Origin of the sequence: Streptomyces sp. NPDC048331, from assembly GCF_043201215.1 — a bacterium.
GTDB lineage: Bacteria > Actinomycetota > Actinomycetes > Streptomycetales > Streptomycetaceae > Streptomyces.
This window is the reverse complement of record NZ_JBICYT010000042.1, coordinates 1-55412: the sequence shown is the minus strand read 5'-3', so window position 1 is coordinate 55412 and position 55412 is coordinate 1. Positions and strand designations below refer to the sequence as shown.

Here is a 55412-nt window from a genome sequence, read left to right as displayed (position 1 = left end):
GTCGGCCGCGACCTCCTCGCGGGAGAGCGCCGGGTTTGCGATCAGGGTGCCGGGCCAGTCGCGGCGGATCTGTGCGTAGGCGGGCCGGTCGGGGTCGGCGTGGACCTGGTGCAGGTAGGCCGGTGCCAGGTCGGCCAGGGCCTTGACCAGGGCCGGGTAGATCTCCTCGGTGTCGCGTTCCTCGATCCCGTTGACGTCGATCCCGGGCGAGACGCGTACGCCGACCCGCTCGGGGCCGATGGCCTCGGTGACGGCCCGGACCACCTCGACGGTGAAGCGGATGCGGTTCTCGACGGAGCCGCCCCACTCGTCGGTACGGCGGTTGGTGTCGGCGGCGAGGAACTGGTGCAACAGGTGGCCGTTGGCGGAGTGCACCTCCACCCCGGCGAAGCCCGCCTCGACGGCGTTCCGGGCCGCGCTCGCGAAGTCGGCCACCGTGGCCCGGATGTCCTCGGCCGTCATGGCGCGCGGTACGACTCCGTCCCGCAGGCCGCCGGGGGTGTGCAGTTGCTCGGGGAACGGCACCGCGGAGGGGGCGAGCGGTACGTACCCGCTGGTCTCGGGGTGGCTGACCCGGCCGCCGTGCTGGAGCTGGAGGAACATCTGTCCGCCGCCGGCTGCCCGTACGGCCTCGGTCACCCGGCGCCATCCGGCGATCTGCTCCGGGGTGTGGATGCCGGGGATGTGCGGGTAGGTCTGCCCGGCGGCGTTCGGGGTGCTGGCCTCGGCGATGATCAGGCCGGCCGAGGCGCGCTGGGCGTAGTACGTGGCCATGAGTTCGCCGGGAACCCCGTCGGCCCCGGCGCGGTTGCGGGTGAGCGGGGCCATCACCAGGCGGTTGGGCAGTTCCAGGCCCCCGAGGCGGGCGGATGCGAAGAGGCGGGAAGCGGCGGGACCGTGCTGTGTCTGCGTCATGCCGGTACCGTAAAAGCTGACACTGATGTCAGGTTCAAGGGCTGGGGCGGCCAGGGGTGGCCGGTGGCACGGGTGGACGGGGTGGCACATGCGGATCGGTGAACTGGCGGCGCGCACCGGGGTCGGTGAGCGTTCGCTGCGCTACTACGAGCAGCAGGGCCTGCTCGTGTCGGACCGGACGCCCGGCGGTCACCGGGACTTCTCCGAACGGGCGGTCGACCGGGTCATCCGGATCCAGGAGTTGTACGCGGCCGGCCTGCACAGCGCGAAGATCGCGCAGATCCTGCCCTGCATGCGGGACGAGGACGGCGGCCCGTCGGTGCGCGCCACGCCGGCGCTGGTGGCCGAACTGGCCACGGAGCGGGAGCGGATCGACCGGATGATCGGCGATCTGATCCGCTCCCGCGAGGTGCTGGACGAGGTGATCGAGGCGGCTTCGGGCCGCACGACCGTCGCTTAGGGCGTGTCGCCCGGGGGTGTTTCCGGCTTCGCGTGGAGGACCGCGCGCGCCTGTTCCGCGGCGCGGGTGATGCCCTCGGAGACGAAGTCCATGAAGCGGGCGATGTTCTCCAGGCGGTGGGCGGCCGGGGTGTCAGGGCCGAGGATGCTGACACCCTGACGTGCGGTTTCTATGATCTGGGCGTTGGAGCGGGCACTGGCGATGGTGGCCTGGTACCAGACGTCGTCGTCGACGAAGTAGCGCTCGCGGCGGCGTTCGTCGCGTTCCCTGCGGACGAGGCCCTGGCCCTCCAGGAACGTGATCGCCTTGGAGATGGACGCCGGGCTGACCCCGAGGCGCTGGACGAGTTCGGACGCGGTGAGGCTGCCCGTGTCCGTGATGTAGAGGCAGGACATCACCCGGGCCATCATCTTGGGCGTGCCCGCCTGGATGAGGACGTCGGTGAACACGTCCTCGAACTCGCGCACCGCTTCGGGGTCGCGTCCGTGGGCCTGCGGGGGCGCCTCCGGGCCCCGCGGTGCGGCCTGGGCGCGCCGGTGGGCGCGGCGTTCGGTGGCGCGGTGGGCCAGGTCGGCCCGGTAGGCGTTGGGTCCGCCGTTGCGCATCACCTCGCGCGAGATCGTCGAGGTGGGGCGGTCGAGGCGCCGGGCGATCTCGGCGTAGGCGAGGCCGTCGGCCAATCCCAGCGCGATCTGCTGGCGTTCCTGCTGATTGAGCCTGCCTCCCGGCATCGCGGTCTCCTTCGTGGTCCGTGGTGCCGCCACTATAGCGTTCACTTCCAGTTCATTGCAACGGACCGGCGCGTCGTCGTTGCGTTATCTTCGAAATCATTGCAATGAAATCTCGCCTCTGACCTGCAATATCAACGATTTAGCGCAACGAGTATGTTGCCAGTTCTTCGAATGCAACGTAGCTTTTCGTTCATCAGAAACCGCGGGGCGCACGGAGCGCAGCCGCTGACGAAGGAGAAGGAACCATGCAGAAGTTCGCCACCACCGCCCCGATCGCCGCCGTCCTCGACGTCCCCGCCGGCCTCATCCGGTTCATCGCCGCCGACCGGGCCGACACCACCGTCGAGATCCTCCCGGCCGACGCCTCCAAGGGCCGCGACGTGAAGGCCGCCGAGCAGACGACCGCCGAGTTCAAGGACGGTGTGCTGCGGATCGCGGCCGCACCCGCGAAGAACCGGCTCCTGGGCAACAACCCGGGCTACGTCGAGATCACCGTCCAGCTGCCCGCCGGCTCCCAGGTCGAGGCGAAGACCGCCGACGCCGAGTTCCGCGGCGTCGGACGCCTCGGCGACGTCACCTTCGAGAGCGCCCGGGCCACCGTCAAGCTCGACGAGACCGCGAGCGCCCACCTCACCCTCATGGCCGGCGACGTCACCGTCGGCCGCCTCGGCGGTCCCGCGCGGATCACCACCCAGAAGGGCGACCTCCGGATCGCCGAAGCCCACCGCGGGGCCGTCGAACTGACCACGCAGGCGGGCGACATCACCGTCGGCGCCGCCCGCGGCGTCTCCGCCACCCTCGACGCCGGCACCGCCTACGGCCGCGTCCACAACGCCCTCACCAACACCGACGGCGCCGCCGCCGGCCTGAACATCCGCGCCACCACCTCCTACGGCGACATCACCGCCCGCAGCATCTGACCCGCAGTCATCGCTTCCGAAGGGGCACTTCTCATGACCGACCTGGCCATCGCGGCGAACGGGCTGCGAAAGTCCTACGGCGACAAGCTCGTTCTCGACGGGATCGACCTGGCGGTCCCCGCCGGCACGGTCTTCTCCCTCCTCGGCCCGAACGGCGCCGGCAAGACCACCGCCGTCAAGATCCTCTCCACCCTCCTCGGCGCCGACCCCGGCACCGGATCCATCCACGTCAACGGCCACGACCTGGCCGCCGACCCGCAGGCCGTGCGCGCCTCGATCGGTGTCACCGGCCAGTTCTCCGCCGTCGACGGCCTGATCACCGGCGAGGAGAACATGCTCCTGATGGCCGACCTGCACCACCTCTCCCGCCGCGAGGGGCGGCGGGTCGCCGGCGAGCTGCTGGAACGCTTCGACCTGGTCGAGGCCGCGAAGAAGCCAGCCGCGAGCTACTCCGGCGGCATGAAGCGCCGCCTCGACATCGCGATGACGCTGGTCGGCGACCCGCGGGTCATCTTCCTCGACGAGCCCACGACCGGCCTCGACCCGCGCAGCCGCCACAACATGTGGCAGATCATCCGCGAACTCGTCACGGGCGGCGTCACCGTCTTCCTCACCACCCAGTACCTGGAGGAGGCCGACCAGCTCGCCGACCGCATCGCCGTGCTCAACGACGGCAGGATCGCCGCCCAGGGAACCGCCGACGAACTGAAGCGGCTGATCCCCGGCGGACACGTCCGGCTCCGTTTCACCGACCCGGCCGCCTACCGGTCCGCGGCCCTCGCCCTGCCCGAGGTAACCCGGGACGACGAGGCACTGGCCGTGCAGATCCCCAGCGACGGCAGTCAGCGCGAACTGCGCTCGGTCCTGGACCGGTTGGAGGCCGCCGGCATCGAGGCCGACGAACTGACCGTGCACACCCCGGACCTCGACGACGTGTTCTTCGCCCTCACCGGCCCGTCCACCGGCCCGTCCACCGCCACCGACCAGCCCAAGGAGAACGTCCGATGAGCTCCCTCTCCCTCGCCGCGCGCGACTGCTCCACGATGCTGCGCCGCAACCTCCTGCACGTCCGGCGCTACCCGTCGCTGACCCTGAACCTGCTGCTCACCCCGGTCATGCTGCTGCTGCTCTTCGTCTACATCTTCGGCGACGTGATGAGTGCCGGTATGGGCGGCGCCGCCGACCGCTCCGAGTACATCGCGTACGTCGTCCCGGGCGTCCTGCTGATGACCATCGGCAGCACCGTCATCGGGGCCGCGGTGTCCGTCTCCACCGACATGTCCGAGGGCATCATCGCCCGCTTCCGCACCATGGCCATCCACCGCGGCTCCGTGCTCGTCGGGCACGTCGTCGGCAGCGTCCTGCAGTCACTCGCCAGCGTGGTCCTCGTCGGCGCCGTCGCCGTCGCCATCGGCTTCCGCTCCACGGACGCCACCGCCCTGGAATGGCTGGCCGCGTTCGGGCTGATCGCGCTCTTCGCCCTGGCGCTCACCTGGATCGCGGTCGGGATGGGCACGGCCAGCCCGAACGCCGAGGCCGCCAGCAACAGCGCGACCCCGCTGATCCTGCTGCCGCTCATCTCCAGCGCGTTCACCCCGGTCGAGGCCATGCCGGGCTGGTTCCAGCCGATCGCCCAGTACCAGCCGTTCACGCCGGCCATCGAGACCCTGCGCGGCCTGCTGCTCGGTACCGAGATCGGCTACAACGGATGGCTCGCGGTCGCCTGGTCCATCGGTCTGGCGGTGCTCGGCTACCGCTGGTCGGCCGCCTCGTTCAACCGCGACCCGAAGTAAGCGGTATGAGCGCGCGGGCCTCCTCCCGCAGAACCGTCCCGCCCCTGGGCGGCGTACACCGACACGACGGTCGGCGTACGCCGCCCGTCGGCGTTCCGGGCCGCCGCGCGGACGTCCGGTGGCGGGTCCGAACGACCCGTGTGCGGGGCTTCCTCGGCCATGCCGACGCTCGTCCAGAGATGCTTGAACACCGACCACAGGCGGCGGCCGGAGCCGCCGTCGTCGTGGGACGCCGGGGTGGTGGAGGAGTGCGGGGCGCGCGGCGTCGCGGGGGCGGCGAGGGCCCCGTGGACCACGGAGGCACCCACCGCGACCAGGACGGCCAGGGCCGTCACGACGACGAGCAGGACGAGACGGCGGCTGTGGGCGCGGGCATGGGCGTGCGTACGGGTCCGGGTCCGGGTGCTGGTGACGGCCATGGGAACGCTCCTCGGGAGGCGGAGGCGGGCGGGGGTGGGTGGTGAGCCCGTGCCTCCAGTCAGCCCGAGGGAGCCGATCGCGTCATGTCGCTGGAGTTCGGGGCTTGACAGCCCGCGGCCCGCTCAGCCGGCGGCCCAGAACCGTGCCAGAGCCGCCTCCTTGTACGGCGTCGGACTCACGCTGAGGTCCCCCGCGAAGGGGCGGTCGAGCGCCACCACCAGCAGCAGGCTGAAGCCGATCAGCCCGGCCACCGCCGATACGAAGAGCAGCTGCATCTTCAGGCTGCGCAGCCCGAACAGGAAGGTCAGCGGGACGATCACGAACGCACCCCCGTACACCAGGACCTGGAGCAGCACCGGCAGCGAGGTCTCTGCCATGGTGACGCGGGCCCGGCGCTGGGTGTTGACGTCGTTCAGGCGGGTGACCGCTTCGGCGTAGAAGGTCTCGGCGCGGGGGCCCTGCGGCTCGTACGCCATGAGGGCCTGGTAGAGGGCGTGGGTCTGCGCGCCGGTCGCCTCGAAGCTCGGCCGGCCCTCGCGCATCAGGGGCCACTGCACCTCGACGACGGCGTGGGTGTACGAGCCCACCGCTTGGTGCACGCGCGCGCGGTCGGCCGCGGGGAAGGCATCGGCACTGCGCACGACCGCGGCGAGTCCGCCGGCCTCGGTGGCGACGATGTTCTCGGTGTTCTCCCGTTGCGTCCACAGGGTGACGACGACGAAGGCGAGGATGATGCCGTAGATCGCGCCGAACATGCCGAGCGCGACCCCGACCATCTCGTTGTGCTCGCCCCGGGCCAGGTGCGGGAACCGGCGGCGGGCGGCCAGGCTCCCGGCCACGGCGAGGCCGGTGAGGCCGCCGACGACGAGGACGGCGATGACGAAGGTGCTGAGGTGGTTGAGCAGCCAGAGGATCATGCCCTGCCCAACGAGCGCGGCCGCCCGAGAACCCGGTTTCCGCCACGGCTCCTGCGGCGTGGGAGCCGTGGCGGTGGACGTGCCGGCGGCTCGGGTCACTCGACCTTCGGGGTGTCCGGGAGCCCGGCCAGGGCCGCGCCGGTGCCCCGGAGCGAGGAGTCGGTGGCCTGGGTGGCGGACCCGGCGGCCTGGGCGGTCACGCCCACCGCGGTCTTGGTGTCCTGCACGGCCTGGGTCGGGTGGTCGACGATGTCGACGACGCGGCCGACGACCGGGGGCGCCTGCCCGGCGGGCTCGTCGGCGTGCGCGGCGACGGGGAGCAGTGCGAGGGCGGCGCCACCGGAGACGACCAGGGCGGAGAGGGTGCGCTTCATGGCGTTCATGCCCGATCCAACGACCCCGCCACACCCCGGGTCACCGCCCGACGCCCCGCGAAGTGCGCCCGAAACGCCCGCGGCCCCGGATCGGGGGAATCGATCCGGGGCCGTGGGCGTGACTCAGCGGGGCGCGGGGCGCGCCGGGGCGGTCAGTCCTCGACCACCAGGGACGGGGTGGACTTCGTCAGGACCTCGCCGCGGAAGAAGGCCGGGCTGCGGCGCTCGGTGACGAACATGATCACCAGGCCGAGGGCCAGCAGGCCGACGCCGATGACGAAGACGTTGCCGACGTCGAGGCCGGGGAGCGTGGAGCCGGAGCCGTAGGACGGGTCCCACGCGTCGTAGAGGGTCTTGAAGAAGACCGCGGCCAGCAACACGCCGCCCAGGATCGGGAAGACGCCCTTGAAGAACAGGTCGCGGGCGGAGCGGCGCAGCTCGCCGCGGAAGTACCAGACGCAGGCGAAGGCCGTCAGCGAGTAGTAGAAGCAGATCATCAGGCCGAGCGCGAAGATCGTGTCGGTGAGGACGTTCTCGCTGACCAGGGTCATCACCGTGTAGAAGGCGCCGGTCGCGACGCCCGCCATGACGGTGGCGCGGCCCGGGGTCTTGAAGCGCGGGTGGACCTTGGCGTACGAGGCCGGCAGGGCCTCGTACGTGGACATGGCCAGGACCGTGCGGGCCACCGGGATGAAGGTGGTCTGCAGGGAGGCCGCGGCGGAGGCCAGGACGGCCACGAAGAGCAGGATGCCGAGGACCGGGCCCATGACGGGGCCGGCGAGCGCGGCGAAGACGTTGCCCGAGGTCTCCTCGTTGGCGAGGCCGAGGCCCTCGCCGCCGGAGCCGACGGCCATCTGGGCGGCGACGCCGGTGGCCAGGTACGAGCCGACCAGGACGACCATCGCGATGAGCGAGGCTCGGCCGGGGGTCTTCGTCGAGCCGGTGGTCTCCTCGTTGGTGGCCAGGCACGCGTCCCAGCCCCAGTACATGAAGATCGAGAGCGAGAGTCCGGCGGTGAAGGCCGCCATGGACTCGACCGCGAAGGGGTTCATCCAGGACCAGGAGAAGTCCAGGCCGGTGTCGAAGGTGCCGGCGGAGGCCTTCTGGAAGGCCATGGCGATGAAGATCGCGAGCACGACGAGCTGGAGGCCGACCAGGGCGTACTGGACGCCCTTGGTGGCGGTCATGCCGCGGTAGCTGATGGCGGTCGCGACGGCGATCAGCGTGAGGCAGGTGGCGATGTGGACGAGCTTGTTGTCGTCCAGGGCGGCGATCGACGCGTTGTTCGTGATCTCGCCGGCCAGCAGCCAGAAGTACGAGGTGGCGACGCCCGCGAGGTTGGAGAGCACGATGATCGTGGCGATCACCAGGCCCCAGCCGCACATCCAGCCGATCCGCGGGCCGAAGGCCTTCACGGTCCAGGTGAACGAGGTGCCGCAGTCCGGCATGGCCTTGTTGAGCTCGCGGTAGGCGAAGGCGACCAGGAGCATCGGGAGGAAACCGGCGAGGAAGATCGCGGGCATCTGCATGCCGACCTCACCGGCGGTGGAGCCGAGGGTCGAGGTCAGGCAGTAGACGGGGGCGACGGTGGAGATGCCGATGACGGCGCTTCCGACCAGTCCGACGGACCCCTTGCCGAGGCCCTTGCCGCGAACGTCGCCGTCGACGACGCCGCTTACCGTGTCTCCGGCCCGAGGCCGAACGTCCAGCTGAGTCATGGGTCAGGACGTTAGATGCTGCGTTTTCCACATATGGACGATCGGAGTCCGAAACCCGGAGCCCCGGAACGCCTTCGAATCCAGATATCAGAACCGTTCATGAGCACTTAATGCAAGGTTCACATTGCCGCGAGCCCGCGCTTCGGAAGGATCGACCAAGACTCTTTCGGTATGCGGAAACCGCAGCCATGTCCGTTTTGCGCGTTTTCAAAGTTTCCGTCGTGACTTTGAGGTGACCAGCGGTAACCGCGATGCGGACGGCAGGCCGGCGGGAGCGTGACGCCCCGGTGCCGCCAACGGACCGTGGTGTCGGTGCCGTCCGCGAGACTGGCCCCATGCCCACGGCCGATGAGCTCCTCAGCGCGGAAACCGTCACCACCCTGGCCCGACTGCTCGCCCGTGCGGGTGGCCGCAGGTCCTCCCCGGCCCTGCGCGCCCGCGCCGACGCCCTCGACGGGCTGACCTTCAGCGGCCGCGTCACCGCCGTCCGCGACGCCGTGCTCGACGACCTCCCCGACACGTGGCCCGCCTTCGAGGCCGTCGTCCGCACCGCCCTCGCCGGGCCCGGCTTCGACGGGTGGATGACCTTCCCCGTCAACGAGGCCGTCGCCGTCCGCGGGCTGGAGGCCTTCGAGCCCGGGCTGGACCTGCTGCACGACCTCACCTCCCGGCTCACCGCCGAATCCGCCGTCCGGCCCTTCCTGCGCGCCGACCCGGACCGCGCCCTGGCCGTCGTACAGAAGTGGACGGACGACCCGGACCCGCACGTACGCCGCCTCGCCAGTGAGGGCACCCGGCCCCGGCTGCCGTGGGCCCCGCAGCTGCCCGCCTTCATCGCCGACCCGCGCCCCGCCCTGCCCGTGCTGGGCGCCCTCTACCGCGACGGGTCCGAGTACGTCCGCCGCTCCGTCTCCAACCACCTCAACGACATCAGCCGCGACCACCCCGCCCTCGCGGTCGAGACCGCGGCCCGCTGGCTGGCCGAGCCCGAGGCCACGACCGACCGCGTCGTCCGCCACGGACTGCGCACCCTGATCAAGGCCGGCCGGCCCGAGGCACTGACCCTGCTCGGTCATGCCCCGGACGTACCGGTCACCGTGCACGGGCCGGTGGTGACCACCGCGCGCGTCGCCGTCGGGGAGTACCTGGTCTTCGACTGGGCCGTCACCAACACCGGCGAACTCCCGGCCGAGCTGGTGATCGACTACGTCGTGCACCACATCAAGGCGAACGGCACCCGCACCCCGAAGGTCTTCAAGCTCGTCACCCGCCCACTGGCCCCCGGCGAAACCCTCGGCGGCACCAAGCGGCACTCCTTCAAGCCGATCACCACCCGCCGCTACCACTCGGGCGAGCACCTGGTGCAGCTCCAGGTCAACGGCCGGGTCGGCGGCGAGGCCGTTTTCTCGCTGGACGCCGGATGATCACTCCTGGCACCCTCGTCGCATGACCTACGGAATCGAGTCCTACCCCGCCCGATGAGCGTCCGCGACGAGCGCGAGCCGCTCGACCCCCGGACGCCGTCCCTGTACGACTACGCCCTCTTCCGGCACGGCATCGAGCCGGACGGCAGGGTCCCCCGCAAGGGCTTCCCGCTGCCCGACGGGTGGTCGGAGCCCCGCCGCGAGGACCTGACCTGGCGACAGGGGCAGGCCGAAGTCACCGACGCCCTCACGCCCCTGCTCCGCGACCCCGACCCGGTACGGGCCGCCGGGGCCGTCCACCGGCGGGTCGCCGAGCTGGCGATGACCGGCCGCTCCCTGCGCGCACACACCGCACGGCTCACCCTCACCGACGAGGACACCGCCCGGTGGACCGCCCGGCAACTGACCCGCACCGGTACCGACGCCGCGGCCGTCGGCGTCGGCATGGCCCTGCTGATCCGCCTCGGCGAAGCCGAGGACGTGCCCTACCTCAAGGCCCTCGGCATGCTGCGCGGCCTGGCGGACACCGCGAGCGCCGCCCTCGACCCGCTCGACCGGCAGGCGGCCGCCCTGCTGGTCATCCGCAGCCGCGACCGGTCCGGGGAGCTGACCTCGCTGACCGACGCGATCGCCACCGGCGACACGGAGGCCGTCCGCTCCGCGCTGCTGTCCCTGCCGGACGAGGACCGGGCCCTGTGGCTCAGCCGGCGCACCGCCGAGGCCGCCGACCTGCACGGGCTGCTCCGGGCCCGGCCGCAGGACGGCGATCTGCTCGCGCTGACCGGCCGGCTGCTGCACCGCATGGCCGACCAGCAGGACAGCCGCCCCGAGATCCTCGACTACGGTCCCGCTCGGGCCGTGTACGAGGCCCTGGTCAGGCACGCCGACCGGCTGCCCCCGACCCAGGAGCACCGGTCGCTGCTGCTGTCGATCGCCCTCGACCTGCACAGCGGCGCCCCCGTCCTGCTGAACTGGCGGCCCGGACGACGCCGGGCCCTGCTCGACGCCCTGGACCGGCTGCTGCCCGGGGCAGCTCCGGACCCCGTACCCGAGCCCCTGGCCGAGCCCGTAGCCGCGCCCGTACGCGGCGATCGGCGGGCGGAATGGTTCCGGCGCACCCGGCACCTCCCCTTCGACCGCGCCGAGGACGGCGACCGCCCGCGGTGGGAGGTGGTCGTCGTCCACAGGTCCGCGGACTCCTCCGCCGTCGAGACCCGGATCCTGGCCGACGGGATCCCGCTGTGCCCCGCGCTCTTCGGCAAGGGGTGCGGCAACCCGCCCGAGTACCTGATCGACAGCGGCCGGCTGCGCGCCGGACCCCAGCCGCATGAGGTGCAACTCGTCGAGGCGTACTGCAGCGAGGGCTGTTGCGGGGCGCTGTACGTGACGATCCGCCGGGAGGGCGGGGAGGTGGTGTGGGACGGCTGGCGCGGAGCGGTCGGCCCGACGCCGCCCCCGTACCGCTTCGACGCGGCCGCCTACGACGCCGAACTCGCCCGCGCCGAACGGGACCACTCCTGGTGCTGGCCGGCCCGCAGCACCGCCCGCCTCATCGGGGCGGGCCTGCGCGACCGGCCCGAGCTGACGGCCCGGTGGGAGCTCGCGCCGCACTGGATCGGCACCGACTGGCGGGACCCGGACACCGCGGTCGTCCACCTCCGGTACGAACCGTCCGCACCGCCACCCGGCACCGGCGGGTCGCTCTACTTCACCTGGCAGCTGCCCGGCGGCGACGGGCCGCCCCCAGACCGCGCGGCCGCCGCCCTGCAACGGCTGGAGACGGACGACCCGAAGGCCTTCGCCACCTTCGGCGGCGGCAACGGCGAACTGGCCGAGGCCCTCGGCTACCGCACGCCCCCGCGCGCCGCGGGAGCATGACACGGGCCCGGCCGGGGCCACCGCCCCTGCCGGGCCCGCCCCACGGCCTAGCCCGTCCAGACGATCGACTGCACCTCGCTGTAGGCGTGCAGCGCGTACGAGCCCACGTCCCGGCCCACCCCGCTGCGCTTGAAGCCGCCGAACGGGGCCTCCATGTTGCGGCCGATGGTGTTCACCCCGACCCCGCCCGAGCGCAGCCGCCGCGCCACGCGGAACGCGCGTGCCGAGTCCCCCGACCACACGTAGCTCAGCAGCCCGAAGTCGCTGTCGTTGGCCAGGGCGACGGCCTCGTCCTCGTCCCCGTCGAAGGGGACCACCACGACCACCGGGCCGAAGATCTCCTCACGGACCACCCGCATGTCGTTCGTACAGTCGACCAGCAGGGTCGGAGCCACGTAGAAGCCGCGGCCGTCGCCGACCACCGGGCGCTCGCCGCCGTACGCGATCCGCGCGCCCTCCTTCTTCCCCAGCTCGACGTACGACTCGACCCGGTCGCGGTGCGCCGCCGAGATCACCGGGCCGACGACCGTGCCGGGCGCCGCCGGATCGCCCACCTTCATGAAGGCCAGATAGCCGGTCAGCTTCTCGATCAGCCGGTCGTGGACCGACCGGTGGACGATCACCCGGGTCGGGGCGGTGCAGATCTGCCCGGAGTAGAAGGAGAAGGTCGTCCCGATCCCCATCACCGCCGCGTCCAGGTCGGCGTCCTCGAAGACGATCGCCGCGCCCTTGCCGCCGAGTTCCATCAGCTGGCGTTTCATCGTGCGGCCGCAGACCTCCGCGATGCGCTGCCCGACGGTCGTGGAGCCGGTGAAGGACACCATGTCCACGTACGGCGAGTCGACGGCGGCCTCGCCGACCTCCACCGACTGCCCGCCCACGACGTTCACCACGCCCGCCGGTACCCCGGCCTCGTGCAGGGCGTCCGCCATCCGGAACACCGACAGCGGGTCCTGCGGCGCCGGCTTGACCACCACCGTGTTGCCCATGGCCAGGGCCGGGGCCACCTTGCCCGCCGGGTTGGCCCACGGGTTGTTGTAGGAGGTGATGCAGGTGACCACGCCGACCGGTTGGCGCACCTCCAGGGCGCCCAGGATGCTCGCCCGCCCCATCGGTCCGGCGTCGGTGACCTGCGGGGGCAGGCCCTTCTCGACCGGTTCGAGGGCCCCCTTCGCGTACCGCCGGAAGCGGGCGACGCCGACCCCGACCTGCATGCCGCGCGCGATGCCGGTCGGGGCGCCCGTCTCCCGCCGGGCCAGCACCGCCCACGGCTCGTACTCGCGCTGCATGATGTCCGCGGCCCGGTCGAGGATCGCCGCGCGGGCCTCGGGCGTCGTACGGGACCAGCTCTCGAAGGCCTCGGCGGCGGCGCGGGTCGCCTCCTCGACCTGGGCGCGCGAGGCCTCGGGGGCGAGCCCGACCACCGATTCGTCCGCCGGGTCGATCACCTCGTAGTGGCCGCCCGCGGGCTCCACCCACTCGCCGCCGATGTAGAGCGGCTGCTGCGCGTCGGTCATCGGGTGCTCACCGTCCTCGTGTCCCGGCCCGACCGGAGCACGATGCCCGGCACGGCGCCCGTCACCTCGTCGTCGCGGATGGTCTCCACGCCGTTGACCCGGACCGAGACGATGCCGATGGCCCGCGCGTCCAGCCGCGGGCTGTCCCCGGGCAGGTCGTGGACCAGGGTCGCGGGGCCGGCCTCGATCCGCTCCGGGTCGAAGAGGACCAGGTCGGCGTGGAAGCCCTCGGCGAGCCGGCCGCGCTCGCGCAGTCCGAACAGCCGGGCCGGGTCGTCGGTGAGCATCTGTACGGCCTGCTCCAGCGGAACGAGCTTGCGGCCGCGCAGGCAGTCCCCGAGGAACCGGGTCGTGTACGGGGCTCCGCACATCCGGTCCAGGTGCGCGCCGGCGTCGGAGCCACCGAGCATGACGTCCTCGTGCTGCCAGGTCTCGGCGCGCAGCGCCCAGCTCGCCGGGTCGTTGTCGGTGGGCATCGGCCAGAGCACCGTGCGCAGGTCGTCGTTGGCGCAGATCTCCACCAGGCAGTGGAAGGGGTCCTGGCCGCGCTCGGCGGCGATGTCGTTCACGACCCGGCCGGAGAGGCCTTCGTTCTCCTCGCTGTACGTGTCGCCTATGACGTACCGGCCGAAGTGGGCGAGGCGCCGGAAGACGCCGGCCTCCTTGCTGTCGGCGCGGCGCAGCATCTCGGCGCGTACGTCGGCGTCGCGGAGCTTCGCGATCCGCTCGGGGACGGGCAGGCCGAGGATCTCGCCCCAGCCGGGGATGAGGTTGAGCGCGCAGAAGGTCCCGAGCGACATGTTCATGGGGGTGAGGATCGGCATGGTCAGTGCGACGATCCGGCCGCCGGCCTTGCGGGCGCGCTCGCTGGGGATCAGCTGGCGCGGGACCCGTTCGGGGACGGAGGCGTCGATGGTGAGGACGTTCCAGTTGAGGGGCCGCCCGGCGGCGGCGCTCATCTCGACGAAGAGGTCGATCTCGTCGTCCGAGAACTGGTCGAGGCAGCCGGCGACGATCGCCTCCAGCTGGGTGCCCTCGTGTTCGGCGACCGCCTTCGAGAGGGCGAGCAGCTCGTCGGGGCGGGCGTGGCGGGAGGCCACGGGGGCGCCGGAGCCGTCGGAGTGGGTGGAGGACTGGGTGGTGGACAGTCCCCAGGCGCCGGCGTTCATGGCGTCGTGGAAGAGGTCGAGCATGGCCTGGAGCTGTTCGGGGGTGGGCCGGCCGCCGACGGCGTCCTCGCCCATCACGTGCCGGCGCAGGGCGCAGTGGCCGACCATGAACCCGGCGTTGACGGCGATCCGGCCCTCCAGGGCGTCGAGGTACTCGCCGAAGGTGGACCAGGTCCAGTCGACGCCTTCCTCAAGGGCCTTGAGGGCCATGCCCTCGACCTTGCTCATCATGCGGCGGGTGTAGTCGGCGTCCTCGGGGCGGGCGGGGTTGAGCGGGGCCAGGGTGAAGCCGCAGTTGCCGCCGGCGACGGTGGTGACGCCGTGGTTCATGGAGGGCGTGGCGTAGGGGTCCCAGAAGAGCTGGGCGTCGTAGTGCGTGTGCGGGTCGATGAAGCCGGGGGTGAGGACCAGCCCGGTGGCGTCCTCGGTGGTGCGGGCCGCTTCGGTGACGGTGCCGGGGTCGGCGATGACGGCGATGCGGCCGTCGCGAATGCCGAGGTCCGCGACGCGGGCGGGGGCGCCGGTGCCGTCCACGACGGTCGCGCCCTTGATCAGGTGGTCGAGCATGACGTCCCTTCTGCCGGTGTTCGCGTTGAGCGCCGTGCGCTGGGGCTCCGCCCCAGGCCGCGCGCCTCGAGCGTCGGCGAGGCTGCGGAATCCAGCCCCGCCGGCGTTCGAGGCGCGCGGGTAGGGGGCGGAGCCCCCGCATGCCCCGGCCGGAGACCGCCGGGGCGACCGCTGCCTCGGCATGGCCCCCGGCCGGGGCCGGTGCGGGACGGCGGTCCGGGAAGACGCCGTCCCCGTTCGGTGCCGGCAGGCCGGGGCAGGTGGGGCTCCGCCCCACACCCCGCGCCTCGAACGCCGGCGGGGCTGAAAGTCAGACGGCCTGGCGGAAGCGCGTCGTGCGGTGGATCGGGTCCGTGTCGATGTGCGGGATGACGTGTTCGCCGATCAGCTTGATCGTCGTCATCGTGTCCTCGGGCGAGACGCCGGTCGGCAGGCCGAAGGACAGCTGGTCGGCGCCGGCCTGCTCCCAGCGCTTGCACTGGGCCCGGACCTCCGACGGGTCGCCGCAGATCAGGAGTTCCTCGGCGATCAGGAGCTCGATGATCTCGGCGTTGTACTCCGGCAGGGTCTCGGGCCACTGCGGGATCGCCTCGGGCCGCGGGAAGGTGTCGTGGTAGCGGAAGACCAGCGACTGGAAGCGGTTCATGTTCGCGTTGACGGCGATCTCGACGGCCTTGTCGTGGGTCTCGGCGCAGATCGCGGTCGAGGTGACCATGACGTTGTCGTTGACGAAGGCGCCGATGGCCTTCGCCTCCCGGATGGCCGTCTTGTACTGGTCGAGGACCCACTCCATGTCGGAGACCTTCTGCACGCTGAAGCCCAGCACGCCGAGGCCCTTCTTCGCCGCCATCGCGTACGAGGACGGGGAGCCGGCGGCGTACCACATGGCCGGGTGAGCCTTGCCGTACGGCTTGGGGAAGACCTTCCGCGGCGGGAGCCACCAGTGCTTGCCCTGGAACCCCTCGTACTCCTCCTGGAGGAACATCTTGGGGAATTCCGCGATGGTCTCCTCCCAGATCTCCTTGGTGCCGTTCATGTCCTCGATGCCCGGCAGGAAGCCGAGGATCTCGTGGCTGCCGGCGCCGCGGCCGGTGCCGAACTCGAAGCGGCCCCGGGAGAGGTGGTCGAGCATGGCGACCTTCTCGGCCACCTTGACCGGGTGGTTCACCGGGGCGAGCGGGTTGAAGATGCCGGATCCGAGGTGGATGCGCTCGGTGGCGTGGGCGAGGTACCCGAGGAACACCTCGTTCGCCGACAGGTGCGAGTACTCCTCCAGGAAGTGGTGCTCGGAGGCCCAGGCGTACTTGAAGCCGGACTTGTCCGCCTGTATGACGTACTCGGTCTCCTCGATCAGCGCCTTGTGCTCTGCCTCGGGGTCGACCTTGGACCGCGCCTCAGGCACGTATCCCTGCACAAAGAGCCCGAATTCCAAGGGGGTTCACCGTCCTTTGGTTTCTGACGTTCCGTCAGATTTGATGTCCCGACTGTTCCACCGCAGGGGTGCGAGCGTCAATACCTGACGCTCCATCAGAGAATGCTGACGCCCGCCATCCAGCCGCCGTCGATCACGAACGGCTGGCCGGTGATGTACGAGGAGTCGTCGGCCGTCAGGAAGAGCGCCAGCTTGGCGATCTCCTCCGGCCGCCCCACCCGCCCCATCGGGACCACGCGCCGGTAGAGCTCGGCCATCGCGTCCTTGGCCTCGTCCGTCATGTTCGCCGGGTCCAGCAGCCCCGGGTTGGCCATCGGGGTGTCCACGGCGCCCGGGCACATCGCGTTGACCCGGATGCCCTTGCCCGCCAGCTCCAGCGCGGCCACCCGGGTCAGCCCGAGGATCGCCGCCTTGGTCGCCGCGTACGTGCCGACGTACGCCATGCCCGTCAGGCCCGTGTACGAGGAGGTGTTGACGATGGTGCCGCCGCCGGCCGCCTCGATCTCGGGGGCCACCGCCTTGATGCCGAGGAACGCGCCCACCTGGTTGACCTGGACCACCTGCTGGAACTCCTCCAGCGGGGTCGCGGTCAGCTCGTTGAAGCGCAGGATGCCCGCGTTGTTGACCAGGCCGTCGATCGGGCCGAAGGTCTCCTTCGCGGCGGCGACGGCGGCCGCCCAGTCCTCCTCCCGGCTCACGTCCATCCGTACGTACCGGGCCCGGTCCTCGCCGATGTCCTTGGCCACCGCCGCGCCCTGCTCGTCCAGCACGTCACCGAGGAGCACCCGCGCCCCCTCGGCGGCGAAGAGCCGGGCCTCCTGCTCGCCCTGCCCGCGCGCCGCGCCGGTGACGATGACGACGCGCCCGTCCAGCTTGCCCATGATCCGTCAGCCCCTAGTCGTTGAGGAGGGGGGCCACCTCGGCCCCGAAAGCGGTGATCTGGTCGACGAGTTCGGCGCGGTCGCGGCTGCGGAAGCGCACCTGGATCTGGTCCACGCCCAGCGCCCCGTACTCCCGGAGGGACTCGGCGAGCACCTCCGCCTTGCCGGTCAAGGCCCGGCGGCCGGTGTCCCAGCCGGGCTCGCCCACGTACAGCGCCTCGGTGATCGCGCCGAACTCGATGGGACCGGTGACCCCCGCCGCCTCGCGGAGCTCCTTGATCCGGGCGATCCGGCCCGGAAGCTTGTCGCGCGGGTCTCCCTGCGGGAGCCAGCCGTCCCCGCGGACCGCGGCGCGGCGTACGGCGGCGGGCGAGGAGCCGCCGACCCATACGGGGATCCGCTCCTGGGTGGGCCGGGGCAGCTGGCCGAGGTCCTTGAAGGAGAACAGCTCGCCCTCGAACTCCGGGTACTCCTCGGGCCCGAGCGCCGCCCGCAGCGCGTCCAGGGTCTCGTCGAGGACGACCCCGCGGCGCGCGAAGTCCACGCCGAGGACCTCGAACTCCTCCTGCACGTGCCCGGCCCCCACCCCGAGGATCAGCCGGCCTCCGGAGAGGTGGTCGAGGGTGGCGTACTGCTTGGCGCTGATCAGCGGGTGGCGCAGGCCCAGGATCGCCACATGACTCAGCAGCCGCACGTGCTCGGTGATGCCGGCGAGGAAGGACAGGGTCGCCACCGGGTCGTACCAGACGGTGCTCATCGGACCGGCGAGCCGCCGTGGGACGGCGACGTGGTCACAGGTGGCCACGTAGCCGAAGCCGGACCGGTCGGCGGCCCGCGCGATGCCGGCGAGATCGGCGGCGGTGGCCGACGCCTCCCAGGGCTCGGCGTAGATGGTGCTCTGCGACTGGACCGGGAGCTGCATCCCGTAGACCAGCCGACCTTGCGGAAATACGCGCGCCATGGCGGGCCCGCCTCGCCTTCGTCTGCCGATTCGTCATATCGGTGCGGGGCCATCGTCGTAGCTGACGGATCGTCAGACAAGAGGTGCGACACACCCCGGGTCGAACCGGAGATCCCTCACCCCGTTCCCCTCCCCCGCTCCGCTCGCCTAGGGTTCGCGCGTGGATCTGATACTCACGCTGGTCAGCGGGATCGCCTGGACGGTCGTGTACGTGGAAGCGATCCGCGTCGGGCTGCGCGACCGGACGTACGCGATGCCCGTCGCCGCGCTCGCGCTCAACTTCGCCTGGGAGACGATCTACGCGGCCCGCGACATCACGGTCGGGATCTCCGCGCAGGGCGTGATCAACGTGGTGTGGGCGGTGGCCGACGTGGTGATCGTCTACACCTACCTGCGCTTCGGCCGGGCCGAGCTGCCGGACTTCGTGACCCGGCCGCTCTTCGCCACCTGGTCGGTCCTGCTGTTCGGTACGGGATTCGCCGTGCAGTGGCTGTTCCTGGCGCACTTCGGGGCGCACGACGCGAGCAGGTACTCGGCGTTCCTGCAGAACCTGCTGATGTCCGGCCTGTTCGTCGCGCTCTACGCCTCCCGGCAGGGGCCGCTCGGGCAGTCGCTGACCATCGCCGTGGCCAAATGGCTGGGGACGCTCGCGCCGACCCTGACGTTCGGGGTGCTGGAGGACGCGCCGTTCATCCTCGGTCTCGGAATCCTGTGCGGCGTCTTCGACCTCGCCTACATCGGACTGCTGCTGCGGCCCCGGTTCGCCCGCTTCAGAAGCCTGCCGGCCCCATCACGATGATCGGCTTCGCGGCCGGGTCGAGGGTCTCCAGGACCTTCTTCATGGCCGCCTTCGGGATGCCCACGCAGCCCTGGGAGGGGCCGTCGTGGTCCACGTGGAGCCAGATGTTGCCGCCCTTGTCCTCGCCGTCCGGCATGACCGGGTCGAGCGGTGAACGGCCCGGCCTACGGTTGAAGTCGATGGCGACGACGCAGTCGAAGGAACCCTCCAGGGATTCCCCGTTCACCCCGAGGCCGGTGGCGACGAAGCCGTTGTCCTCGTCGTACGGGAGCCGGGTCCCGGGCGGCTTCGGCAGCAGACCGCCCGCGTCGGTGAGCGCGTAGACGCCCATCGGCGAGGTCAGGTCTCCGTAGGTGCGTTCGACGGACCAGCCGTTGGCCCCGTTGCGGGCGGGCCAGCTCTCGGTCTTGACCCAGTCGGCGCCGGCCGCCGGGCGCGTGTAGAAGGCGGCCGTGGACTCCGAGGAGTCCATCGCCCGGCCGGTGACCAGGATCAGCTGACGGGACTCGGCCGGAATCCGGGCCCGGGTGCCCTCGCTGACACCGGCCAGGCCCTGCGGGGCGGTGGCCGGCGGTCCGGCATGCGGCGCCGCGGCGGCCGGCGGTCCGGCATGCGGGGCGGCCTGCTGCGCGGCCCGCAGGTCGCCACCCGCGACGTGCCCCTCCTTCTGCGGGCGGGCGTCCACGCGGGCCTGCGGCCGGGGACCGGCAGCCTCGTCCGGCTCCTGGGCCACGCAGACCCAACCGACCGTGAAGGTCGCCAGGCCGAGCACGGCGGCAAGAGCCACCCGAGGGGACCTACGGACCGCGGGCGGCTTGCCGGACGGACGGGAGCGGGCTCGGACGTGCTTGCTCATTCCTCCGACCGTACATCAGCGGGCCCCCGCAGCCCGGGTGGCTACGACGTGCGCGCCTCGTCGGACGACGGGAAGCGGACCCGGACCGTCAGCCCGCCCTCCGGAGCGGGATTGGCCCGCGCCACCAGCTCCGCCCCGTGCGCCCGCGCGATCGAGGCGACGATCGACAGCCCCAACCCGGCGCCCTCACCGGCGGTGTGCAGCCGTTCGGCCCGTCTACGGAACGGCTCCAGCAGCCCCGGCACGTCCGCCGGATCGATCACCGGACCGGTGTTCGACACCGTCAGTTCCCCCTCGGTGGACGTGGACACACTGATCCGGCCGTCCCCGCGGTTATGGCGTACCGCGTTGACCAGCAGGTTCCGCAGCAGGTGCCCCAGCAGGGTCCGGTCCCCCGACACGGTCGACGGTGCGAGGGTCCGTACGACGGTCAGCCCCTCGTGCGGACACGCCGCCAGCTCGGCCGCCGCGAGCTCCGCCAGGTCCACCGGGCCGGTGGACTCCAGCCCTTGCTCCGAGACGGCGAGCAGCAGCAGCGACTCGATGAGGTGCTCGCTGGAGTCGGCGACGCCGATCAGCTTGGCGCGGATCCGGGCCACCTTCTCCGGCGACGGGTCCCCCGCCAGGCCGATCTCGGCCGCCGCCCGCTGCACCGCCAACGGGGTGCGCAGTTCGTGCGCCGCGTTCGCCGCGAACCGCCGCTGCGCGGAGACCAACTGCTCCATCCTGCCCAGCATCGCGTCGAAGGTGTCGGCCAGCTGCTTGAGCTCGCCGGGCGGCGCGTCGAGGGAGATCCGCTCGTCCAGGTTCTCCCCGGACAACCGGCGCGCCGTCTCGGTGATCACGCCGACGGGGCGCAGCACCCGGCCGGACATCCACCAGGCGAGCCAGATCGACAGCACGGCGAACACGGCCAGCGCGAGGAGGGAGTACATGAGCAGCCGGTGCCGGGTGGCGTCGGTGACGGCGTCGGAGAGGTTCTGCGTGTACGCGTAGCGCTCCAGCTGCTCGAAGGTGGGGGTCTGCCCCGGGGGCAGTTTCCGCGCCGGCTCGCACGGGCACCCCGGGCTGACCTTCTCGCCGGGGACGACCCCGGGCGAGGGGACCGCGTACGCCGGGGAGACCGTGCGGACGGCCCCGCTGACACTCGCGTAGAGGCCCTGGCCGACGAGGACGTAGACCAGCGCCACCAGACCACCGCCTGCCAGGAGCAGCAGGGAGCCGTACAGGGCGGTGAGGCGGCCGCGCTCGGTGCGCAGCAGCCGCCACGCGGGGAGGCCCCTCACCGGGCCGCGATCCGGTAGCCCGCGCCCGGCACGGTCTCGATCAGCGGCGGCTCGCCCAGCTTGGCGCGGAGCTTGCTGAGGGTGACGCGGACGGCGTTGGTGGAATAGCTGGTGTCCTGCTCCCACACCTGCTCGATCAGGTCGTCGTTGCTGACGACGGCCCCCTCGGCGCGCAGCAGCGCCTCCAGCACCGCGAACTCCTTGCGGGACAGCGCGAGCCGGTGCCCGTCGCGGGTGGCGCTGCGCCGGGCGGTGTCCACGGCGACCCCGGCACGCTCCAGTACGGGTGGCAGGGCGGGGCGGGCCCGCCGGCCCAGGGCCAGGACGCGGGCGAGCAGCTCGTCGTAGGCGAAGGGCTTGGTGAGGTAGTCGTCGGCGCCGAGACCGAGGCCTTCGACCCGGTCCCGTACGGTCCCGGAGGCGGTCAGCATCAGGACGCGGGTCAGCAGTCGCTCGCGCACGACCTGCCGGCAGACCTCGTCGCCGTGCAGGCCGGGCAGGTCGCGGTCCAGGACGAGGACGTCGTACTCGCCCAGGCGCAGGCGCCGCAGGGCTTCCGGGCCGTCGCTCGCCTCGTCGACGGCGAGCGCGTCGCGGCGCAGCCCCTCGGCGATCATCTCCCGGAGGAATTCCTCGTCCTCCACCACCAGTACGCGCATGGCCTCCTCTTTACCGGAGATCGGCATTTCGCCGTTGTAAGCAGGGTGCGAGAGGGAAGCGAAAGGCCCTTTCACCGCAGGCTCGGGCCCATGAAGCGATCCCTGATCATGACCACGGCCGCGGTCGTCACCGGGCTGACCCTGTTCGCCACCGCCTGCGCGAACGACTCGTCGGCGGGGAAGAAGGAGTCCTCCTCAGGCGCCGACGGCGGCTCCGGGACGGTGGCCGACAACGCGGTGAAGATGCGCCAGTGCCTGCGCGAGAACGGTATGGACGTGCCGGACCCCGAGCCCGGCCAGGACCCGCGCGGGATGACGATCGGCGGGGACGCCGACCCGCGGAAGATGCAGGAGGCCATGAAGAAGTGCGGGATGAGCACGGGCACCGGCGCCGGCAAGGAGCCCACGCAGGAGGAGAAGGACAAGGAGCTGGAGTGGATCCGGTGCATGCGCGAGAACGGTGTCGCCCTGAAGGACCCTGAGTACCACGAGGGCGGTATGAAGAGCGCCACCGAGATCCCGAAGGGTCAGGAGAAGGCCTTCGAGGAGGCCCAGAAGAAGTGCGACACCGGCCGATGAGGAAGCGGGCCAAGTGGCTGCTGGCCTCGCTGGCCGCCGTACTGGCCGTATCGGGCGGCGGCTGGGCCGTCATGGACCGGCCGCACCGGGACGCCGACGAGCGGGAGCGGCACGCGGCCGGCGGACTGCCGCCGGCCACGGCGCCGGTCGAGCGCGGCGACCTCAGCTCCGGTCTCCAGGTGGAGGGCACCCTCGGCTACGCGCGGGAGCGCAAGCTGAACGCGGCCGGGCCGGGCGTGCTGACGTGGACCGCGGGCGAGGGCTCGGCGGTGGAACGGGACGGGAAGCTGTACGAGGTCAACGGCCGGGCGGTGCGGCTCATGTACGGGTCCACGCCGATGTACCGGCCGCTGAAGACCGGCGACAAGGGCGAGGACGTCAGGCAGCTCAAGCGCAATCTCCAAGCCCTTGGCCACGGGACCGGACTCGACCCGGAGGACGGCACTTTCACGGCGGGTACGGCCACGGCGGTCAAGCGGTGGCAGAAGGCGCACAAGGCCGCGGAGACGGGCGAGGTCGGCAAGGAGGACGTCGCCTTCGCGTCCGGTCCGCAGCGGGTGCGGGCGGGCGATGCGGCGGTCGGTGACGAACTGGCCCCGGGCAAGCCGGTGCTGACGGTGACGGGCACCGAGCGGATCGTCCGCTTCCGGCTGGACACGGCGAAGGCGGGCGCGGCGAAGCCGGGCGACCCGGTGACCGTACGGCTGCCGGGCGGCGGCAGCGCCACCGGGAAGATCGACTCGGTGGGCGGGGCCGGGCAGCCCGACGACGGGAACGGCGGCGGCGCGGGCGGCGGCGGCAACGGCGGCGGTGCCGGCGGCGACAAGAAGGCCCAGGTCGAGGTGGTCGTCGCCTTCGACAAGCCCGCCGAGGTGAACGCCCCGGACCAGTCCCCGGTGACCGTCGGCCTGACCGGGGAGACCCGCAAGGGCGTGCTCTCCGTCCCGGTCAACGCACTGCTCGCGCTCGCGGGCGGCGGCTTCGGCGTGCAGGTCGTGCAGGACGGCCGGGCCCGCGAGGTGCCGGTCGAGCTCGGCATGTTCGGCAACGGACGGGTCGAGGTGACCGGCGCCGCCCTCACGGAGGGCATGCAGGTGGGGATACCGAAACTGTGACGGCCACGACGAGGACACATCCGATGCCGGATCCGACGGCGCGTCCGTACCCGGTCGTGGAGCTGACCGGGGTCACCAAGGAGTACCCGGGCGGGGTCGCGGCCCTGCGCGGTGTCGACCTGACCGTCGCCACCGGCGAACTCCTCGCCATCGTCGGCCCGTCGGGCTCCGGAAAATCCACCCTGCTGCACATCGTCGGCACCCTGGACCGCCCGACGGCGGGCCGCGTACGGATCGCCGGCCACGACATCGCTGCCCTCCCCGACCGCGCACTGTCGGCCTTGCGCTCCCGGCACGTCGGCTTCGTCTTCCAGTCCTTCCACCTGGTACCGGGCATCAGCGCCCGCGCGAACGTCGCCGAGGGCCTGCTCTACAGCGGCCTCCCGCGGGCCGAACGGCTGCGCCGGGCGGCGCAGGCCCTGGACCGGGTGGGCCTCGGCGACCGGATGGACCACCGGCCGCACGAGCTGTCCGGCGGGCAGAAGCAGCGCGTGGCGATCGCCCGGGCGGTGGCGGGTTCGCCGGACCTGCTGCTGGCCGACGAGCCGACGGGCGCGCTGGACACGGCGTCCGGGGAATCGGTGATGGAGCTGCTGCGCGAGCTGAACCGCGACGGGGCCACCATCGCGGTGATCACCCACGACCAGGAGATCGCGGCGAGCCTGCCGCGGCAGGTACGGATCCGCGACGGGGAGATCGTCGCCGACCTGCGGGAGCACGCGGGGGTGACGTCATGAGCCGCGCGAGGCCTCGTCAGGGGGAACGGGCCGCCCGTACGGGGACGCGCGCCCGGCGGTTGAAGCCGCCGAGGCTGTCCCCGCGGGACGTCCTGCACGTCGGGTCGGCGGGGCTGCGCTCACGCCCGATGCGGGTGTTCCTGTCCGCGCTCGGCATCGCCATCGGCATCGCGACGATGATCGCGGTGGTCGGGATCTCCTCCTCCAGCCAGGCCGAGCTGCTGCGGGAACTCGACAAGCTCGGCACCGACATGCTGGTCGTGAAGCCGGGCGAGGGGATGTTCACCGGGCAGGACACCAAGCTGCCCAAGGACGCCCCCGGCATGATCTCCCGGATCGCGGGGGTCGAGTCGGTCGGCACCACCGGTGACGTGCCCGAGTCCGTACGCCGGTCGGAGAACATCCCGAAGGGGGAGACCGGCGGGATCGTGCTCAAGGCCGCCAAGGACGACCTGCTCGGCACGCTGCGCGCGCGGACGGCGAGCGGCACCTGGCTCAACGCGGCCACCGGACGCTACCCCTCGGTGGTGCTCGGGCACGTCTCCGCGCGCCGGCTCGGCATCACCGAACCGGGTCAGCAGGTCTTCATCGGCGGCCGGTACTTCACGGTGACCGGCATCCTGGAACCGGTCCCGCTGGCCCCGGAGATCGAGCGCTCCGCGCTGATCGGCTGGGACGCGGCCGAGCAGCTGCTGGGCTTCGCCGGGCACCCGACGGCCGTGTACGAGCGGTCGGCGGACGACCGGGTGGCGGCGGTCCGCGCGCTCATCCCGCGGACGGCCAACCCGCAGACCCCGAGCGCGGTGCAGGTCACCGACCCCTCGGCGGCGCTCAAGGCGAAGGCCGCCACGGAGGGCGCGTTCAGCACGCTGCTGCTGGGGCTGGGCGGGATCGCGCTGTTGGTGGGCGGGGTCGGCGTCGCCAACACCATGATCATCTCGGTGTTGGAGCGGCGCCACGAGATCGGCCTGCGGCGGTCCCTGGGCGGTACGAAGGGCCAGATCCGGATCCAGTTCGTGACGGAGTCCCTGCTGCTGTCCGGGCTCGGCGGCCTGGCGGGCATCGCCCTGGGCGGCGCGGCCACGGCGGTGTACGCCCGGGCCGGCGACCTGCCCTGGGTGGTCCCGCTCTGGGCGGTGACCGGCGGATTCACCGCCACCCTGGCGATCGGCACCCTGGCCGGGCTCTACCCGGCGGTGCGCGCGGCCCGGCTGTCACCGACGCTGGCGCTGGCGGCGGCGTAGCGGATCGGGGCGGGCGGTCGGTCGCGGGGGACGGGGGTCGGTTCCGGGGGACGGGGCGGGCACACAGCCGTAAAAGGCCAGGTGCACGCCCATCCCCCGGAAGCGATCACCGGCGTACATTGAATCGATGATGCGAACTCCACGTCACGCAGCGCGCGTTGTCATCCTGTCCCCCACCGGGTCCGTGTTCCTCTTCCGGGAGAACAACGTGGAGGTGGGCATCCACTGGCTGCCGCCGGGTGGCGGCATCGATCCCGGCGAGAGTCCCGAGGACTGCGTGCGTCGCGAACTGCGCGAGGAGACCGGGTGGACCGACCTGGAGCCCGAACGGCTGCTCTGCACCTGGGAGCACGACTTCACGCACCAGGGGATCCCGGTCCGCCAGCACGAGCACATCTTCGTCACCAGGGGCCCGCACCGCGAGCCGGTCCTGGAAGCTCCGGACATCCACTGGCAGTGGCTCTCCCCGCGCCGCCTGGCCACCCTGGGCGAACCCCTGTGGCCCCCACGCCTGCCGGACCTCCTGGCGAACGCCCAGGCCGAACCGGTCCACCTGGGCCTGCTGGCCTGAGCGTCCGGCCGACCGGCCGACCGGCGACCGGAAGAGGGCGCGTCTTCCGGCGGTAGCGCCGGCCGCTCCCCTGCCACGACCGCTCCCCGGTCGGGCCCGCGTGGCCGCGGGCCCGGCTTGATCCGAAAGACACGATCTAGCCCGATGGGATGTCCTTCGGGCGCATCCCGTTGCCCGTGGGCGGACACGGGGAAGGACTCACGCACATTCTCTGATCATCATCCAGTCCGATCAATGGGAGAAGTGCTCGTGACTCGTTCGTCGAGGATGGCCACCGCCGCAACGATTCTCTCCGTGCTCCTCGCGACGAGCGCGGGCGTGAGCGCGGGTCCCGCCGCCGCCGACGACGACGGAGGCGGCGGGGTCGGAACCCCCGAGTCGACGCACATCGTCGTCACGGGGGACGACAACCACATCGGGGTCTCGGGACGGGACAGTCACGTCGGATCCGGCCAGATCTCGGGCAACGGGCACACGGTCGGCGGCCCCCAGGCGCCGCAAGCCACCGTCGCCTTCTTCGTGCGCAACGACAGCGACTACACCCTCCACCTCTCGAGCGTCACCGGGCTCGCCGGTGGCGTCGGCGGCCCCACGGACCTCCCCCCGCAGAGCTCCCCGACCGCGTTCCAGCAGTTCCCGCTGCCCTCCACGATCGGGGAGAGCAGCGCCCTGGCGACGTACACCGTCCGCCAGAACGGCACCGACGTCGGGACGTTGAAGATCGCGATGGTGTCGGCAATCTTCGGAGGGGTCACGGCGATGGGCTGCGACCCTCAGAACCCCGTGGTCACGTGCCCGGCACCGTCGAACGGTGTGACGAGCGTCAACGTCGTGAACTCGCCCTAAGCTCTCGGCGCCTTCGCGGTGGCCTTGGCGTAGAGCGAGGCCGCGTACTCGCCGAGGACGGTGCTGGTCGACACGTCGTCCGTGTCCCCGCCCGTGAGGATGCCGATGATCTTCCCGTCGCCGGCGATCCACGCGCTGCCGCTGGTGCCGCCGGGGAAGTCGGCGCAGTCGAAGCGCTGCTGGGTCGCGCTCTCGCGGACGGCGACCGCGGTGCAGGTACGGGGAATCCCCCGGTCGGCGGGGTAACCGGTGACGGTGACCCGCTCGCCCGCGCGGCCGCTGGTGTCGAGGACGGCCGCGCCGGTCACGTCCTCGATGGCGCGGCCCTTGGCGTCCGGGGCGAGGCGGGCGAAGGCGAGGTCGTAGTCGTCGTCCGTACCCTCGGCCCAGCGGTCGTCCTCGAAGACTTCCTCGATCTTCCATGTGCCGTACGGGGCGACGCCGTTGGCGTACGCGGGAGCGAAGACGGCCTTTCCGTCGCGCTGGTCCCCTTCGAGCAGGCAGTGCCCGGCGGTGATGATCATGTTTCGGCCGGGGCTGCTCACCACGGTGGCGGTGCAGAAGTGGTCACTGTTCAGGCCGTCGGTGAACAGGGCTCCGGTGAAGGCCGCGGGCCCACCGGGCTGCGGCGTGACAGCGGGCGGCAGGGTGACCCCGGGAGCGGCGGACAGTTGGGGCTTCGCCACGTGCGATCGCGACGACGGGCCCGTCGGGGACGCGCTCGGCGCGGCCTTCGCCTGTACCGGAGGAACCGCCTCCGGGGGCGGCGCAAGCTTGGCCACCGCGGCGGAGGCCCCCAGGGCCGCCACCGCGCACAGCACCGCCGTCACGACGGTCCGCTTGTCCACCGGCATGATCATCCTCCCGCTTTGCCCTGGCGAAGCATGCCCCGGCGGCAGGGGCGGGTGCAAGGCCGTCGACGGCTCCCGGCCGGCGCCTCACACGGTTTCGACCCGCAGGTCACACAGGAAACGCAGGCCCGGACGGCCGTCCAGATCCACCTCACCGGTGGTCACGAAGCCGGTACGGGCCAACACGGCGCGCGAGCCCGGGTTGTCGAGCGTGGTGACCGCCCGCAGCTCGGTCAGCCCGTACTCCGCGACCGCGAGCCCGCGGGCCTCCCGCACCGCGGCCGTGGCCACGCCCCGGCCCGTGACCCGCTCGGCGATCCGGTACCCGAGCTCGGCCGAACCGTCGGCCACGTCGACCAGGTTGACCCGCCCGACCACCTCACCGTCGTCACCCACCAGGACGTGGAAGAAGCACCCCCCGGTGGCCTGCTCGGCCATCAGCGCGGCGTGCCGTTCGTCGAAGTCGGCGAAGTACCGATCGCCTCGGTCCGGGACCGAAGCGGCGAAGTAGGCCCGGTTCTCCCGCTCGAAGGCGAGCAGGGCCGGTGCGTGATCGAAGCGCAGCAACTGGAGTCGGGGCACGGCCCGATGCTATGTCCTGGCGCCCCGTCAGCTCTGAGTACGCGCGCCGCCGACGGCTGCCCCGCGCAGCCTCCGCCAGGCCGCGATGCCGAGCGTGGTTCCGGGGGAAGCCTTGGTACGACGTGTCCGACGTATAGGTCGTCTGCCCGATCCCCGACCCCCTCCTCAGAACACAGGCTGGACCGGTGAGAGATCGAGGCATGGGGAAGGTCCTGCGGGACCGCAACGCACGGCTCTACCTGTCCGGGGTGGTGGTCTCCGGCTTCGGGACGACCGCGATGTGGCTGGTGGCCGGGGTCTGGGTGAAGTCACTGACCGGGTCGGACGCCCTCGCGGCACTGACCGTGTTCGCCCTGTGGGCTCCGGTCCTGGCCGGCCCGGCCCTGGGGGCGCTCGCCGACCGGCTGCCCCGGCGTCCGCTGCTGGTCGCCCTCGGCCTCGTGATGGCCGCGCTGCTGCCCGTACTGCTCCTGGTCGATTCGGCGGACCGGGTGTGGCTGCTGTTCGCGGTGCTGCTCGTGTACGGGACGTGCGGCACCGTGCACGGGGCGGCGGAGGCGGCCCTGGTGCCGCAGGCCGTCGGCCGACGGCTCCTGGGGGACTTCAACGGGCTGCGGCTGACGGCCGACGAGGGCATGAAACTCCTCGCCCCGTTGGTGGGCGCAGCGCTGTTCGCACGGTCCGGCGGGGCTTCCGTAGCCCTGCTCGACGCGGCCACCTTCGCCCTGGCGGCGGGGATCTTCGCCCTGCTGCGGGTGCGCGAGGAACCTCCGGAGCGGGAGCGGATCCGGGACGGGCCGGGGGGATTCGCGCGGATACCGGAGGGCCGGCGGCACCTACGTCAGGCACCCGCGCCCCGCGTCCTGGTGGCGGCAGGCGCCGCCGTGATGTTCCTGGCCGGGCTCAACGGCGCGGTGATCTACGCGGTCGCCGGGAACGTACTGGGGCACGCGCCCACCTACGTGGGGGTGCTGTACGCGGTGCAGGGCGCGGGTTCGGTCCTGAGCGGGCTGGTGGCGGGCCCGCTGCTGCGACGGGTGCCGGAGAGGGTGTTCGCGGCCGCCGGGGTGGCGCTGTTCGCCCTGGGCGCCGGGGTCCGGGCGCTGCCGTACGACGCGGTGGCCCTGGTGGGCAGCGCGGCCATCGGCGCCGGGCTGCCCTGTGTGCTGATCGCCGCGCGGACGGCGGTGCAGCGCGAGGTCCCGAACGAGGTGCTGGGCCGCGCCGCGGCCACGGCGAACACCCTGATCTTCGTACCGAACGCACTGGCCCTGGCGCTGGGGGCGGCTCTGGTGGCCTTCGTGGACGTGCGCGTGCTGCTCCCGGTGGTGACGGGTGCGGGGCTGGCCTTGGCACTGCTGCTGACGCGGGGCGCCGTAGGGGGTGGCCGGTGGAGGGGGCCGGCCACGCCCTACGACCGCGGGCTCACGCCCCCGGCCCCGCCCACAGGCCGTCGGCCGTGAGCCCGAGCAGGTCGATCGCGTTGCCGCGCACGATGCGGTCCACCACGTCAGGTGCCAGGTGGCCCATCTGGCTCTCGCCGACCTCGCGGGACTTGGGCCAGGTGGAGTCGGAGTGGGGGTAGTCCGTCTCGTAGAGGACGTTGGCGACGCCGATCGAGTCGAGGTTCTTCAGGCCGAAGGCGTCGTCGAAGAAGCAGCCGAAGACGTGTTCGGCGAACAGCTCCGCCGGCGGGCGCAGCACCTTGTCCGCGACGCCGCCCCAGCCCCGGTTCTCCTCCCAGACGACGTTCGCGCGCTCCAGGATGTACGGGATCCAGCCGATCTGGCCCTCCGCGTACATGATCTTCAGGTGGGGGAAGCGCTCGAACTTGCCGCTCATCAGCCAGTCGACCATCGAGAAGCAGCAGTTGGCGAAGGTGATGGTGGAGCCGACCGCCGGCGGCGCGTCGGCCGAGGTGGACGGCATGCGTGAGGAGGAGCCGATGTGCATGGCGATGACCGTGCCGGTCTCGTCGCACGCCTCCAGGAAGGGGTCCCAGTCGTCCGTGTGGATGGAGGGGAGGCCCAGGTGCGGAGGTATCTCGGAGAACGCGACCGCGCGCACCCCGCGCGCGGCGTTGCGGCGGACCTCGGCGGCGGCCAGGCGGGCGTCCCAGAGCGGGATCAGGGTGAGGGGGATGAGGCGGCCGTGGGCGTCCGGGCCGCACCACTCCTCCACCATCCAGTCGTTGTAGGCCCGTACGCCGAGGAGTCCCAGCTCACGGTCCTTGGCCTCGGTGAAGGTCTGGCCGCAGAAGCGGGGGAAGGTCGGGAAGCAGAGGGCCGACTGGACGTGGTTGACGTCCATGTCCGCGAGCCGGTCGGGAACCGAGAAGGACCCGGGGCGCATCTGCTCGTAGGTGATGACTTCCAGCTTGATCTCGTCGCGGTCGTACCCGACCGCTGTGTCGAGGCGGGTGAGCGGCCGGTGCAGGTCCTCGTACACCCACCAGTCGCCTATCGGTCCGTCGTCGCCCTCGGCCCCCATGACGGGGGCGAACTTGCCGCCGAGGAAGGTCATTTCCTTCAACGGGGCGCGGACGACGCGGGGGCCGATGTCGCGGTACTTGGACGGGAGCCTGTCCCGCCAGACGTGCGGGGGCTCCACCGTGTGGTCGTCCACCGAGATGATCTTCGGGAAGGTCTCCATGACCTATACGGTAGCGCTCATCTGACGAACCGTCAGCTATTTGGCCGGTGATCGGTCGGGTACGGGCTGACGTGTACGCGCGATACAGGGCAGACTGACCCTTACACCGACGGAAGGCAGGGGGACGACAGATGGACGGCGTACCGGCCATCCCGAGCCCGCGGAAACATCCCGAGGCCCGTACGGCTGCCGTCGTACCCGAAGTCGACCCGGGGACGACCCCCGTACGCGCGACCCGCGCACCCGCGGCCGGCGCCCCGACCGACTCCGCCGAGAACACCACCGCAGGCACCACCGCGAGCGCCGCCACCGGCACCACCGCGAGCGCCGCCACCCGCACCACCGCAAACTCCGCCACCGGCACCACCACCACCGCAGCCGGCCGTACCGCCGCGGCCACCGCCGACACCCCCACCCGCTCCAGCGCCCGCCCCAGCGCCGGCAACGGCACCCCCACGGGCGAGGACGCCGCGGCTCCGGCCGCAGCCGGACCCGGCGAGTCCCGGTTCGCCGTCCTCGGGCCCGTCCGCGCCTGGCGCGGCGCCGAGGTCCTGCCCTCCGGCACCCCCCAGCAGCGCGCCCTGCTCGCCGTACTCCTGCTCCGCGACGGCCGCACCGCCACCGCGCCCGAACTCATCGACGCCATCTGGGGCGAGGACCCGCCGCAGCAGGCCCTCGCCACCATCCGCACCTACGCCTCCCGCCTGCGCAAGGTCGTCGCGCCCGGCCTCCTCGTCACCGAGTCCGGCGGCTACGCCATCCGGCTGCGCTCCACCGCCACCCTCGACCTCGGCGTGGCCCGCAGCCTCGCCGCCGACGCCGAGGCCGCCCGGGCCGCGGGGGACCGCTCCCTCGCGCGTACGCTCCTGACCCGCGCCCTCGACCTCTGGGAGGGCGAGCCCCTCGCCGGCGTCCCCGGCCCGCACGCGGAGACCGAGCGCACCCGGCTCGCCGAATGGCGCCTGCAGCTGCTGGAGACCCGCCTCGACCTCGACCTGGAGGTCGGCCAGCACGCCGAAGCCGTCTCCGAGCTCACCGCCCTCACCGCCGCCCACCCGCTGCGCGAACGCCTGCGCGAGCTGCTGATGCTCGCCCTCTACCGCAGTGGCCGGCAGGCCGAGGCCCTCGCCGTCTACGCCGACACCCGCCGCCTCCTCGCCGACGAACTCGGGGTCGACCCGCGCCCCGAACTGGCAGCGCTCCAGCAGCGCATCCTGAACGCCGACGCCGATCTCGCCCGCGCGGAGGACCCGGCCCCGGCCGCCGCGACCGTCCATGTGAGGCCCGCCCAATTGCCTGCGACCGTCCCCGACTTCACCGGCCGCGCCAGCTTCGTCGACGAGCTCGGCGCCATCCTGTCCGGCGGAGCCCTGGACCAGGTGATGGCCGTCTCCGCGCTCGCCGGCATCGGCGGCGTCGGCAAGACCACCCTCGCCGTGCACGTGGCCCACGCGGCCCGCCCGCACTTCCCCGACGGCCAGCTCTACGTCGACCTCCAGGGCACCGAGGCCCGCCCCGCCGAACCGGAGGCCGTCCTCGGTTCGTTCCTGCGCGCCCTCGGCACCCCCGACACGGCCATCCCCGACTCCCCCGCCGACCGGGCCGCGCTCTACCGCTCCATCCTCGACGGCCGCCGCGTCCTGGTCCTCCTCGACAATGCCCGCGACGCCGCCCAGGTCCGCCCGCTGCTGCCGGGCACCGCCGGCTGCGCCGCCCTCGTCACCAGCCGGGTCCGCATGGCGGGCCTCGCCGGGGCCCATCTCGTCGACCTCGACGTGATGAGTCCCGAGGAGGCACTCCAGCTCTTCACCCGGATCGTCGGGGAGGAGCGGGTACGCGCCGAACGCCAGGCCGCCCTCGACGTCGTCGGCGCCTGCGGCTTCCTGCCGCTCGCCATCCGCATCGCCGCCTCCCGGCTCGCCGCCCGCCGTACCTGGACCGTCTCCGTCCTGGCCGCCAAGCTCGCCGACGAGCGCCGCCGCCTCGACGAGCTCCAGGCCGGCGACCTCGCCGTCAAGGCCACCTTCGAGCTCGGCTACGGCCAGCTGGAACCCGCCCAGCAGCGCGCCTTCCGCCTCCTCGGCCTCGCCGACGGCCCCGACATCTCGCTCTCGGCCGCGGCCGCCGTGCTCGACCTGCCCGAGTACGACACCGAGGACCTCCTCGAAGCCTTGGTCGACTGCTCCCTGCTCGAATCCGCCGCTCCCGGCCGCTACCGCTTCCACGACCTCGTACGGCTCTACGCGCGTGCCTGCGCCGAGCGCGACGAGCAGCCGCCGAGCGGGTGCGAGGCGGCCCTGGACCGGCTGCTGGACTTCTACCTGGCCACCGCCTCCGGCGTCTACGCCCTGGAACGCCCCGGCGACCGGCTGCCCGCGCACCTGTCCGACACCCACTACCCCGGGCTGGTCTTCGCCGAGCCGCGGACCGCCCTGGACTGGCTGTACGCCGAGGCCGACCCGCTGCTGGCCTGCGTCCGACAGGCCGCCGTACGCGGCGGCGAGTCGCTGGTCCTGCGCCGGGCCGTGGACCTGCTGTGGGCGGCGAAGGACCTCGCCGAGTCCGGGGCCAACTCCCGGCAGTACGAGTCGGCCGCCGTCGCCCTGCGCGACGCGGGCCAGGCCGCGAAGGACCCGTACGCGGAGGGCCGCGCCCGCACCACCCTCACCAACGTCCACCTGGTCGCGGGCCGCTTCGCCGAGGCCGACGACGAGGCCGCCCGGGCCACCGTGCTCGCGCGCGAGGCCGGTGACCCGCTGCCCATGTGCTGGGCGCCCAACGACCGCGGGATCATCGCCCTCTACGAGGGCCGGCACGCGGACGGCGAGCGCTACCTGCTGGAGGCCATCGAGTGCTTCCGCGCCGACGGCAACAACGTCGGCGAGGCCAGCGCCCTGTGCAACCTCTCCCGCATCCACGTGGAACTGGGCCGCCTGCCCAGCGCCATAGACCTGGCCCAGCAGGGCATCGCCATCTACGACCGGATGGGCCTGAGCCTGCGCCTGGCCAACGGCCGTTACGCCCTCGGCATCGCCCTCACCCAGGCGGGCCGGCTCGGCGAGGCCCTGGCGCAGCTCGCCGAGGCGCTGTCGCTGTTCCACGAGAACCGCCAGCCGCTGTGGGAGGGCGTGACGCACTTCCGGCTCGCCGAGGCCCACCTGGCGGCGCGCCGGCCCACCCTGGCCGCCTCGCACGCCGAGCAGGCCATCGCGCTGCGCGGGATCGGCGGGGAGTGGCGCCGGGCGACGGTCCTGACCGTACTCGGGAAGGCGCTGCGGCGGCTGGGACAGCGGGACCGCGCGCGGGCGTGCTGGCGGGACGCGGAGACCGTGTTCACGCAGCTGCGGTCGGCCGAACTGGGCGAAGTGCAGGCCTTGTTGGCCTCGGAGATCGCTGCCTGATCCGCGCGCGGCTCCGGTTGAACGCGGCGTTCATCGTTCGTTTATCGCGGTCCGACAGGATAAGTGCATCGACCCGGTGCCTCGGGGGAGCATCCGGGCCGGTTGGAGGACTACCCGTTCGGCGGTCATCGGGGGAATCGCCGAACGGGCCCAGCCCCACCCATACATCAGGAGAACCGATGACGACGAACGAGAACCTCAAGCCGCTCGACAACCACGCCTCGGGCGTCGAGATCGAGACCCTGGACAACCACGCCTCGGGCATCGAGATCAAGCCGCTGGAGAAGGAGCCGGCTCCGGCCGTGCCCGCTCCGGCCGCGCCCACCACGGACGAAGAGATCCAGACGCTGGACAACCACGCGTCCGGTCCGCGCCCGTAACACTCGCAAGACGTACGGGGGAACCACGGGGGAGCACGGGGGAAGTACGGGGGAACGGCGGTCGCGGTGGCCCGGAGGGGGAGCCACCGCGGCCGCCGTACACGTGTGCGCGCGCCCCGGCGGCATAGGCTGGGGGTGTGTTCTCCTCCCACGGGCCGAGCGTCCGCGAACTGGCAGTGCAGGGCCTCTCCTCGGTGGAGCGGGGCTACGACCTCCTCGCGCCGAAATTCGACCACACTCCCTTCCGCACCCCGGACCGGATGCTCGACGCGGTCGAGGAGACGCTCGCCCAGGTGGCGGGCGGCTTCGACACCGGCCTGGACGTGTGCTGCGGCACGGGCGCCGGGATCGACATGCTGCGCCGGCTGTGCCGGGGCCGGGTGACGGGCGTCGACCTCAGCGCGGGCATGCTGGCGGAGGCCGGCCGCCGGTACGGCGCGGACGCCGGGCGCGTGGACTTCGTACGGGCCGACGCGCGGGCCCTGCCGGCCGCCCTCGCGGACACGTACGACCTGGCGGTCAGCTTCGGCGCCTTCGGCCACTTCCTCCCGAAGGAGCGGCCCGCGCTCTTCTCCGGGATCCACGCCGCGCTGCGCGAGGGCGGTGTCTTCGCCTTCCCGATCGGCGCCCCGCTGCCGCTCGGCTCCCCGGTGTGGTGGGCGACGACGGGCTTCGACTCGGCGATGCGGGTCCGCAACGCGGTGTGGCGGCCCCCGTTCGTCATGTACTACCGGACCTTCCCGCTGGGCCCGGTCCGCGAGGACCTCCGGGCGGCCGGCTTCACGGTGGAGACGGTCCCCCTGCCCCCCTTCGGCCTCCGCCCGGACGGCACCCCCCGCTGGCGCCTGCTCCTGGCCCGCAAGCCGACCGGGCAAGCGCCGGTACGCAAGCTCCGGGTTGAGTAGGCTGATCCCGCACCCTCTGGAGGACACCATGGCAGCCGAGCTCCCCGATTGGATGCTCCCGCCGCGCCCGAGCGGCTGGGAAGCGGACGACCTCGACCACTGGCCCCAGGCCCCCCGGCACACCGAGCTCATCGACGGAGCGCTGATCTTCATGATGTCGCCTCAGCGATCCTGGCACTCCCGGCTCGTGGGAAGGCTGACCGCCAGGCTGGAACAATCAGCGCCCGACGGCATGGTCATCGAGCGGGAGATGACCGTCCGCCTCGACAAGAGGAGCCGCCCCGAGCCGGACATCCTGGCCGCCACGGTCGCCTACGACCCCGACCGCACCCGCTTCCTCCCCGAAGAGGTCGCCCTGGTGATCGAGGTGGTGTCCGAGGAGTCGGCCGACCGCGACCGCTCGATCAAGCCCTTCAAGTACGCCCAGGCCGGGATCCCCCACTTCTGGCGGGTCGAGGACGAGAAGGGCGAGCCCGTCGTGCACGTCTACGAGCTGGACACGGTCACCCGGACGTACGTCCCGACCGGAATCCACCGCGAGCGGCTCAAGGTGGCGGTCCCGTTCCCCGCGGACATCGACCTGAGCACCCTCACCCCCTGAACCGGATCAGCCGGTGCGCAGTTCGCGCTTGAGGATCTTGCCGCTCGCGTTGCGGGGCAGTTGCGTCACGAACTCCACCGCCCGCGGCACCTTGTAGTTGGCCATCTCGCGGCGGGACCAGGCGATCAGGTCGTCCGCGGTGAGGGTCGAGCCGGGGCGGCGGACCGCGTAGGCCTTGCCGACCTCGCCGAGACGCGGGTCCGGGATGCCGATCACCGCGACGTCCGCGATGTCCGGGTGGAGGCCGAGGAGTTGCTCGATCTCGGCGGGGTAGGCGTTGAACCCGCCGACGATGAACATGTCCTTGATCCGGTCGGTGATGCGCAGGTTGCCGTCCTCGTCCAGGTACCCGACGTCGCCGGTGTGCAGCCAGCCCTCGGGCGTGATCGCGCGGGCGGTCTCCTCGGGGTCCTCGAAGTAGCCCCGCATGACGTGGTAGCCGCGCACCACGATCTCGCCCGCCTGCCCGGCGGGCCGTGGCCGCCCGTCCGCGTCCAGGATGACCACCTCGGTGTCCGGGATGGCCCGGCCCGAGGTGGCGGAGACCGTCTCCGCCGCGTCGTCGCGACGGCACATGGTGACGATGCCACCGGCCTCCGAGAGCCCGTACGCCGTGAGGACGACTCCGATGCGCAGCTCGCCGCGCAGCCGTTCGACGAGCCGCAGCGGGACCACGGCCGCGCCGGTGACGACCAGGCGCAGGGCCGTGAGGTCGTGGTGGTCGCGCTGGGGGTGGTCGAGGAGCGACTGGTGGAGGGTGGGCGGTCCGGGAAGGACGGAGATCCGCTCGGCGGCGACGTTCGCGAGGACGGTGTCCACGTTGAAGACGGACTGCGGGACCATCGTGGCCCCGCGCATCAGGCAGGCGATGATCCCCGCCTTGTAGCCGAAGGTGTGGAAGAAGGGGTTCACGATCAGGTAGCGGTCGCCCTCGCGCAGTCCGGCGAGCTCGCACCACACGTCGTAGCAGCGCAGGGACTGGGCGTGGGTGATGACCGCACCCTTGGGGCGGCCGGTGGTGCCGGAGGTGAAGATGATGTCGGAGGGGGACTCGGGGCGAATGGCCTCGGCGCGCTCGCGGACCGCCTCGGCCGGTACGCCGTCCCCGCCCGCCAGGAAGTCCTTCCAGGTACGGAAGGAGTCGGGGGCGTCGTCGGCGAGGACGACGACCTGTTCCAGGTGAGGCAGTCCGGGCAGCGGCCCGCCACCGGGGCCCTGGGCGGCGGCGCGGCGCAGGGAGGCGACGTAGGAGGTGCCGAGGAAGGTGCCGGTGACGAAGAGCAGCCGGGCCCGGCTGCGCTCCAGGACGTACGCGGCCTCCGTGCCCTTGAAACGGGTGTTGAGGGGGACGAGCACCGCGCCGGCCGAGACTGCTCCGAGGGCGGAGACGATCCACTCCAGGGTGTTGGGGGCCCAGACGGCGACCCGGTCGCCGGGTTCGATCCCGGCGGCGACGCAGGCGGCGGCGGCCCGCTCGACGCGTTCGCCCAGCTGCGTGTAACTGATCCGGGTGCGCCCGTCGACGACGGCCTCGCGGTCGGCGTACTGTGCCGCTGCCGCTCGCACGAGCTGCGCGATGCTGCCCCAGCGCAGGTCCCCTCGCGGGTCCTCGCGTACGTCCTCGCGTACGTCCGCGCGGACATCCTCGTGCCGGTCGTCGCGCCCGTCGTCGCCCATTGCGTGCCACCTTCCCGCAGACCCAGTAGCTGACTATCCGTCAGATTAGCTGTAGCCTTCGCGGCTGTCAGTACTGGCGCACCCCGGAGGTGGCGATGGCGGCAACGCTCAAGGACGCGACGGCGATAGTCGGCATCGGGCAGACCGCCTTTGCCAAACGACTGCCTCAGTCCGAGAAGGAACTGGCCTGCCGGGCCATCCTGGCGGCCCTCGCCGACGCCGGCATCGACCCCTCCGAGGTGGACGCCTTCGCCTCCTACACCATGGAGGAGACCGACGAGGTCGAGGTGGCCAAGGCCATCGGCGCCGGCGACGTCACCTTCTTCTCCAAGATCGGTTACGGCGGGGGCGGTTCCTGCGCCACCGTCGGCCACCTCGCCTCCGCCGTCGCCACCGGCCAGGCCACCGTCGGCGTCGCCTGGCGCTCCCGCAAGCGCGGCTCCGGCCCCCGCCCCTGGAGGAACACCGCCGTCCAGCTTCCCACCCCCGGCCAGTGGACCAGGCCCTTCGGCCTTCTGCGGCCGGCCGACGAGATCGGCATGCTCGCCCGCCGCTACATGCACGAGTACGGCGCCACCCGCGACCACCTCTTCAACGTCGCCATGGCCTGCCGCAACCGGGCCAACGCCAACCCGGCCGCGATGATGTACGAGCGCCCGCTGACCCGCGAGATGTACATGACCTCCCGCATGATCAGCGACCCGCTCTGCCTCTTCGACAACTGCCTGGAGACCGACGGCGCGCTGGCCTGCGTGATCGTCTCCGCCGAGCGCGCCCGCGACTGCCGACAGAAGCCCGTCTACGTCCACTCCGTCGCCCAGGGCCTGCCCGCCCAGCACCACGGCATGGTCAACTACTGGAACGACGACCCGCTGTCCGGCCCCGCCTGGACCGCCGCCCGCCACCTGTGGAAGCAGGCCGACTTCGGGCCCCAGGACGTGGACGTCGCCCAGATCTACGACGCCTTCACCCCGCTGATCCCGCTCTCCCTGGAGGGCTACGGCTTCTGCGGACGCGGCGAGGGCGCCGCCTTCACCGAGGGCGGCGCCCTGGAGATGGGCGGCCGGCTCCCCATCAACACCGGGGGCGGCGGCCTGTCCGAGGCGTACGTGCACGGCTTCAACCTGATCAACGAGGGCGTCAAGCAGCTGCGCGGCGTCTCCACCGCCCAGGTGCCGGACGCCGCGACCTGCCTGGTGACGGCGGGCGAGGGAGTCCCGACGTCCGCGATCCTGCTGAGGAGCTGACCCGATGACCACCACATCCGGCGCCGCCGAGGAACTGCTCCTGCCGGTCCCCGACGAGGACGGCGCCCCCTTCTGGGAGTACGCCGCCCAGGGCGAACTCCGCGTCCAGGCCTGCGCCGCCTGCGGCCGGCTGCGCTTCCCGCCCCGCCCCTGCTGCCCGCACTGCCGGTCCTTCGACAGCGAGTGGCGCCGCATGAGCGGCCGCGGCCGCATCTGGTCCTACGTACGGCCGCACCCGCCGCTGCTGCCCGCGTACGCCGCGCAGGCCCCGTACAACGTGATCCTCGTGGAGCTCGCCGACGCCCCGCACATCCGGCTCGCCGGGAACCTGGTCACCTCGGCCGACGCCCCGCTCGACTCGGTGGACCCGGCCCGGCTGCGGATCGGCGCCCGGGTGCACGTGGTCTTCACCGAGACGGGCGGCATGGCCGTGCCCCGCTGGGTCCTGGAGAAGTCATGACCGTGCGGGTGGAACGCGACAAGGCGACCGGGGTCGCCGTCGTCACCCTGGACCGGGTCCACCGGCACAACGCCATCGACCTGGACACGGCCGCCGAACTGGGCGAGGTGTGGCGGGAGTTCCGGTTCGCCGAGGAGGTACGGTCGGTGGTGCTGACCGGCGCCGGAGCGGCCGCCTTCTGCACCGGCGTCGACCGCGGCGTCGACGTGCCGCAGCCCGCCTCCCCCTACTCGGCCGACGACCCGCTGATCGCCATCGGCCCCAAGGCGGGCGACCTGTGGAAGCCGGTCGTCGCCGCCGTCAACGGCATGGCCTGCGGCGGGGCCTTCTACCTGCTGGGCGAGGCCGAGTTCCTGATCGCCTCCGAGACCGCCACCTTCTTCGACCCGCACACCACCTACGGGATGGTCAGCGCCTACGAGGCCGTGTACATGGCGCAGCGCATGCCCTTCGGGGAGGCGGCCCGGATGTCCCTGATGGGCACGGCCGAACGGCTCTCCGCACGCCGAGCCCACGAGATCGGACTGGTCTCGGAGCTGACCGCGCCCGAGGAGCTGCTGCCGGCGGCCCTCCGGGCGGCCGAGACGCTGGCCGGCTTCCCGACCCAGGCCGTGCAGGGCACCGTACGGGCCCTGTGGTCGGCGAAGCAGGCCGCGCTCCAGCAGGCCCTCGCCCAGGCCCCGGCGTGGATCGCGCTGGGGAACCTGGCCCCGGAGCGGCAGGCGGAGCTGTTCGGCTCCCGCCGGCCGGGCACGGATTTCAGGCTGCGCTGACGCGCGGCGCCGGCCCGGGGCCTCAAGGCTTGCGCGTGGACTTCGGGCCGGGCTTCTTCGTGGTGGACCGGGGCGTGGGCCGGGAGCCACCCGAGGTGGTCGCCTCCGCGCTCGGCGTCGAGGTGTCGGACGTCCGCCGGGGCCGGTCGAGCCGGCACGTGGTGACCTCGGCCGCGCGGGAGGGATCCTGGAGCGCCACCTCGACCGTACGGGTCTCACGGGCCCCCAGGGTCGCCTTGACCTCGGTCGACTCGATGACGGTTCCGCTCGCGCCCTCCCGGTACAGGTTCACGACGAAGGTCCCCCTGCTGTCCACGTTCGAGGTGAAGCGGACCGTGGTGACCGGCGAGGTGCCGCCGACGCAGGTGACCACGACGGCCGTGGCCGGGTCGCCGCTCGCGCTCGCGGAGGACGAAGCGGTGGGCGTGGTGTTGTCGCTGCCGCTGCCGTGGCTCTTCTTCCGGCTCTTGGAGCTGGAGCACCCGCCACCACTGCTGGACTTGCTCTTGCTCTTGCCGCTGCTTCCGCTGCCGCTGCTCCCGCCGTGCGACGAGAACCCGGTCAGCGCGAGCACGACGCCCACCAGCACCGCGGTGAACCTGATACGACGTCCAGCCACCATGGCCCGAACCCCTCCCCGTGGACAACGGCGGGCCACGCTACCAGCCGGGACCCGCCACGTAAGAAAAACATAAGGATCATTCCCGCCGGGATCACAGGGGTCGACCTGGCGATCAGGTCGGGTCACCGACCCGGCCCGGCAATCAACCGCGGGTAGCCGGACAGCACCTCGGCAAAACCACTGCCGATCGCCCGAGCAAATGAACACGAAAGCAAGTCGTGAAGCGACCCATCAAGGAGTGCGTCGAGGAGGCGGTCGGCTACATCGTCTCCGCGATGACCGAACCCGCCGTCGCAGCCCTGGAAGGGATGGCCGCAGACCTCGTCGTCCAGCTCGGATCGATGGCCCTCGGCTTCCAGGACGGCGTCGACCTCGACCAGACCAAGAACGCGGGCAAGGGCGGATTCAACGACGGCGTCCAGTCCGGCAAGGAAGCCCTCCACCTCGCCTCCGCAGGCAGCGGCTCCGGCGGGGGAGGCACCGGCCTGACCGACCTGCACATCGAGCACAGCGAGCACGACCGCGCCGGCACTCACCTCAATGCCGTCAGCACGGGCATCCACGGCAAGACCAGCTCGAAACTGTCCAAGGCCAAGTCCCACCACGGCCGCACCAGAGGCCGCGACTCCATAGCCCAGGCCATCGACCCCGTCGCGGACAAGGCCTTGGCAGCCCTCACCAAAGCCACCAAGGCCATGGGCGACCACGTGGGAACCAGCCTCCCCACAGCAGTCAAGCAGATATCCACCGACCACAAGAAGAACGACCAAGCCCTCCACGACGACTTCAACCGTCTGAAGAAGGACGGTGCCCACAACAACGGCGGAAGCAACGGTCGCGGCGCCGGCGGCAAGGACGCGAGCAGCCGCACGAAGCCCGATTCCTTGGACAAGGCCAAGGACGAGCCCCGCCGCAACGGCATTTCGCTCGAGAAGAAGCGGTGCGAGAACGACCCGATCGATGTCGTCACCGGCGAGATGACGCTGCCGCAGACGGATCTCGCGCTGCCCGGCACCCTCCCGCTGGTCCTCAAGCGCACGCACCTGTCCGAGTACCGCTACGGCCAGTGGTTCGGCCGCAGCTGGGCCTCCACCCTTGACGAGCGCCTGGAGAGCGACCCGCTCGGCGGCGGCCTGATCTGGGCCCGTGAAGACGGCTCCCTTCTCGTCTACCCCCGGTTCCCACAGGCAGGCGGCGACCCGGTCCTGCCGCTCGAGGGCCCGCGGCTCGCCCTCACCCACGGCGGTCAATACGACGACGTGACGACCTACACGGTCACCGACACTCGGTCCGGGCTCACGAAGACCTTCACCGGCAGCCCGTACAGCGCCTCCACGGCGTATTGGCTGACCAGGATCGAAGACCGCAATGACAACGTCATCGCCTTCGCCCGCGCCACCGATGGAGCCCCCACCACCGTCTCGCACAGCGGCGGCTACACCGTCCGGCTCACCACGGACGACCAGCGGGTCACCGCACTGGCCGTGAGCACCGCGAACGGGCCCGTCACCGTCATGGCGTACGGCTACGACGAGTCCGGCAACCTCACGCCGTCGCCAACTCCTCCGGACTGGCTCAGCGTCTGGCCTACGACGAGCACGCCCGCATCACGTCGTGGACCGACCGCAACGACTCCACCTTCCGCTATGTCTACGACGCTGCCGGCCGGGTTGTACGCACCATAGGCCCCGACGGCTTCCTCTCCTCCACCTTCGAGTACGACAGCGCTTCCGGGACCACCCGCTACACCGACTCCACAGGCGCAGCCACCGTCTTCCAGTTCAACGACCACCTCCAGGTCATCGCCGAGACCGACCCGCTCGGCCACACGGTCCGTCGGCTCTGGGACCCGTACGACCGCCTGCTCGCCCAGACCGACCCGCTCGGCCGGACCACGACCTACACCTACGACGGGCGTGGCGACCTCGTGCGCATCGTCCACGCGGACGGCAGCACGGCCACGGTCGAGTACAACGACCAGCACCAGCTGACCTCCGTCACCGGCCCTGACGGCTCGACGTCGCACCAGGAGTACGACGACCGCGGGAATCCAACCCTCTTCACCCGCCCGAACGGCACGACGACCCGGCTCACCCACAATGCGTCGGGCCACCTGACCGGCGTGGACGATTCCGGCAGCGCGTTGGACCGCCTGGTCTGCGATGCCGCCGGCCTACCGCTGGCCATCCGAGGTCCGCTGGGCACGGTCACCCGCTACGAGCGGGACGCCTTCGGCCGCCCGACCCGGATCTCCGATCCGCACCTGCGCGCCACGCAGTTGGAGTGGACGGCCGAGGGCAGACTGGCCCGGCGTACCGACCCGGACGGATCCACCCAGTCCTGGACGTACGACGGTGAGGGGAACTGCCTCACCCACGTGGACGCGGTGGGAGGCGAGTCCCGCTTCGAGTACACCCACTTCGACCTGGTCACAGCCCGCATCACACCGGAGGGAGCTCGCCACTCCTTCGCGTACGACACGGAACTGCGTCTCACGCAGGTCACCGATCCTGCTGGCCTGTCCTGGACCTACACGCGTGACGCAGCCGGGCGCCTCACGTCCGAGACGGACTTCGACGGCCGTGTCATGCGCTGTACCCACGACGCGATCGGTCGGCTGACCAGCCGCACCAACGGCATCGGCCAGACGGTCCGGTACGAGCGTGACTCCGATGGACGGGTGGTGGTCAAGGACTCCGAAGGCATGCTCACCCGCTTCATCTACGACGCTTCCGGCCGCCTGGAGCGGACTGTCGGCCCCGACGCGGAGCTGCTGTACGTGCGGGACCATGCGGGGAGGGTCCTGCGCGAGTTGTGCAACGGTCGCGAGCTCACCCACACTCATGACGAGGCCGGCCGACGCATCCGCCGCAGCACTCCGACCGGAGCAGTCAGCTCCTGGGCCTTCCCCGGAGATCGCAGCGCCCTACTCAACGCCTCGGGCCGCCAGGTCACCTTCGAGTTCGACGAGGCGGGCCGCGAAACCGTTCGCCGCATCGGCGAAACGCTGACCATCGCCCACGCGTGCGACGAACAGGGGCGCCTGACCGACCAGCAGGTCCACGTCGCCGATGGCCGGACTGTCCAGCACCGCGTCTACGGCTATCGCCCGGACGGCCACCTGACCACGGTCGACGACCACCTCGTCGGCCGACGCCGGTTCGATCTGACCCGCGAGGGACGGGTCACGGGTGTGACCGCCGCGAACTGGAGCGAGCGGTACGCCTACGACGAGTCCGGCAACCAGACCGAGGCCTCATGGCCTGCGGACGACAGCGCCGCGGGGCCCCGCACATACGAGGGCACCCGCCTCACCGGGGCGGGCTCGGTCCGCTACGAACACGACGCACAGGGGCGGGTGGTCCTGAGGCAGAAGCGTCGCCTCTCGCGCAAGCCGGACACCTGGCGCTACGGCTGGGACGCGGAGGACCGCCTCGTCTCGGTCACCACCCCGGACGGCACCCGCTGGCGGTACCTGTACGACGCGCTGGGCCGCCGCATCGCAAAGCAGCGCCTGGCGTCGGATCGGTCGTCGGTAGCCGAGGAAGTGACGTTCACCTGGGACGGCGACACCCTCATCGAGCAGGTGACCCACACCCACGGCTCCCGGGAGACCGTCGCATTGACGTGGGACCACGATGGCGTGAAGCCGGTCACCCAGGTGGAACGCCGCCTGCTCGACCAGGAGGAAATCGACAGCCGCTTCTTCGCCATCGCCACGGATCTGATCGGAACACCTCGCGAGCTCGTCGACGAGCAGGGCGAGGTGGCCTGGCACACGCGCGCCACGCTCTGGGGCATCACCACCTGGAACCGGGACGCGACGGCCTACACTCCGCTCCGCTTCCCCGGCCAGTACTTCGACCCGGAGTCCGAGCTCCACTACAACCGGCACCGCCACTACGACCCGGCTTCCGGCCGGTACGTCTCCCCGGATCCCCTCGGTCTGACCCCGGCACCCAACACCTTCGCGTACGTCGGCAACCCGACGACGTGGATCGATCCGCTGGGCCTCGACGGTTGCCCGCACCGCGGCGGCGAGCACAGGCACAGCGTGGTGCTCGGCCCGAACCAGAGGCCTGCGACCGCATCGAACGAGTTGGCGCGATATCTTCGTAATGATCCGAACGACCCCGCTCACGATCCTGGACGAGCCCGTGATCCGGGAGCCCACACGTACAACGGCGACGCGTATTCAGGTGGTACTCCGCCCGAGTGGATGACGAACGTCCAGGCTGCTGTGGGAGAAGGCAGGGACACGAGGCTGTCGATCACCCTGGACGGTATGCCGAACCGAGCCGGTGAAATAGGCAACTGGAACACGCCTGCCACCATTGTGGAGGCCTTCCAGGCTGCGGTGGAGCACGGATCCCAGTTCAACACCTTGCACCGGGACAACTACCCTCCGGCCGGCTCAGGCGGAACGGCGTGGGAGATGAGCGTCGTCGCCCTGAACGTGCGCAAGTACGAGATAGACGCCATGGACGGAGTGCCAGAAGAGCTGCGCGACGGACGGAGGTGGGAGGACATCGACTGGTACTCGAACAACGAGAAGATCGATGTCCCCAAGCCGGACATTCCTGAAATCCAACTCCCGAAACAGCCTCACAGGAGGTAGCACCACACCATGACGGACGACGCACCGGACCAGAGCGCCGCGGACATCGTGGCCGCCGAGTGGCAGTACCTTCTCGAAGAAGGCGCGGAATTGGTCGACCCGGCCATGGTCCGCGCCGCACACGCCCAGCCGCGGCTTCGGGAGCTGTATCCGAGGGTCAGCCACGGCATCGTCTTCTTCAGCCGCTGCACCGGCCTTCCCGCTGCCCACGTCGGTGGCCAGGTGCACCCCATGGAGGACGGACGGTTCTGGGTGCGTGGCCCGGTCGGCCAAGGCACGCTCGGCGAGGTCGCCACTCTCGAGGAGGCATTCGCCCTGCTGGCCGCCGGCCTGCCCGACAACTGCGGGCCCGCCGTTGACGGCACAGCTCGCGACCTGTGACGGCCCCGGCCCCCGGAGGGGGCGGGGGCCGACCGGCCCGACCGGCGGGTGGGAATCAGGCGGCGAAGAAGTGACGTCACCGCATGACGAACGATGAGTCCTCCCCCGCCGCGGCGGAGATCGTTGCCGCCGGATGGCGGACGATCCTCGCCTACGGTCCTGAACGCGTCGAACCCGCCGTGCCTCGTGCCGCGTACAGCCATCCGGCGCTGCGGGAGCTGTTCCCCGCGGTCAGCCACGGTGTGCTCTACCTCAGCCGTTGCATCCGGTACCCGTGGAGCCGGGACATCGGTACCGCCTTCCCGCGGGCCGCCGGCGGCTACCGCGCACGAAGGCAGTCCGACAGCACCCTGCTCGGCGTGACAGAGACGGCGGAGGAGGCCTACCGCTTGATCGCGGCGCACCTCCCCGAGGGTTGCGGCCCGGCGATCGACGGCACCGCGAACGACCTGTGAGGTCGCCGTGCCGCGCGGCACGGGCGCCTGACCGCCCCCGGACATGGCGGCGGCCCCGGCCCCCCGGAGGGGGCGGGGCCGACCGGCCGGGCTGGCTGGCTGGTGGGATCAGGCGGCGTCGACGACGCCGGAGGCCGCGATCTCGACCTTGCCCTTGGGGGCGCCGGACTGGGAGCCCAGGGCCTCGATCTGGTCGACGAGCTCCTGGCCCGAGACGACCTCGCCGAAGACGACGTGCTTGCCGTCGAGCCACGAGGTGACGACCGTGGTGATGAAGAACTGCGAGCCGTTGGTGTTGCGGCCCGCGTTCGCCATCGACAGCAGGTACGGGCGGTCGTGCTTCAGCTTGAAGTTCTCGTCGGCGAACTTCTCGCCGTAGATGGACTTGCCGCCGGTGCCGTTGTGGTTGGTGAAGTCACCACCCTGGAGCATGAACTGGGGGATGATGCGGTGGAAGCCGGAGCCGGCGTAGCCGAAGCCGTTCTGGCCGGTGCACAGCTCACGGAAGTTGCGCGCGGTCTCGGGGACGACATCGTCGAAGAGGTTGAAGACGATGCGGCCGGCCGGGGCGCCGTTGATGTTGATGTCGAAGTAGACGTTGCTCATGGGGTCCATCCTGTCACTCCCGGTGCGGTGCGCTACCCGGCGGGGCCGCAGCCCCGCCTCCGGGCAGGTCAACCGCTCGTACGGGTGCCCGTACCCTTCGCCGCGTCCAGGGCGTACACGCAGCGGTCCTTGCTGCATGCGTAGACCACGCCCGCGTCCGCCACCGGGGCGCCCGTGATCTCGCCGCCCGTGGCCAGCTTCCAGCGCAGCTGGCCGCCCGCCGCGTCCAGGGTGTACAGGCAGTGGTCGGCCGAACCGAAATGCACCCGGCCGTCCGCGACCGCCGGCAGACCGGTGATCTCGCCGCCCGCCGCGAACCGCCACTTCGGGGTACCCGTCACCGCGTCGAGCGTGTACAGCGCGCTGCCCGCGCCCAGGTGGACGTTGCCGTTCGCGACCACCACCGGGTCCGCGGACTGGCGTCCCTCCGTCGCGATCCGCCAGCGGTCCTGGCCGGTGGCCGCGTCGAGGGCGTAGACCGTGCCCAGGTAGTCGACGAGGTAGACCCCGCCGCCCGTCACGGCCGCGCCCGGCGCGAACGCCGGGGGCGCCAGGAAGACCGCGGGAGCCTCGAAGTGCCAGCGGACCCGGCCCGAGGCCCGGTCCACCGAGATGACCCGGGTGCCGGCCGCGACGTAGACGTTGCCGTCCGGGGCCGGAGTGACCCGGACGGGTACGTTCCCGCAGGAGGCCGCGTCGCCGATCGGGTAGGACCAGGACTCGCGGCCGGTACGGGCGTCCAGGGCGCGCAGCCGGGCGTCCTGCCACACGTACACCGTGCCGTCGTGCAGGACCGGGGCCGCCTCCGGGGTCTCGAAGTCGCTCTGCGCCCCGGTCAGCTCCCACAGCTTGTGCCCGTTGGAGGCCTCCCGGCCCTGTACGCCACCGCCACGGGTGGCGGTGACGACCGTGCCGCGCTCGGCGCGCAGCGCGTACACCCAGGCGTCGGTGGACAGCCGCCACCGCTCGGAGCCGTCGCCGGCGTCGAGCGCGAAGAGGGAGGGGCCGTCGGAGGCGTGGATCCGGCCGTCGGTGACCGCCATGGACCAGGCGACGTCGCGGGTCTTGAACTGGCGGCGGCCGCTCGCCACGTCCAGCGCGTGGACCTCGAACGAGGTCACGTAGAGCAGGTTCCCGGCGACGGTCGGGGTGCCCCAGACCTCGTTGGACATGCGGAAGCGCCACGGCCGCCAGCGGCCGCTGTCCGGGGACGGGCCGGGGCTCGGTACGGGCTGCACCGCCGAGGGGGTGGCCACCGATCCGCCGGGCGGGCGGATCCAGCCGGTCGCCGAGTCCGCGGCCGCGGACGAGGCGTGCGCGGCCGGGGCCGCGACGCTCGCGCGCGGGCCGGGCCCGATCGGCACCGGCGAACCACCCAGGCGCACCGGCTCCCCCGAGGGCACCGGGGACATCGGCGGGTGGTGCGGGCGCTGCGGGACGGCCTGGCCGGTACGCGGGTCCACCCACGAGTCGGCCCCGCGCGGCCGACGGTGCGTAACGGCCTCGGAGGCCGACCCGCGACCCCCGGAGCCCGGTCCGGGCGCCGGCACCGCCGGGACGGGCGTGGGCGGCGTACGGTGCCCCGCGCGCCGCGCCTCGATCATCGCGACGGCCCGCGCGGGCAGCCACGCGGAGGCGGTGCCGCTGTCGTCACCGCCGTCGAACAGGTGCGGGGCCAGCTGCGCCTGCAGGTCGGCCGGGGTGGGCCGGAGCGTGGCGTCCATCTGCATGCAGGAGTCGATCAGCGGCCGCAGCTCGGCGGGCAGCCCCTCCAGGTTGGGCCCCTCCCGCAGCAGCATGAAGACCGTCTCCACCGGGTTCGCCCCGTGGTACGGCGGGTGCCCGGTGGCGGCGAAGACGAGGGTGGAGCCGAGGGAGAAGACATCGCTGGCGCCCTTGACGCTGCGCGAGTCCTTGGCCTGCTCGGGCGACATGTACGCGGGCGTGCCGACGGCGACGTTCGTCATGGTCAGGCGGGTGTTCGAGACACCGCTCGCGATACCGAAGTCGATCACGCGCGGGCCGTCCTCGACGACGAGCACGTTGGACGGCTTCAGGTCGCGGTGGACCAGGCCGGCGCCGTGGATGGACTGCAGGGCCTCGGCGATGCCGGCGGCGAGCCACCGTACGGCCTGGGCGGGCATCGGCCCGCACTCGTTGACGATCTCCTCCAGGGAGGGCGCCGGGACGTACGCGGTCGCCAGCCACGGCACGGCGGCGCGCGGGTCGGCGTCGACCACGGCCGCGGTGTAGAAGCCCGACACGGCGCGGGCCGCCTCCACCTCACGCGTGAAGCGGACACGGAAGAGCTGGTCCTCGGCGAGCTCGGTGCGCACCGTCTTGATCGCGACCCGCCGTCCGGACGCGGACCGCGCGAGATAGACCAGCCCCATGCCGCCGGCGCCGAGCCGTCCCAGCACCTCGAAGGGGCCGATCCGTCTCGGGTCGTGCTGCGTCAGCTGCTCCACCGTTCGCCTCCACACCCATCCCCGTACGGGCCACTCAGCGGGCCCGCTTCCACCGGCACGGGGCCCTGCCCGTGCAGCGTCTCACTCCGGGCGCCGCCCGGGTCGAGCAACCCCGATTCTGTCAGGCCCGGACCCGGTCCGGCCCCGGCACGTCGAGCAGGGCGGTGTGATCTGCTCGGCGAGCCGTCCGGAACCGGGGCGATCCGGGCCGCGCGGCCCTGTCGGCAGGGGTTCCGGCCCGCCGAGTCCCGTCACGCGGGGAATCCCGACACGCAGGAGTTCCGTTCCGCACGAGTCCCGTCACGCGTCCGGCGTCGTGCCGGGTTCCGAGAGCAGCCCGAAGACCGCCCCCTGATTGTCGGCGACGACCGCGATCCGCCCGTAGGGGGTGTCGAAGGGGTCGGCGGTGACGCGGCCGCCGAGCCGCTGCACGAGGGCGACCGACCGGTCGCAGTCCGGTACGGCGAAGTAGGCGAGGAAGTGCGCGGGCATGACCGCGGGGAAGGCCTCGGTGATCAGACTGCGGCCGAGGACGGCGGTGTCCGTGCCGGGCGCGGTCCCCGGCGGGGACCAGATGCGGTACTCGACGCCGGCGTCGTCCTGGTCCTGCGGTACGTAGCCGAAGACCTTGGCGTAGAAGGCGTCGACGGCGTCCCGGGCCCGCGTGTAGACCTCGCTCCAGCAGTACGTGTACGGCTCCTGCTGGGCGTCGAAGCCGTGGTGGGTGCCGGGCTGCCACAGGCCGAAGACGGCGCCGCCGGGGTCGGCGGCCATCGCCGCGGTGCCGTAGGGGCCGACGGGCATCGGGTCCATCACCATCTGGCCGCCGGCGGCGCGGATGCGCTGGGCGCAGGCGTAGGCGTCGGTGGTGTAGAGGTAGATCCCCCAGACGGTGGGCATGCGGCCGTCGGGCTTGGGGGCGAGGGCGGCGACGTTGCGGCCGCGGCTGTAGGCCTGGGTGTAGTGGCCGTACTCGGCACCCGCGCCTTCGGAGAAGGTCCACCCGAAGAGCTCACCGTAGAAGCGCTTGCCCGCCTCGACGTCCGGAAGCGAGGCGTCCACCCAGCAAGGTGCGCCTTCGGCGAATGCGGCCATGGGCCCGTTTCCTTCCGTTGTGCGGGGGTGTGTACCCTCCCAACCCTCTCAGACATGATCCGCCCGAAAACTTGTCCACAGCCTGTTGATAAGACTATTCGGGGGAAACCCTGCGGAACCGGGCCCCCCGCCGTGGGTCACGCCCGGCGCCACGCCCGGGGGCTCGACAGGGCCGGCGAGAGGCTCGCGCGGCCCGAGGTGCGTCCGAAATACGCCCCCGCGGCCACCCGGGGACCGCCTTCCGCCCAGGCCAGGGACCCCGTAACCCCATTTGCAGGCGGCCGAATAGCGCGCCGATCACCCCTCGGTAAGCTGACGGCATGACAGGACAAGTACGCACCGTCGACGGGCGTGTCGCCGGCCGGCGCGGCCAGGCGACGCGGCAGAAGCTGCTCGACTGCCTCAGCGAGATGCTCAGCTCCTCGCCGTACCGCGACGTCAAAGTGATCGACGTCGCCCGCAAGGCCGGTACCTCCCCCGCGACCTTCTACCAGTACTTCCCGGACGTCGAGGGCGCCGTCCTGGAGATCGCCGAACAAATGGCCACCGAGGGCGCGCAGTTGACGTCCCTCGTCGAGGGCCGGACCTGGGTCGGCAAGTCAGGGTGGGCCGCAGCCGAGGAACTCGTCGAGGGTTTCCTGGAGTTCTGGCGCCGCAACGACGCGATCCTGCGGGTCGTCGACCTCGGCGCGGCCGAGGGCGACAAGCGTTTCTACAAGATCCGCATGAAGATCCTGAACTCGGTCACCAACTCCCTCACGGAATCGATGAAGGAGCTCCAGGCCAAGGGCAAGGTCGACAAGGACATCAGCCCCGCGGCGATGGCCGGTTCACTGGTCGCGATGCTGGCCGCCGTCGCCTCGCACCAGAAGGGCTTCCAAACCTGGGGCGTCAAGCAGGCCGAGCTCAAGCCGAACCTGGCGCTGCTCGTCCACCTCGGCATCACGGGCAAGAAGCCCACGAAGTAGCGGCGGCCCCCGGACGCCCTCCAGGGGCCCGCCGATCACGCACGATCCCCGCACGTCCGACGCCCCACACCCCACGCACCACGCCCGATCGCCTGCGATCAGCGACGCTCCAGGCGGAACAACCGGATCTCGCGCTCGATGCGCGCCTGGTACGTCGCATACGGCGGCCAGAACCTCAGCACCGCCTGCCACGCCTCCGCGCGTTCCTCACCCGCCAGCAGCCGGGCCCGGACGGGGATGTCCTGACCTTGCCAACTCACGTCCGCGTCCGGGTTCTTGAGCAGATTTCCGGTCCATGCCGGGTGCCCGGGCCGGCCGAAGTTGGAGCCGATCAGGATCCACGTCGTCCCGCCGTCCTCCGGCATGCAGGCGAGTGGGGTCGTGCGCGGCTCACCGGTCTTGGCACCCTTGGCGGTGAGGATCACGCCCGGCAGCATCTGGGCGCTGAGGATGACCTTGCCGCGGGTCAGCTTGTGCACCGCCTTGTCCATGGCGGGGATGAAGTGCGGTGCGATCTTGGCGAACAGCATGGTCGAGGAGACCTTCTGCATCAGCTTGACGCCGGGAGCCATCAGACGGCCACCTTCTCTTGTGCGGGCGGGGGCGTGCGCGGGGACGCGGGCGGCGACACCGGCGGGGACGTGGGCGTAGGAGCGGGCGGGGGCGGGTCGGCGTCCGCCGCCGGGGCCCCGATCGGAGCCGCCGCCGGATCCGCGAACAGGCCCGCGCGGTCGGCGGCGTGCGCCCGCAGCCGGTGCACCGGGCCGAACAGCAGCTCGTCGGCAGCCGCCCGCTTGAAGTAGAGGTGCGCGTCGTGCTCCCAGGTGAAGCCGATGCCGCCGTGCAGCTGGATCGCCTCGCCCGCGGTCACCCGCAGGGTCTCCAGGGCCTGCGCGAGCGCGAGGCCGCCCTGGTCCGGATCCCAGGCGGCGTAGTAGGCCGCCGAGCGGGCCGCCTGCACCCGCACGTACAGGTCGGCGAGGCGGTGCTTGACCGCCTGGAAGGAGCCGATCGCCCGGCCGAACTGCTCGCGCTGACGTACGTACTCCACCGTGCGGGCCAGCGCCTGATCGGCCGCGCCGACCGCCTCGGCGGCCAGCACGGCGGCGACGGTACGCCCGGTGGCGGCGAGCGCGCCGAGCACGTCCGCCCCCTCCTCGCCGAGCAACTCCGCCGGTACGTCCCGTAGTTCGACCCGGGCCTGCGGGCGGGTCTCGTCCAGGACGGCCTGCCGCGACCGTACGAGCCCCGGCGCGTCCTCCCGTACGAGGAACAGCAGCGTGCGGCTGCGCGCGAACCCGCCGGTGTGCGCGGCGACGAGCAGCAGCCCGGCACTGTGCCCGTCGAGCACCTGGGCGGCCTCCCCGTACAGCCGCCAGCCGCCGCCGGACGCGTCGGCCGCCTCGGCGGTGACGGCCCGGGCCTGGACGCCGCCCGCCCGACCACCGCCGGACCACTGCCCGGAGGCGTCCTCGCCGGTCAGCGCGAGGGCGGTGGCGAGCGCCGGGCCGCTGACGGCGAGGGCGGCGGTCAGCCCTCCCGTCGCCAGCGGCGGGAGCAGCGCGGAGCGCTGGGCGTCGGTACCGAGGGTGGCGATCAGGGGCGCGCACAGTGCGGCGGTGGCCAGCAGCGGCGAGGGCAGCAGCGCACGCCCCGTCTCCTCGCAGGCCAGCGCCAGGTCGGCGGGCGCGCAGCCGACACCGCCGTACTCCTCGGCGATGGCGATGCCGGGCAGCCCGAGCTGCCGGGCGAGCTGCCGCCAGAGCTCGCGGTCGTGTCCGGCGGCGGTCCGAACGGCGGCCTTGACCTCGTCGGGACCGCAGCGTTTGCCCAGGATCTCGCGCAGGGTACGGCGTATCTCGTCCTGCTCCGCGGTGAAGGCGGCATCCATCGTCGGGCTCCTCCCCGTATCTGACGGGCCGTCATGTTAGAGCCGGGGGCGCCAGATGCACAGGGGGCGGCAAGGGCGGGTTGCGCGGCGGGGGCTAGCGTCTGACGCATCGTCAGATATACCGTCCCCTCATGCCTGGACCCACATCTGGACCCACATCCGGACCGACATCCGGCCCTCTGTCCGACCCCCTCTCCGGACCCATGACCGGAGCGGCGGCCGGACCCACGACCGGAACGGCCACCGGACCCACGACCGGAACGGTCACCGCCCCCACGACCCACGCCCGCGCCCGCGGACGCCGGAAGGTCGCGGTCGTCGGCGTCGCCCTCTCGGACTGCGGCCGGGTCGACGGCCCCACCCCTTACGCCCTGCACGCGCAGGCCGCCCGCCGCGCCCTGGCCGACTCCGGCCTGGACCGCTCCGTCATCGACGGCTTCGCCTCGGCCGGCCTCGGCACGCTCGCCCCCGTCGAGGTGGCCGAGTACCTGGGCCTGCGCCCCACCTGGGTCGACTCCACCTCGGTCGGCGGCTCCACCTGGGAGGTCATGGCCGCCCACGCGGCGGACGCGATCGCCGCCGGGCACGCCAACGCCGTACTCCTGGTCTACGGCTCCACGGCCCGCGCCGACATCAAGGCACGGCGCCGCACGTCCAACCTGTCCTTCGGAGCACGCGGGCCGCTGCAGTTCGAGGTCCCGTACGGCCACACCCTCATCTCCAAGTACGCCATGGCCGCCCGCCGCCACATGCACGAGTACGGGACGACGCTGGAACAGCTCGCCTCCGTGGCCGTACAGGCCCGCGCGAACGCGGCCACGAACCCGGACGCCATGTTCCGCGACCCGATCACGGTCGAGGACGTGCTCGGCGGCGACATGATCGCCGACCCCTTCACCAAGCTGCACTGCTGCATCCGCTCGGACGGCGGCTGCGCGGTGCTCCTGGCGGCGGAGGACTACGTACCGGACACCGCGAAAGCCCCCGTCTGGGTCCTGGGGGCGGGCACGTCCGTCTCCCACACCACCATGTCGGAGTGGGAGGACTTCACCGTGTCCCCGGCCGCCGTCTCGGGGCGCATCGCCTTCGAGCGGGCCGGCCTCACCCCGGCCGACGTGGACCTCGCGGAGATCTACGACGCCTTCACCTATATGACCCTGGTGACCTTGGAGGACCTCGGCTTCTGCGCGAAGGGCGAGGGTGGGGCGTTCGTGGAGAAGGGCCGCCTGCTGCGCGACGGGGAACTCCCGGTCAACACCGACGGCGGCGGCCTCTCGGCCTGCCACCCCGGCATGCGCGGCCTGTTCCTCCTGGTCGAGGCGGTCCGCCAACTCCGCGGCGAGGCGGGGGCCGGCCAGGTCACCAAACCCGGCGGCCGCCTCCCGGAGGTCGCCCTGGCCTCGGGCACGGGCGGTTGGTTCTGCTCGTCGGGAACGGTCCTGCTGGGGCGGGGGTGACCGGCCCCCGCCCGGGGGCGGGAGCCGTCACTTGCCCTCGGCGAGGGTGTGCGCGACGAGGGCGTTGGCGTGACCGTGCCCCATGCCGTGCTCGGTCTTGAGCCACGAGACCAGCTCCATGTGCTTGGTCAGCGGCGAGGACCGAATGAGGTCCTGCCACTCCCCGACGGGGCGTCCGTACTTCTTCTCGATCGAGGGGAAGTAGCTGGCGGGTCCCTTGGCTGTCTCGGCCATGTTGCGTCTCCTCCGTGGGTGCGGTGCGGTGCGGTGTGGTGTGGTGTGGTGCCGCTGCGTGGCGTTGCGTAGGTATGACCTCGGCAGCAGTGAGAACTCATCGGTGGAACGAAGGATTTCTTCGACGGAGGCTTCGGGGGGCGGAAACCGATCGACCGGGGTCCCGCAAGGGGGAACGGGAGCGTCGGCGAGCGGGAGCCGGCCGGGCGGCATCAGGGAGGGGCATGGGGGTTTCCCGTCAGTCCCATCGTCCCTCCGGGTCGGGCCGGTCCCTCAAGGGCGCTCCCTGCGGTCGCGTCGCTTCGCGATGTCGCTGCGC

Annotated in this window: 50 protein-coding genes and 1 pseudogene (1 of these 51 running past the window's edge); 26 read left to right on the top strand and 25 right to left on the bottom strand. The window is 72.2% G+C overall.

From position 1 onward, the window contains the following. On the bottom strand, positions 1 to 915 hold the 5' portion of the coding sequence (locus ACGFYY_RS35975) for an alkene reductase (protein ID WP_393716029.1). Its footprint begins 192 nt before the window's first position; 915 of the gene's 1107 nt are visible here — the first part of the coding sequence; its start codon is at positions 913 to 915; the stop codon falls past the left edge of the window. Positions 916 to 1003: 88 nt separating this feature from the next. Here ACGFYY_RS35975 and ACGFYY_RS35970 point away from each other — a divergent pair, with 88 nt between their 5' ends. Beyond that, a complete protein-coding gene (locus ACGFYY_RS35970; RefSeq protein WP_365277276.1) occupies positions 1004 to 1375 on the top strand; it encodes a MerR family transcriptional regulator in 372 nt (123 codons plus the stop codon). Here ACGFYY_RS35970 and ACGFYY_RS35965 read toward each other — a convergent pair. Continuing rightward, positions 1372 to 2106 (bottom strand): helix-turn-helix domain-containing protein, encoded by a 735-nt coding sequence (locus ACGFYY_RS35965; protein ID WP_393716027.1) that lies wholly within the window; start codon positions 2104 to 2106, stop codon positions 1372 to 1374. The genes ACGFYY_RS35970 and ACGFYY_RS35965 overlap by 4 nt on opposite strands. Positions 2107 to 2351: 245 nt before the next feature. On the opposite strand from ACGFYY_RS35965, the gene ACGFYY_RS35960 reads away from it, so the two are divergent. Genes ACGFYY_RS35960 through ACGFYY_RS35950 form a run of 3 tightly spaced genes read left to right on the top strand, consistent with a single transcriptional unit; the run spans position 2352 to position 4819 of the window. After that, a complete protein-coding gene (locus ACGFYY_RS35960; RefSeq protein ID WP_365277270.1) occupies positions 2352 to 3026 on the top strand; it encodes a DUF4097 family beta strand repeat-containing protein in 675 nt (224 codons plus the stop codon). Positions 3027 to 3059: 33 nt separating this feature from the next. Then, a complete protein-coding gene (locus tag ACGFYY_RS35955; protein ID WP_393716024.1) occupies positions 3060 to 4034 on the top strand; it encodes an ATP-binding cassette domain-containing protein in 975 nt (324 codons plus the stop codon). Next, complete coding sequence (locus ACGFYY_RS35950; protein ID WP_393716022.1) at positions 4031 to 4819, top strand: ABC transporter permease; 789 nt, start codon at positions 4031 to 4033, stop codon at positions 4817 to 4819. The genes ACGFYY_RS35955 and ACGFYY_RS35950 overlap by 4 nt, the downstream gene beginning before the upstream one ends. Here ACGFYY_RS35950 and ACGFYY_RS35945 read toward each other — a convergent pair. From ACGFYY_RS35945 to ACGFYY_RS35930, 4 genes are all read right to left on the bottom strand, one after another. Next, a complete protein-coding gene (locus tag ACGFYY_RS35945; protein WP_393716020.1) occupies positions 4777 to 5238 on the bottom strand; it encodes a hypothetical protein in 462 nt (153 codons plus the stop codon). The two genes, ACGFYY_RS35950 and ACGFYY_RS35945, sit on opposite strands and share 43 nt — an antisense overlap. A 123-nt stretch (positions 5239 to 5361) precedes the next feature. Then, positions 5362 to 6156: a hypothetical protein gene (locus ACGFYY_RS35940; RefSeq protein WP_393716018.1), complete on the bottom strand. Its 795-nt coding sequence runs from the start codon at positions 6154 to 6156 to the stop codon at positions 5362 to 5364. Positions 6157 to 6251: 95 nt separating this feature from the next. Beyond that, positions 6252 to 6539 carry a hypothetical protein gene (locus tag ACGFYY_RS35935; RefSeq protein WP_393716016.1) on the bottom strand — a complete coding sequence of 96 codons (288 nt, stop codon included), beginning with the start codon at positions 6537 to 6539 and terminating at the stop codon, positions 6252 to 6254. A gap of 143 nt (positions 6540 to 6682) precedes the next feature. Further along, positions 6683 to 8248, bottom strand: coding sequence for an APC family permease (locus ACGFYY_RS35930; protein WP_393716014.1), 1566 nt, complete (start codon positions 8246 to 8248; stop codon positions 6683 to 6685). A gap of 335 nt (positions 8249 to 8583) precedes the next feature. Here ACGFYY_RS35930 and ACGFYY_RS35925 point away from each other — a divergent pair, with 335 nt between their 5' ends. Together ACGFYY_RS35925 and ACGFYY_RS35920 are read left to right on the top strand one after the other, a co-directional pair. Further along, positions 8584 to 9672: a DNA alkylation repair protein gene (locus tag ACGFYY_RS35925; protein ID WP_393716012.1), complete on the top strand. Its 1089-nt coding sequence runs from the start codon at positions 8584 to 8586 to the stop codon at positions 9670 to 9672. Positions 9673 to 9726: 54 nt separating this feature from the next. Then, positions 9727 to 11550: a hypothetical protein gene (locus ACGFYY_RS35920; RefSeq protein WP_393716010.1), complete on the top strand. Its 1824-nt coding sequence runs from the start codon at positions 9727 to 9729 to the stop codon at positions 11548 to 11550. Positions 11551 to 11597: 47 nt separating this feature from the next. Here ACGFYY_RS35920 and ACGFYY_RS35915 read toward each other — a convergent pair whose 3' ends face one another. The 5 genes from ACGFYY_RS35915 to ACGFYY_RS35895 form a co-directional block, all read right to left on the bottom strand. Continuing rightward, on the bottom strand, positions 11598 to 13067 hold the full coding sequence (locus ACGFYY_RS35915; protein WP_393716008.1) for an aldehyde dehydrogenase family protein: 1470 nt from the start codon (positions 13065 to 13067) through the stop codon (positions 11598 to 11600). Then, positions 13064 to 14803: an amidohydrolase family protein gene (locus tag ACGFYY_RS35910; RefSeq protein WP_393716006.1), complete on the bottom strand. Its 1740-nt coding sequence runs from the start codon at positions 14801 to 14803 to the stop codon at positions 13064 to 13066. Before ACGFYY_RS35910 ends, ACGFYY_RS35915 begins: the two co-directional genes overlap by 4 nt. 310 nt (positions 14804 to 15113) lie before the next feature. Continuing rightward, positions 15114 to 16235, bottom strand: a complete 1122-nt coding sequence (locus ACGFYY_RS35905; protein WP_393716004.1) for an LLM class flavin-dependent oxidoreductase — start codon at positions 16233 to 16235, stop codon at positions 15114 to 15116. 95 nt (positions 16236 to 16330) lie between these two features. Beyond that, on the bottom strand, positions 16331 to 17116 hold the full coding sequence (locus ACGFYY_RS35900) for an SDR family NAD(P)-dependent oxidoreductase (protein ID WP_393716002.1): 786 nt from the start codon (positions 17114 to 17116) through the stop codon (positions 16331 to 16333). 13 nt (positions 17117 to 17129) lie between these two features. Further along, on the bottom strand, positions 17130 to 18077 hold the full coding sequence (locus ACGFYY_RS35895; protein ID WP_393716000.1) for a TIGR03619 family F420-dependent LLM class oxidoreductase: 948 nt from the start codon (positions 18075 to 18077) through the stop codon (positions 17130 to 17132). Between the two features lie 160 nt (positions 18078 to 18237). Here ACGFYY_RS35895 and ACGFYY_RS35890 point away from each other — a divergent pair, with 160 nt between their 5' ends. Beyond that, the gene (locus ACGFYY_RS35890; protein WP_393715998.1) at positions 18238 to 18876 is read left to right on the top strand and encodes a hypothetical protein; all 639 of its coding nucleotides are present in this window, start codon (positions 18238 to 18240) and stop codon (positions 18874 to 18876) included. Here the strand turns inward: ACGFYY_RS35890 and ACGFYY_RS35885 are convergent. The 3 genes from ACGFYY_RS35885 to ACGFYY_RS35875 are packed head-to-tail and all read right to left on the bottom strand — an operon-like array spanning position 18848 to position 21677. Then, positions 18848 to 19732, bottom strand: a complete 885-nt coding sequence (locus ACGFYY_RS35885) for a hypothetical protein (protein WP_393715996.1) — start codon at positions 19730 to 19732, stop codon at positions 18848 to 18850. The two genes, ACGFYY_RS35890 and ACGFYY_RS35885, sit on opposite strands and share 29 nt — an antisense overlap. A gap of 41 nt (positions 19733 to 19773) precedes the next feature. Further along, positions 19774 to 21018, bottom strand: a complete 1245-nt coding sequence (locus ACGFYY_RS35880) for an ATP-binding protein (RefSeq protein ID WP_393715994.1) — start codon at positions 21016 to 21018, stop codon at positions 19774 to 19776. After that, positions 21015 to 21677 (bottom strand): response regulator transcription factor, encoded by a 663-nt coding sequence (locus tag ACGFYY_RS35875; RefSeq protein ID WP_301370197.1) that lies wholly within the window; start codon positions 21675 to 21677, stop codon positions 21015 to 21017. Before ACGFYY_RS35875 ends, ACGFYY_RS35880 begins: the two co-directional genes overlap by 4 nt. A 90-nt stretch (positions 21678 to 21767) precedes the next feature. Here ACGFYY_RS35875 and ACGFYY_RS35870 point away from each other — a divergent pair, with 90 nt between their 5' ends. From ACGFYY_RS35870 to ACGFYY_RS35845, 6 genes are all read left to right on the top strand, one after another. Beyond that, a complete protein-coding gene (locus ACGFYY_RS35870) occupies positions 21768 to 22256 on the top strand; it encodes a hypothetical protein (protein WP_393715992.1) in 489 nt (162 codons plus the stop codon). Further along, positions 22253 to 23371, top strand: coding sequence for a peptidoglycan-binding protein (locus ACGFYY_RS35865; protein WP_393715989.1), 1119 nt, complete (start codon positions 22253 to 22255; stop codon positions 23369 to 23371). Before ACGFYY_RS35870 ends, ACGFYY_RS35865 begins: the two co-directional genes overlap by 4 nt. Before the next feature lie 23 nt (positions 23372 to 23394). Then, entirely contained in the window at positions 23395 to 24108 is a 714-nt protein-coding gene (locus tag ACGFYY_RS35860) for an ABC transporter ATP-binding protein (protein ID WP_393715987.1), read from the top strand. Next, a complete protein-coding gene (locus ACGFYY_RS35855; protein WP_393715985.1) occupies positions 24105 to 25352 on the top strand; it encodes an ABC transporter permease in 1248 nt (415 codons plus the stop codon). The genes ACGFYY_RS35860 and ACGFYY_RS35855 overlap by 4 nt, the downstream gene beginning before the upstream one ends. 127 nt (positions 25353 to 25479) lie before the next feature. Continuing rightward, a complete protein-coding gene (locus tag ACGFYY_RS35850) occupies positions 25480 to 25923 on the top strand; it encodes an NUDIX hydrolase (RefSeq protein WP_393715983.1) in 444 nt (147 codons plus the stop codon). A 294-nt stretch (positions 25924 to 26217) separates the two neighbouring features. Beyond that, a complete protein-coding gene (locus tag ACGFYY_RS35845) occupies positions 26218 to 26769 on the top strand; it encodes a hypothetical protein (protein ID WP_393715981.1) in 552 nt (183 codons plus the stop codon). On the opposite strand, the gene ACGFYY_RS35840 is transcribed toward ACGFYY_RS35845, so the two are convergent. Together ACGFYY_RS35840 and ACGFYY_RS35835 are read right to left on the bottom strand one after the other, a co-directional pair. Continuing rightward, complete coding sequence (locus ACGFYY_RS35840) at positions 26766 to 27623, bottom strand: trypsin-like serine peptidase (protein WP_393715979.1); 858 nt, start codon at positions 27621 to 27623, stop codon at positions 26766 to 26768. The genes ACGFYY_RS35845 and ACGFYY_RS35840 overlap by 4 nt on opposite strands. An 84-nt stretch (positions 27624 to 27707) precedes the next feature. Further along, positions 27708 to 28202 (bottom strand): GNAT family N-acetyltransferase, encoded by a 495-nt coding sequence (locus tag ACGFYY_RS35835; RefSeq protein WP_393715976.1) that lies wholly within the window; start codon positions 28200 to 28202, stop codon positions 27708 to 27710. A gap of 200 nt (positions 28203 to 28402) precedes the next feature. On the opposite strand from ACGFYY_RS35835, the gene ACGFYY_RS35830 reads away from it, so the two are divergent. Continuing rightward, complete coding sequence (locus tag ACGFYY_RS35830) at positions 28403 to 29665, top strand: MFS transporter (protein WP_365273094.1); 1263 nt, start codon at positions 28403 to 28405, stop codon at positions 29663 to 29665. On the opposite strand, the gene ACGFYY_RS35825 is transcribed toward ACGFYY_RS35830, so the two are convergent. Beyond that, on the bottom strand, positions 29628 to 30854 hold the full coding sequence (locus ACGFYY_RS35825; protein WP_393715974.1) for an amidohydrolase family protein: 1227 nt from the start codon (positions 30852 to 30854) through the stop codon (positions 29628 to 29630). The genes ACGFYY_RS35830 and ACGFYY_RS35825 overlap by 38 nt on opposite strands. A 131-nt stretch (positions 30855 to 30985) precedes the next feature. Between ACGFYY_RS35825 and ACGFYY_RS35820 the strand changes: the two genes are divergently transcribed. From ACGFYY_RS35820 to ACGFYY_RS35805, 4 genes are all read left to right on the top strand, one after another. Next, entirely contained in the window at positions 30986 to 34255 is a 3270-nt protein-coding gene (locus tag ACGFYY_RS35820) for a BTAD domain-containing putative transcriptional regulator (protein ID WP_393715972.1), read from the top strand. Positions 34256 to 34434: 179 nt separating this feature from the next. Then, positions 34435 to 34635 carry a hypothetical protein gene (locus tag ACGFYY_RS35815; protein WP_393715970.1) on the top strand — a complete coding sequence of 67 codons (201 nt, stop codon included), beginning with the start codon at positions 34435 to 34437 and terminating at the stop codon, positions 34633 to 34635. 137 nt (positions 34636 to 34772) lie between these two features. Then, a complete protein-coding gene (locus tag ACGFYY_RS35810; protein WP_393715968.1) occupies positions 34773 to 35540 on the top strand; it encodes a class I SAM-dependent methyltransferase in 768 nt (255 codons plus the stop codon). Positions 35541 to 35568: 28 nt separating this feature from the next. After that, positions 35569 to 36141: a Uma2 family endonuclease gene (locus ACGFYY_RS35805; RefSeq protein ID WP_393715966.1), complete on the top strand. Its 573-nt coding sequence runs from the start codon at positions 35569 to 35571 to the stop codon at positions 36139 to 36141. Between the two features lie 6 nt (positions 36142 to 36147). On the opposite strand, the gene ACGFYY_RS35800 is transcribed toward ACGFYY_RS35805, so the two are convergent. Continuing rightward, complete coding sequence (locus tag ACGFYY_RS35800; protein WP_393715964.1) at positions 36148 to 37818, bottom strand: FadD3 family acyl-CoA ligase; 1671 nt, start codon at positions 37816 to 37818, stop codon at positions 36148 to 36150. A 95-nt stretch (positions 37819 to 37913) separates the two neighbouring features. Here ACGFYY_RS35800 and ACGFYY_RS35795 point away from each other — a divergent pair, with 95 nt between their 5' ends. The 3 genes from ACGFYY_RS35795 to ACGFYY_RS35785 are packed head-to-tail and all read left to right on the top strand — an operon-like array spanning position 37914 to position 40298. Beyond that, the gene (locus ACGFYY_RS35795; RefSeq protein ID WP_393715962.1) at positions 37914 to 39065 is read left to right on the top strand and encodes a lipid-transfer protein; all 1152 of its coding nucleotides are present in this window, start codon (positions 37914 to 37916) and stop codon (positions 39063 to 39065) included. A 4-nt stretch (positions 39066 to 39069) separates the two neighbouring features. Then, positions 39070 to 39525, top strand: coding sequence for an OB-fold domain-containing protein (locus tag ACGFYY_RS35790; protein ID WP_365273055.1), 456 nt, complete (start codon positions 39070 to 39072; stop codon positions 39523 to 39525). Then, positions 39522 to 40298 carry an enoyl-CoA hydratase/isomerase family protein gene (locus tag ACGFYY_RS35785; protein WP_393715960.1) on the top strand — a complete coding sequence of 259 codons (777 nt, stop codon included), beginning with the start codon at positions 39522 to 39524 and terminating at the stop codon, positions 40296 to 40298. Before ACGFYY_RS35790 ends, ACGFYY_RS35785 begins: the two co-directional genes overlap by 4 nt. 22 nt (positions 40299 to 40320) lie before the next feature. On the opposite strand, the gene ACGFYY_RS35780 is transcribed toward ACGFYY_RS35785, so the two are convergent. Then, the gene (locus ACGFYY_RS35780) at positions 40321 to 40920 is read right to left on the bottom strand and encodes a hypothetical protein (protein WP_365273061.1); all 600 of its coding nucleotides are present in this window, start codon (positions 40918 to 40920) and stop codon (positions 40321 to 40323) included. 209 nt (positions 40921 to 41129) lie between these two features. Between ACGFYY_RS35780 and ACGFYY_RS35775 the strand changes: the two are divergent. The 3 genes and pseudogenes from ACGFYY_RS35775 to ACGFYY_RS35765 all read left to right on the top strand — a co-directional run. Then, positions 41130 to 45538 (top strand): annotated as a pseudogene (locus ACGFYY_RS35775) (RHS repeat-associated core domain-containing protein); the annotation flags it as partial. 9 nt (positions 45539 to 45547) lie between these two features. Then, positions 45548 to 45919 (top strand): DUF6193 family natural product biosynthesis protein, encoded by a 372-nt coding sequence (locus tag ACGFYY_RS35770; RefSeq protein WP_393715957.1) that lies wholly within the window; start codon positions 45548 to 45550, stop codon positions 45917 to 45919. 83 nt (positions 45920 to 46002) lie between these two features. Beyond that, on the top strand, positions 46003 to 46374 hold the full coding sequence (locus ACGFYY_RS35765; protein WP_393715955.1) for a DUF6193 family natural product biosynthesis protein: 372 nt from the start codon (positions 46003 to 46005) through the stop codon (positions 46372 to 46374). Between the two features lie 108 nt (positions 46375 to 46482). Here ACGFYY_RS35765 and ACGFYY_RS35760 read toward each other — a convergent pair whose 3' ends face one another. The 3 genes from ACGFYY_RS35760 to ACGFYY_RS35750 form a co-directional block, all read right to left on the bottom strand. Then, positions 46483 to 46980, bottom strand: coding sequence for a peptidylprolyl isomerase (locus ACGFYY_RS35760; protein ID WP_327735954.1), 498 nt, complete (start codon positions 46978 to 46980; stop codon positions 46483 to 46485). Between the two features lie 68 nt (positions 46981 to 47048). After that, positions 47049 to 49448 (bottom strand): serine/threonine-protein kinase, encoded by a 2400-nt coding sequence (locus tag ACGFYY_RS35755; protein WP_365273073.1) that lies wholly within the window; start codon positions 49446 to 49448, stop codon positions 47049 to 47051. Between the two features lie 300 nt (positions 49449 to 49748). Next, complete coding sequence (locus ACGFYY_RS35750; RefSeq protein ID WP_365273076.1) at positions 49749 to 50543, bottom strand: VOC family protein; 795 nt, start codon at positions 50541 to 50543, stop codon at positions 49749 to 49751. Positions 50544 to 50863: 320 nt separating this feature from the next. Between ACGFYY_RS35750 and ACGFYY_RS35745 the strand changes: the two genes are divergently transcribed. Continuing rightward, positions 50864 to 51511, top strand: coding sequence for a TetR family transcriptional regulator (locus ACGFYY_RS35745; RefSeq protein WP_030013555.1), 648 nt, complete (start codon positions 50864 to 50866; stop codon positions 51509 to 51511). Between the two features lie 98 nt (positions 51512 to 51609). Here the strand turns inward: ACGFYY_RS35745 and ACGFYY_RS35740 are convergent, their stop codons facing one another. Together ACGFYY_RS35740 and ACGFYY_RS35735 are read right to left on the bottom strand one after the other, a co-directional pair. Next, a complete protein-coding gene (locus ACGFYY_RS35740; protein WP_393715951.1) occupies positions 51610 to 52083 on the bottom strand; it encodes a nitroreductase family deazaflavin-dependent oxidoreductase in 474 nt (157 codons plus the stop codon). Then, positions 52083 to 53402, bottom strand: a complete 1320-nt coding sequence (locus tag ACGFYY_RS35735) for an acyl-CoA dehydrogenase family protein (RefSeq protein ID WP_393715949.1) — start codon at positions 53400 to 53402, stop codon at positions 52083 to 52085. Before ACGFYY_RS35735 ends, ACGFYY_RS35740 begins: the two co-directional genes overlap by 1 nt. A 203-nt stretch (positions 53403 to 53605) precedes the next feature. Between ACGFYY_RS35735 and ACGFYY_RS35730 the strand changes: the two genes are divergently transcribed. Then, on the top strand, positions 53606 to 54859 hold the full coding sequence (locus ACGFYY_RS35730) for an acetyl-CoA acetyltransferase (protein ID WP_393715947.1): 1254 nt from the start codon (positions 53606 to 53608) through the stop codon (positions 54857 to 54859). 27 nt (positions 54860 to 54886) lie between these two features. On the opposite strand, the gene ACGFYY_RS35725 is transcribed toward ACGFYY_RS35730, so the two are convergent. After that, positions 54887 to 55093, bottom strand: a complete 207-nt coding sequence (locus ACGFYY_RS35725; RefSeq protein WP_393715945.1) for a DUF4287 domain-containing protein — start codon at positions 55091 to 55093, stop codon at positions 54887 to 54889. Positions 55094 to 55412 lie beyond the last annotated feature (319 nt).

What these genes read in the sequence shown, in the direction of transcription:
- ACGFYY_RS35970 (WP_365277276.1), top strand. Translation starts at nt 1,004, where the DNA reads ATGCGGATCGGTGAACTGGCGGCGCGCACCGGGGTCGGTGAGCGTTCG.
- ACGFYY_RS35965 (WP_393716027.1), bottom strand. Translation starts at nt 2,106, where the DNA reads ATGCCGGGAGGCAGGCTCAATCAGCAGGAACGCCAGCAGATCGCGCTG.
- ACGFYY_RS35960 (WP_365277270.1), top strand. Translation starts at nt 2,352, where the DNA reads ATGCAGAAGTTCGCCACCACCGCCCCGATCGCCGCCGTCCTCGACGTC.
- ACGFYY_RS35955 (WP_393716024.1), top strand. Translation starts at nt 3,060, where the DNA reads ATGACCGACCTGGCCATCGCGGCGAACGGGCTGCGAAAGTCCTACGGC.
- ACGFYY_RS35950 (WP_393716022.1), top strand. Translation starts at nt 4,031, where the DNA reads ATGAGCTCCCTCTCCCTCGCCGCGCGCGACTGCTCCACGATGCTGCGC.
- ACGFYY_RS35945 (WP_393716020.1), bottom strand. Translation starts at nt 5,238, where the DNA reads ATGGCCGTCACCAGCACCCGGACCCGGACCCGTACGCACGCCCATGCC.
- ACGFYY_RS35940 (WP_393716018.1), bottom strand. Translation starts at nt 6,156, where the DNA reads ATGATCCTCTGGCTGCTCAACCACCTCAGCACCTTCGTCATCGCCGTC.
- ACGFYY_RS35935 (WP_393716016.1), bottom strand. Translation starts at nt 6,539, where the DNA reads ATGAACGCCATGAAGCGCACCCTCTCCGCCCTGGTCGTCTCCGGTGGC.
- ACGFYY_RS35930 (WP_393716014.1), bottom strand. Translation starts at nt 8,248, where the DNA reads ATGACTCAGCTGGACGTTCGGCCTCGGGCCGGAGACACGGTAAGCGGC.
- ACGFYY_RS35925 (WP_393716012.1), top strand. Translation starts at nt 8,584, where the DNA reads ATGCCCACGGCCGATGAGCTCCTCAGCGCGGAAACCGTCACCACCCTG.
- ACGFYY_RS35920 (WP_393716010.1), top strand. Translation starts at nt 9,727, where the DNA reads ATGAGCGTCCGCGACGAGCGCGAGCCGCTCGACCCCCGGACGCCGTCC.
- ACGFYY_RS35915 (WP_393716008.1), bottom strand. Translation starts at nt 13,067, where the DNA reads ATGACCGACGCGCAGCAGCCGCTCTACATCGGCGGCGAGTGGGTGGAG.
- ACGFYY_RS35910 (WP_393716006.1), bottom strand. Translation starts at nt 14,803, where the DNA reads ATGCTCGACCACCTGATCAAGGGCGCGACCGTCGTGGACGGCACCGGC.
- ACGFYY_RS35900 (WP_393716002.1), bottom strand. Translation starts at nt 17,116, where the DNA reads ATGGGCAAGCTGGACGGGCGCGTCGTCATCGTCACCGGCGCGGCGCGC.
- ACGFYY_RS35895 (WP_393716000.1), bottom strand. Translation starts at nt 18,077, where the DNA reads ATGGCGCGCGTATTTCCGCAAGGTCGGCTGGTCTACGGGATGCAGCTC.
- ACGFYY_RS35885 (WP_393715996.1), bottom strand. Translation starts at nt 19,732, where the DNA reads ATGAGCAAGCACGTCCGAGCCCGCTCCCGTCCGTCCGGCAAGCCGCCC.
- ACGFYY_RS35875 (WP_301370197.1), bottom strand. Translation starts at nt 21,677, where the DNA reads ATGCGCGTACTGGTGGTGGAGGACGAGGAATTCCTCCGGGAGATGATC.
- ACGFYY_RS35870 (WP_393715992.1), top strand. Translation starts at nt 21,768, where the DNA reads ATGAAGCGATCCCTGATCATGACCACGGCCGCGGTCGTCACCGGGCTG.
- ACGFYY_RS35865 (WP_393715989.1), top strand. Translation starts at nt 22,253, where the DNA reads ATGAGGAAGCGGGCCAAGTGGCTGCTGGCCTCGCTGGCCGCCGTACTG.
- ACGFYY_RS35860 (WP_393715987.1), top strand. Translation starts at nt 23,395, where the DNA reads ATGCCGGATCCGACGGCGCGTCCGTACCCGGTCGTGGAGCTGACCGGG.
- ACGFYY_RS35855 (WP_393715985.1), top strand. Translation starts at nt 24,105, where the DNA reads ATGAGCCGCGCGAGGCCTCGTCAGGGGGAACGGGCCGCCCGTACGGGG.
- ACGFYY_RS35850 (WP_393715983.1), top strand. Translation starts at nt 25,480, where the DNA reads ATGATGCGAACTCCACGTCACGCAGCGCGCGTTGTCATCCTGTCCCCC.
- ACGFYY_RS35840 (WP_393715979.1), bottom strand. Translation starts at nt 27,623, where the DNA reads ATGCCGGTGGACAAGCGGACCGTCGTGACGGCGGTGCTGTGCGCGGTG.
- ACGFYY_RS35830 (WP_365273094.1), top strand. Translation starts at nt 28,403, where the DNA reads ATGGGGAAGGTCCTGCGGGACCGCAACGCACGGCTCTACCTGTCCGGG.
- ACGFYY_RS35825 (WP_393715974.1), bottom strand. Translation starts at nt 30,854, where the DNA reads ATGGAGACCTTCCCGAAGATCATCTCGGTGGACGACCACACGGTGGAG.
- ACGFYY_RS35820 (WP_393715972.1), top strand. Translation starts at nt 30,986, where the DNA reads ATGGACGGCGTACCGGCCATCCCGAGCCCGCGGAAACATCCCGAGGCC.
- ACGFYY_RS35815 (WP_393715970.1), top strand. Translation starts at nt 34,435, where the DNA reads ATGACGACGAACGAGAACCTCAAGCCGCTCGACAACCACGCCTCGGGC.
- ACGFYY_RS35805 (WP_393715966.1), top strand. Translation starts at nt 35,569, where the DNA reads ATGGCAGCCGAGCTCCCCGATTGGATGCTCCCGCCGCGCCCGAGCGGC.
- ACGFYY_RS35800 (WP_393715964.1), bottom strand. Translation starts at nt 37,818, where the DNA reads ATGGGCGACGACGGGCGCGACGACCGGCACGAGGATGTCCGCGCGGAC.
- ACGFYY_RS35795 (WP_393715962.1), top strand. Translation starts at nt 37,914, where the DNA reads ATGGCGGCAACGCTCAAGGACGCGACGGCGATAGTCGGCATCGGGCAG.
- ACGFYY_RS35790 (WP_365273055.1), top strand. Translation starts at nt 39,070, where the DNA reads ATGACCACCACATCCGGCGCCGCCGAGGAACTGCTCCTGCCGGTCCCC.
- ACGFYY_RS35785 (WP_393715960.1), top strand. Translation starts at nt 39,522, where the DNA reads ATGACCGTGCGGGTGGAACGCGACAAGGCGACCGGGGTCGCCGTCGTC.
- ACGFYY_RS35780 (WP_365273061.1), bottom strand. Translation starts at nt 40,920, where the DNA reads ATGGTGGCTGGACGTCGTATCAGGTTCACCGCGGTGCTGGTGGGCGTC.
- ACGFYY_RS35770 (WP_393715957.1), top strand. Translation starts at nt 45,548, where the DNA reads ATGACGGACGACGCACCGGACCAGAGCGCCGCGGACATCGTGGCCGCC.
- ACGFYY_RS35765 (WP_393715955.1), top strand. Translation starts at nt 46,003, where the DNA reads ATGACGAACGATGAGTCCTCCCCCGCCGCGGCGGAGATCGTTGCCGCC.
- ACGFYY_RS35760 (WP_327735954.1), bottom strand. Translation starts at nt 46,980, where the DNA reads ATGAGCAACGTCTACTTCGACATCAACATCAACGGCGCCCCGGCCGGC.
- ACGFYY_RS35750 (WP_365273076.1), bottom strand. Translation starts at nt 50,543, where the DNA reads ATGGCCGCATTCGCCGAAGGCGCACCTTGCTGGGTGGACGCCTCGCTT.
- ACGFYY_RS35745 (WP_030013555.1), top strand. Translation starts at nt 50,864, where the DNA reads ATGACAGGACAAGTACGCACCGTCGACGGGCGTGTCGCCGGCCGGCGC.
- ACGFYY_RS35740 (WP_393715951.1), bottom strand. Translation starts at nt 52,083, where the DNA reads ATGGCTCCCGGCGTCAAGCTGATGCAGAAGGTCTCCTCGACCATGCTG.
- ACGFYY_RS35735 (WP_393715949.1), bottom strand. Translation starts at nt 53,402, where the DNA reads ATGGATGCCGCCTTCACCGCGGAGCAGGACGAGATACGCCGTACCCTG.
- ACGFYY_RS35730 (WP_393715947.1), top strand. Translation starts at nt 53,606, where the DNA reads ATGACCGGAGCGGCGGCCGGACCCACGACCGGAACGGCCACCGGACCC.
- ACGFYY_RS35725 (WP_393715945.1), bottom strand. Translation starts at nt 55,093, where the DNA reads ATGGCCGAGACAGCCAAGGGACCCGCCAGCTACTTCCCCTCGATCGAG.